The organism is Qipengyuania citrea (assembly GCF_024171405.1).
Taxonomy (GTDB): Bacteria; Pseudomonadota; Alphaproteobacteria; order Sphingomonadales; family Sphingomonadaceae; genus Qipengyuania; species Qipengyuania profunda.
The window spans coordinates 1-56,378 of sequence record NZ_JALJZT010000003.1; the positions used below are offsets into that span (position 1 = coordinate 1).

At 65.4% G+C, this 56,378-nt stretch carries 54 protein-coding genes and 1 other RNA gene (1 of these 55 running past the window's edge); 20 read left to right on the top strand and 35 right to left on the bottom strand.

Going from position 1 to position 56,378, the window contains the following annotated elements; all coding sequences use genetic code 11:
• The 9 genes from J2S32_RS15010 to tsaD all read right to left on the bottom strand — a co-directional run.
• On the bottom strand, positions 1–1,142 hold a 1,142-nt coding region (locus J2S32_RS15010; protein WP_253523145.1), incomplete at its 3' end, for an acyl-CoA dehydrogenase.
• 74 nt (positions 1,143–1,216) lie between these two features.
• The gene (locus J2S32_RS15015; RefSeq protein WP_253523148.1) at positions 1,217–1,603 is read right to left on the bottom strand and encodes a four-helix bundle copper-binding protein; all 387 of its coding nucleotides are present in this window, start codon (positions 1,601–1,603) and stop codon (positions 1,217–1,219) included.
• 78 nt (positions 1,604–1,681) lie between these two features.
• Positions 1,682–2,044, bottom strand: a complete 363-nt coding sequence (locus J2S32_RS15020) for a response regulator (RefSeq protein WP_253523150.1) — start codon at positions 2,042–2,044, stop codon at positions 1,682–1,684.
• A gap of 63 nt (positions 2,045–2,107) precedes the next feature.
• On the bottom strand, positions 2,108–2,584 hold the full coding sequence (locus J2S32_RS15025) for a hypothetical protein (protein ID WP_253523152.1): 477 nt from the start codon (positions 2,582–2,584) through the stop codon (positions 2,108–2,110).
• A gap of 109 nt (positions 2,585–2,693) precedes the next feature.
• Complete coding sequence (locus tag J2S32_RS15030; protein WP_253523154.1) at positions 2,694–3,434, bottom strand: OmpA family protein; 741 nt, start codon at positions 3,432–3,434, stop codon at positions 2,694–2,696.
• Between the two features lie 51 nt (positions 3,435–3,485).
• The gene (locus tag J2S32_RS15035) at positions 3,486–5,183 is read right to left on the bottom strand and encodes a vWA domain-containing protein (protein ID WP_253523156.1); all 1,698 of its coding nucleotides are present in this window, start codon (positions 5,181–5,183) and stop codon (positions 3,486–3,488) included.
• 89 nt (positions 5,184–5,272) lie between these two features.
• Positions 5,273–6,775: a lipopolysaccharide biosynthesis protein gene (locus J2S32_RS15040; RefSeq protein WP_253523158.1), complete on the bottom strand. Its 1,503-nt coding sequence runs from the start codon at positions 6,773–6,775 to the stop codon at positions 5,273–5,275.
• Positions 6,772–7,785 carry an NAD(P)H-dependent glycerol-3-phosphate dehydrogenase gene (locus J2S32_RS15045; RefSeq protein ID WP_253523160.1) on the bottom strand — a complete coding sequence of 338 codons (1,014 nt, stop codon included), beginning with the start codon at positions 7,783–7,785 and terminating at the stop codon, positions 6,772–6,774. The genes J2S32_RS15040 and J2S32_RS15045 overlap by 4 nt, the downstream gene beginning before the upstream one ends.
• Positions 7,782–8,810, bottom strand: coding sequence for a tRNA (adenosine(37)-N6)-threonylcarbamoyltransferase complex transferase subunit TsaD (gene tsaD / locus J2S32_RS15050; protein ID WP_253523162.1), 1,029 nt, complete (start codon positions 8,808–8,810; stop codon positions 7,782–7,784). Before tsaD ends, J2S32_RS15045 begins: the two co-directional genes overlap by 4 nt.
• A gap of 96 nt (positions 8,811–8,906) precedes the next feature.
• Here tsaD and hemC point away from each other — a divergent pair, with 96 nt between their 5' ends.
• From hemC to J2S32_RS15065, 3 genes are read left to right on the top strand one after another with little or no spacing between them, the layout of a single operon-like run.
• Positions 8,907–9,785 (top strand): hydroxymethylbilane synthase, encoded by an 879-nt coding sequence (hemC, locus tag J2S32_RS15055; protein ID WP_253523165.1) that lies wholly within the window; start codon positions 8,907–8,909, stop codon positions 9,783–9,785.
• Positions 9,786–9,790: 5 nt separating this feature from the next.
• Positions 9,791–10,468, top strand: a complete 678-nt coding sequence (locus J2S32_RS15060) for a uroporphyrinogen-III synthase (RefSeq protein ID WP_253523168.1) — start codon at positions 9,791–9,793, stop codon at positions 10,466–10,468.
• Between the two features lie 52 nt (positions 10,469–10,520).
• Positions 10,521–11,402, top strand: a complete 882-nt coding sequence (locus J2S32_RS15065) for a hypothetical protein (RefSeq protein ID WP_253523170.1) — start codon at positions 10,521–10,523, stop codon at positions 11,400–11,402.
• On the opposite strand, the gene J2S32_RS15070 is transcribed toward J2S32_RS15065, so the two are convergent.
• Positions 11,399–12,613: an FAD-dependent monooxygenase gene (locus J2S32_RS15070; RefSeq protein ID WP_253523173.1), complete on the bottom strand. Its 1,215-nt coding sequence runs from the start codon at positions 12,611–12,613 to the stop codon at positions 11,399–11,401. The genes J2S32_RS15065 and J2S32_RS15070 overlap by 4 nt on opposite strands.
• A 25-nt stretch (positions 12,614–12,638) precedes the next feature.
• Here J2S32_RS15070 and J2S32_RS15075 point away from each other — a divergent pair, with 25 nt between their 5' ends.
• Complete coding sequence (locus J2S32_RS15075) at positions 12,639–14,729, top strand: protein-disulfide reductase DsbD family protein (protein WP_253523176.1); 2,091 nt, start codon at positions 12,639–12,641, stop codon at positions 14,727–14,729.
• On the opposite strand, the gene J2S32_RS15080 is transcribed toward J2S32_RS15075, so the two are convergent.
• From J2S32_RS15080 to uvrB, 6 genes are all read right to left on the bottom strand, one after another.
• Positions 14,677–15,273: a hypothetical protein gene (locus J2S32_RS15080; RefSeq protein WP_253523179.1), complete on the bottom strand. Its 597-nt coding sequence runs from the start codon at positions 15,271–15,273 to the stop codon at positions 14,677–14,679. The two genes, J2S32_RS15075 and J2S32_RS15080, sit on opposite strands and share 53 nt — an antisense overlap.
• Before the next feature lie 54 nt (positions 15,274–15,327).
• Complete coding sequence (locus J2S32_RS15085; protein WP_253523182.1) at positions 15,328–16,830, bottom strand: S10 family peptidase; 1,503 nt, start codon at positions 16,828–16,830, stop codon at positions 15,328–15,330.
• A 143-nt stretch (positions 16,831–16,973) separates the two neighbouring features.
• Positions 16,974–17,291: a HigA family addiction module antitoxin gene (locus J2S32_RS15090; protein WP_253523185.1), complete on the bottom strand. Its 318-nt coding sequence runs from the start codon at positions 17,289–17,291 to the stop codon at positions 16,974–16,976.
• Positions 17,266–17,547, bottom strand: coding sequence for a type II toxin-antitoxin system RelE/ParE family toxin (locus J2S32_RS15095; protein WP_253523189.1), 282 nt, complete (start codon positions 17,545–17,547; stop codon positions 17,266–17,268). Before J2S32_RS15095 ends, J2S32_RS15090 begins: the two co-directional genes overlap by 26 nt.
• Positions 17,544–17,990, bottom strand: coding sequence for a hypothetical protein (locus J2S32_RS15100; protein WP_253523193.1), 447 nt, complete (start codon positions 17,988–17,990; stop codon positions 17,544–17,546). Before J2S32_RS15100 ends, J2S32_RS15095 begins: the two co-directional genes overlap by 4 nt.
• Positions 17,991–18,039: 49 nt before the next feature.
• Positions 18,040–20,223, bottom strand: a complete 2,184-nt coding sequence (gene uvrB, locus J2S32_RS15105) for an excinuclease ABC subunit UvrB (protein ID WP_253523196.1) — start codon at positions 20,221–20,223, stop codon at positions 18,040–18,042.
• 98 nt (positions 20,224–20,321) lie between these two features.
• Between uvrB and J2S32_RS15110 the strand changes: the two genes are divergently transcribed.
• The 7 genes from J2S32_RS15110 to J2S32_RS15140 all read left to right on the top strand — a co-directional run bounded on the left by J2S32_RS15110 (position 20,322) and on the right by J2S32_RS15140 (position 26,456).
• The gene (locus tag J2S32_RS15110; protein ID WP_253523200.1) at positions 20,322–20,864 is read left to right on the top strand and encodes a DUF3617 domain-containing protein; all 543 of its coding nucleotides are present in this window, start codon (positions 20,322–20,324) and stop codon (positions 20,862–20,864) included.
• Between the two features lie 55 nt (positions 20,865–20,919).
• Entirely contained in the window at positions 20,920–21,687 is a 768-nt protein-coding gene (locus J2S32_RS15115) for an esterase/lipase family protein (protein ID WP_253523202.1), read from the top strand.
• Positions 21,688–21,744: 57 nt separating this feature from the next.
• Positions 21,745–23,172 carry a circularly permuted type 2 ATP-grasp protein gene (locus tag J2S32_RS15120; RefSeq protein ID WP_253523205.1) on the top strand — a complete coding sequence of 476 codons (1,428 nt, stop codon included), beginning with the start codon at positions 21,745–21,747 and terminating at the stop codon, positions 23,170–23,172.
• Complete coding sequence (locus tag J2S32_RS15125) at positions 23,172–24,116, top strand: alpha-E domain-containing protein (protein WP_253523207.1); 945 nt, start codon at positions 23,172–23,174, stop codon at positions 24,114–24,116. Before J2S32_RS15120 ends, J2S32_RS15125 begins: the two co-directional genes overlap by 1 nt.
• Entirely contained in the window at positions 24,116–24,931 is an 816-nt protein-coding gene (locus tag J2S32_RS15130) for a transglutaminase family protein (RefSeq protein ID WP_253523209.1), read from the top strand. The genes J2S32_RS15125 and J2S32_RS15130 overlap by 1 nt, the downstream gene beginning before the upstream one ends.
• A 22-nt stretch (positions 24,932–24,953) precedes the next feature.
• A complete protein-coding gene (locus tag J2S32_RS15135) occupies positions 24,954–25,703 on the top strand; it encodes a proteasome-type protease (RefSeq protein WP_253523211.1) in 750 nt (249 codons plus the stop codon).
• Positions 25,704–25,979: 276 nt separating this feature from the next.
• Positions 25,980–26,456, top strand: coding sequence for a response regulator transcription factor (locus J2S32_RS15140; protein ID WP_253523213.1), 477 nt, complete (start codon positions 25,980–25,982; stop codon positions 26,454–26,456).
• A 21-nt stretch (positions 26,457–26,477) separates the two neighbouring features.
• On the opposite strand, the gene J2S32_RS15145 is transcribed toward J2S32_RS15140, so the two are convergent.
• The 4 genes from J2S32_RS15145 to putP form a co-directional block, all read right to left on the bottom strand.
• A complete protein-coding gene (locus J2S32_RS15145) occupies positions 26,478–27,146 on the bottom strand; it encodes an extensin family protein (RefSeq protein ID WP_253523215.1) in 669 nt (222 codons plus the stop codon).
• A gap of 81 nt (positions 27,147–27,227) precedes the next feature.
• Entirely contained in the window at positions 27,228–27,599 is a 372-nt protein-coding gene (locus tag J2S32_RS15150; RefSeq protein ID WP_253523218.1) for a VOC family protein, read from the bottom strand.
• Positions 27,600–27,623: 24 nt separating this feature from the next.
• The gene (gene ggt, locus J2S32_RS15155; protein ID WP_253523220.1) at positions 27,624–29,420 is read right to left on the bottom strand and encodes a gamma-glutamyltransferase; all 1,797 of its coding nucleotides are present in this window, start codon (positions 29,418–29,420) and stop codon (positions 27,624–27,626) included.
• Positions 29,421–29,463: 43 nt separating this feature from the next.
• Complete coding sequence (gene putP / locus J2S32_RS15160) at positions 29,464–30,945, bottom strand: sodium/proline symporter PutP (protein WP_253523222.1); 1,482 nt, start codon at positions 30,943–30,945, stop codon at positions 29,464–29,466.
• Between the two features lie 202 nt (positions 30,946–31,147).
• Between putP and J2S32_RS15165 the strand changes: the two genes are divergently transcribed.
• The gene (locus tag J2S32_RS15165) at positions 31,148–31,993 is read left to right on the top strand and encodes an outer membrane protein (RefSeq protein ID WP_253523224.1); all 846 of its coding nucleotides are present in this window, start codon (positions 31,148–31,150) and stop codon (positions 31,991–31,993) included.
• 113 nt (positions 31,994–32,106) lie between these two features.
• Here J2S32_RS15165 and J2S32_RS15170 read toward each other — a convergent pair whose 3' ends face one another.
• From J2S32_RS15170 to typA, 3 genes are all read right to left on the bottom strand, one after another.
• Positions 32,107–33,615: an N-acetylmuramoyl-L-alanine amidase gene (locus J2S32_RS15170; protein ID WP_253523226.1), complete on the bottom strand. Its 1,509-nt coding sequence runs from the start codon at positions 33,613–33,615 to the stop codon at positions 32,107–32,109.
• A complete protein-coding gene (locus J2S32_RS15175; protein WP_253523228.1) occupies positions 33,612–34,811 on the bottom strand; it encodes a hypothetical protein in 1,200 nt (399 codons plus the stop codon). The genes J2S32_RS15170 and J2S32_RS15175 overlap by 4 nt, the downstream gene beginning before the upstream one ends.
• 223 nt (positions 34,812–35,034) lie before the next feature.
• A complete protein-coding gene (gene typA / locus J2S32_RS15180; RefSeq protein ID WP_253523229.1) occupies positions 35,035–36,852 on the bottom strand; it encodes a translational GTPase TypA in 1,818 nt (605 codons plus the stop codon).
• Between the two features lie 258 nt (positions 36,853–37,110).
• Between typA and J2S32_RS15185 the strand changes: the two genes are divergently transcribed.
• The gene (locus J2S32_RS15185) at positions 37,111–39,804 is read left to right on the top strand and encodes a TonB-dependent receptor (protein WP_253523233.1); all 2,694 of its coding nucleotides are present in this window, start codon (positions 37,111–37,113) and stop codon (positions 39,802–39,804) included.
• A gap of 244 nt (positions 39,805–40,048) precedes the next feature.
• Here the strand turns inward: J2S32_RS15185 and J2S32_RS15190 are convergent, their stop codons facing one another.
• Together J2S32_RS15190 and J2S32_RS15195 are read right to left on the bottom strand one after the other, a co-directional pair.
• Positions 40,049–42,556 carry an ABC transporter permease gene (locus tag J2S32_RS15190; RefSeq protein WP_253523236.1) on the bottom strand — a complete coding sequence of 836 codons (2,508 nt, stop codon included), beginning with the start codon at positions 42,554–42,556 and terminating at the stop codon, positions 40,049–40,051.
• The gene (locus tag J2S32_RS15195) at positions 42,553–43,242 is read right to left on the bottom strand and encodes an ABC transporter ATP-binding protein (RefSeq protein ID WP_253523238.1); all 690 of its coding nucleotides are present in this window, start codon (positions 43,240–43,242) and stop codon (positions 42,553–42,555) included. Before J2S32_RS15195 ends, J2S32_RS15190 begins: the two co-directional genes overlap by 4 nt.
• A 47-nt stretch (positions 43,243–43,289) precedes the next feature.
• Between J2S32_RS15195 and J2S32_RS15200 the strand changes: the two genes are divergently transcribed.
• Positions 43,290–43,994, top strand: coding sequence for an arylesterase (locus J2S32_RS15200; protein ID WP_253523241.1), 705 nt, complete (start codon positions 43,290–43,292; stop codon positions 43,992–43,994).
• Here the strand turns inward: J2S32_RS15200 and recF are convergent.
• Positions 43,991–45,070 carry a DNA replication/repair protein RecF gene (recF, locus tag J2S32_RS15205; protein WP_253523244.1) on the bottom strand — a complete coding sequence of 360 codons (1,080 nt, stop codon included), beginning with the start codon at positions 45,068–45,070 and terminating at the stop codon, positions 43,991–43,993. The genes J2S32_RS15200 and recF overlap by 4 nt on opposite strands.
• Positions 45,071–45,298: 228 nt before the next feature.
• Between recF and J2S32_RS15210 the strand changes: the two genes are divergently transcribed.
• From J2S32_RS15210 to J2S32_RS15220, 3 genes are read left to right on the top strand one after another with little or no spacing between them, the layout of a single operon-like run.
• Positions 45,299–45,418, top strand: a complete 120-nt coding sequence (locus J2S32_RS15210) for a recombination protein F (RefSeq protein WP_253523248.1) — start codon at positions 45,299–45,301, stop codon at positions 45,416–45,418.
• A gap of 41 nt (positions 45,419–45,459) precedes the next feature.
• A complete protein-coding gene (locus J2S32_RS15215) occupies positions 45,460–45,576 on the top strand; it encodes an enoyl-CoA hydratase (protein WP_253523250.1) in 117 nt (38 codons plus the stop codon).
• Complete coding sequence (locus tag J2S32_RS15220; protein WP_253523252.1) at positions 45,573–45,794, top strand: PspC domain-containing protein; 222 nt, start codon at positions 45,573–45,575, stop codon at positions 45,792–45,794. The genes J2S32_RS15215 and J2S32_RS15220 overlap by 4 nt, the downstream gene beginning before the upstream one ends.
• Before the next feature lie 104 nt (positions 45,795–45,898).
• Here J2S32_RS15220 and J2S32_RS15225 read toward each other — a convergent pair whose 3' ends face one another.
• The 5 genes from J2S32_RS15225 to J2S32_RS15245 are packed head-to-tail and all read right to left on the bottom strand — an operon-like array spanning position 45,899 to position 49,402.
• A complete protein-coding gene (locus J2S32_RS15225) occupies positions 45,899–46,693 on the bottom strand; it encodes an SDR family oxidoreductase (RefSeq protein WP_253523254.1) in 795 nt (264 codons plus the stop codon).
• Between the two features lie 3 nt (positions 46,694–46,696).
• A complete protein-coding gene (locus tag J2S32_RS15230; RefSeq protein ID WP_253523256.1) occupies positions 46,697–47,242 on the bottom strand; it encodes an NUDIX hydrolase in 546 nt (181 codons plus the stop codon).
• A gap of 2 nt (positions 47,243–47,244) precedes the next feature.
• Positions 47,245–47,919, bottom strand: a complete 675-nt coding sequence (locus J2S32_RS15235; RefSeq protein ID WP_253523259.1) for a TPM domain-containing protein — start codon at positions 47,917–47,919, stop codon at positions 47,245–47,247.
• Positions 47,919–48,767 carry a TPM domain-containing protein gene (locus J2S32_RS15240; protein ID WP_253523262.1) on the bottom strand — a complete coding sequence of 283 codons (849 nt, stop codon included), beginning with the start codon at positions 48,765–48,767 and terminating at the stop codon, positions 47,919–47,921. Before J2S32_RS15240 ends, J2S32_RS15235 begins: the two co-directional genes overlap by 1 nt.
• An 11-nt stretch (positions 48,768–48,778) precedes the next feature.
• Complete coding sequence (locus J2S32_RS15245) at positions 48,779–49,402, bottom strand: LemA family protein (protein ID WP_253523265.1); 624 nt, start codon at positions 49,400–49,402, stop codon at positions 48,779–48,781.
• A 138-nt stretch (positions 49,403–49,540) separates the two neighbouring features.
• Between J2S32_RS15245 and mscL the strand changes: the two genes are divergently transcribed.
• Both mscL and ssrA read left to right on the top strand, forming a co-directional pair.
• Positions 49,541–49,972, top strand: a complete 432-nt coding sequence (gene mscL / locus J2S32_RS15250; RefSeq protein ID WP_253523267.1) for a large conductance mechanosensitive channel protein MscL — start codon at positions 49,541–49,543, stop codon at positions 49,970–49,972.
• A 74-nt stretch (positions 49,973–50,046) separates the two neighbouring features.
• Positions 50,047–50,389: a transfer-messenger RNA gene (ssrA, locus tag J2S32_RS15255) on the top strand.
• Between the two features lie 67 nt (positions 50,390–50,456).
• Here ssrA and J2S32_RS15260 read toward each other — a convergent pair.
• From J2S32_RS15260 to J2S32_RS15275, 4 genes are all read right to left on the bottom strand, one after another.
• On the bottom strand, positions 50,457–50,708 hold the full coding sequence (locus J2S32_RS15260; protein ID WP_253523428.1) for a hypothetical protein: 252 nt from the start codon (positions 50,706–50,708) through the stop codon (positions 50,457–50,459).
• 145 nt (positions 50,709–50,853) lie between these two features.
• Complete coding sequence (locus J2S32_RS15265) at positions 50,854–52,107, bottom strand: N-succinylarginine dihydrolase (RefSeq protein ID WP_253523269.1); 1,254 nt, start codon at positions 52,105–52,107, stop codon at positions 50,854–50,856.
• A complete protein-coding gene (locus tag J2S32_RS15270) occupies positions 52,104–53,120 on the bottom strand; it encodes an arginine N-succinyltransferase (RefSeq protein ID WP_253523271.1) in 1,017 nt (338 codons plus the stop codon). Before J2S32_RS15270 ends, J2S32_RS15265 begins: the two co-directional genes overlap by 4 nt.
• Positions 53,117–54,325 (bottom strand): hydrolase, encoded by a 1,209-nt coding sequence (locus J2S32_RS15275; RefSeq protein ID WP_253523273.1) that lies wholly within the window; start codon positions 54,323–54,325, stop codon positions 53,117–53,119. Before J2S32_RS15275 ends, J2S32_RS15270 begins: the two co-directional genes overlap by 4 nt.
• A 133-nt stretch (positions 54,326–54,458) precedes the next feature.
• Here J2S32_RS15275 and J2S32_RS15280 point away from each other — a divergent pair, with 133 nt between their 5' ends.
• Positions 54,459–56,378, top strand: partial view of a malate synthase G gene (locus J2S32_RS15280; RefSeq protein WP_253523276.1) — the 5' portion only. Its footprint extends 186 nt past the window's final position; only the first 1,920 of its 2,106 coding nucleotides appear in the window; its start codon is at positions 54,459–54,461; the stop codon falls past the right edge of the window.

Below are 56,378 nucleotides of genomic sequence, written 5' to 3' on the forward strand. Positions count from 1 at the left end.
GCATGGACATCATGCGTGCCTTCATAGGTGTTGACCGTCTCGAGATTCACCATGTGGCGGATCACCTGGTATTCTTCCGAAATGCCGTTGCCGCCATGCATGTCGCGCGACTTGCGCGCGATATCGAGCGCCTTGCCGACATTGTTGCGCTTGACGATGCTGATCATCTCGGGCGCGAACTTGCCTTCGTCCATCAGCCGTCCGACGCGCAGGCTCGATTGCAGGCCGAGCGAGATCTCGGTGATCATGTCGGCGAGCTTGAGCTGGTAGAGCTGCTTGCTTGCAAGCGGCACGCCGAACTGGTGCCGGTCGAGCCCGTATTGGCGCGCGGCGTGGAGGCAGAACTCGGCCGCACCCATCGCGCCCCAGCTGATGCCGTAGCGCGCGCGGTTGAGACAGCCGAACGGACCCTTGAGGCCCTGCACTTCGGGCAGCAGCGCGTCCTCGCCCACTTCGACCTCGTCCATCACGATCATGCCGGTGGTCGAGGCGCGCAGGCTCAGCTTGCCTTCGATCTTGGGGGCGGACAGCCCCTTCATGCCCTTTTCGAGCACGAAGCCGCGAATGCCGCCGCCATGCGCCTCGCTCTTGGCCCAGACCACGAAGACATCGGCAAAGGGGGCGTTGGAAATCCAGGTCTTGGAGCCGGAAATGACATAGCCGCCATCGACCTTCTTGGCGGTGGTTGTCATCCCGCCGGGATCGCTACCGGCATCGGGTTCGGTCAGGCCGAAACAGCCGATCAGCTTCCCGCTGGCAAGGCCGGGCAGGTACTTCTTGCGCTGCTCTTCCGAACCATAGGCGAGGATCGGATACATCACGAGGCTCGACTGGACCGAGGCCATCGAACGATAGCCACTGTCGACGCGTTCGATCTCGCGCGCGATCAGGCCATAGGCGACATAGCTGGCACCCGCGCCGCCATATTCTTCGGGCACGGTGGCACCCAGTAGGCCAGCTTCGCCCATCATCGGGAACAGGTCTGGATCGTCGACTTCCTTGCTGAAGTTCTCGATCACCCGCGGCTGCAATTCGCCCTGCGCAAAGGCGTGGGCGGCATCGCGGATCATCCGCTCGTCCTCGGTCAACTGGTCGTCGAGGTTGAAGGGATCGTCCCAGGCGAAAGGCACCATAGCGGCCATGTGGTCTCCTCTGTTCCACCCCAGCCACTGGCAGGGTTGCCCGCGCGGGGCAAGGCCCGCGCGGGCAGCGAAGGTTACTTCACCAGCGGCAGCGCCTTGCGGCAATCTTCCGCGCATTCGCGGCACATCTCGGCGCACAGCGCACAATGCGGGTTGTCATGGCTCTCGCATTCGGCGGCGCAGGTTTCGCAGGCGGTGATGCAGGCTTCGAGCTGGGCGCGCAGCACGTCGATGTTCTGCGCGGTGCGGCGAACGGCGAGCCGCGCGGTCGCGGCGCAGACATCGGCGCAGTCGAGGCAGTTGCGGATGCACTGCGCCATGTCCATATCTTCGGCCACGCAGGCGTCGGCGCAGCTGGTGCAGAACAACGAACACAACATCGCATGGCGTGCGGCAGTGACCAGTTCTTCGGTCTCGTCCTGCACCTGCGGGTGGGCAGCGATCATTTTGGGGAGGGACATCGGGACTTCCTTTCCTTGGGGTTCGTCCTAGGAATGGCTCACGCCGTCCCGATGTTCCGGAAGTCTGCCCGAAAGCGGTCAGCCGTTGGCAGTGGCGCGCTGGATCGAGTGGATGACATCGGCCGGCGGGCAGGGCTTCAGCAAGGCCTGCGCGTTCGGGTACCGGGTGGTCACGTCGAGGGGGCGCATGTGACCCGAATGGAAGATGATCTTGACGTCTTCCGCCATCATCCGTTCGGCCAGCGGATAAACCACGCCATCACCGAGCTGGACGTCGAGGATCGCGATATCGGGCTTGGTCTTCTGATAGGCGAGCATGGCGGAGGACAAATCGTCGAATGGTCCTTCGACAATATAGCCTGCTTCGGCGACGGTATCGCACAGGTCGTATCCGACGATCAATTCATCTTCGGCAACGAGTACTCGTAATTGACGGCCCATCAGGCTCTCCTCGTGTGTCGACCCAAGTATATTAATACCACACACAAAGATTAGTTCCGGATCCTATGACAATTTGCCGTACCGTTCGGCGAAGCCGTTTTCGTCACCTTGCGCCAGCAACTTGGCCTGGCCGACCCAGTCGTCACGGCGGATGCGCCCCTGGAACCGGTCGAGCTGGGCATCGATGCGGTCGATATCGGCATCGCTCCATGCGGCGATCTGCGCGAAGGAGGTGACGCCCGCGCCGTGCAGCGTGGCGCTGAGCTTGGGGCCAAGGCCCTTGATACGGGTCAGGTCGTCGCCAGACGCCGCCGGGGTCGCAGGAACACCCGCGGCGGGCTGCATCGGGGTGGCCGCGGGGGCGCTGTCGATCAGCGCCTTGTTCCGCTCTGCCGGTGCAGCGCCCTCGTCGAGTACATCGCGGCTGGTACCGGTAATGCGGGTCTTGCGCGAGGCGTTGAAGACATACCATGCGACCGCGAGGCCGAGCACCAGCGCGGCGACGATCAGGGGCCAATAGGTCTGCAGCAATTCGCTCATGGACTATTCCTTTTCTTGGTCGTGGCGGCCCCACAGGGCCCAGCCGATACCGATCCCCGCAACATAGGCGGCAATCATCAGCGCAGCGAGTTCGAACCACAGCGGCATTTTACTTGGCCTCCGGCGTATCGACGGGAGTGGGCCGCAGCGGTTCGGTGCGGATGACCGAAAATTCGATCCGGCGATTGGCGGGGTCGCTGGGCGCGAGACCCGCGACCGGCTGGCTCGAGCCGACACCGCTGGCGCGCAGGCCGTCGCGCGGGATGCCGCGGCTCACCAGCGCTTCGCGTACGGCGCGCGCCCGGTCCATGCTGAGCGCCAGATTGCCCGGTTCGGTGCCCGATTTATCGGTATGGCCGGTAATCGCAATGATCGAACCGAGGCAGGGACGCAGCGCTTCGGCCACTTCGTCGAGCAGGATGCGGCTGGCGGGCAGTAGCGCGCTGCTGGCTTCCTCGAAGCGGATCGAGCGTGTCTGGAGCAAGCCTTCGACATCTTCCTGGCAATGGAGCGGCTGGTAGGTCGGCTCGCCGCTTTCGGCGCGCGCGGTCCCGTCGCTCCAGATCACCCCGCCCACGCCGGGTACCTCGTCGACGGCATGCGCGACCCGTGTCCGGGTGGCGGTGTCGAGCGCTTCGCCCCCGCGCAGCACTGGATGACGCGAGGGTGCGCCGTTGGCGCTGGCAAAGCGGGCAGTGACGCCGGTCCCGCCCGCCGCCTCGATCGCCTTGGCGGCTTGCGCTTCCATCCGGGGGATGAAGTCGCGGGCCACGGGTTCGGCGAGCAGAAAGGCGGATACGCCCGTCAGCACGGCACCGGCCAGGATGGCGAGGGAAGGGCGGATCGGCATGGCATGGCTCTTAGCCGCCTCCCGACCCGCCTGCCAAGCGTCAGCGGACGCTTATTCCAACCCCTCGGCGGTCATTACCAGCTCGATGAATTCCTGCCGCCAGAAGCTGGTCTGCGTGCCCGCCAGCGCGGCGATCCGGGGATAGGACATATTCGCCAGAAGCGTATCGCCGCGCAGCTTCTGGCCAAAGGCCGCAACCGCGGCGGCGAAGGCGAAATCGCCTGCGGGTGCGCGGCTGGTGTCCAGCGCGGAAGCGGGCAGCGTGTAAGTCAGCAATTGCGAGGTATCACCACCGGGCCGCTTGTAGCGCAGCTTCACATAGGCGGCTTCGCTGGCCAGTTCGCGGGCGCGGGCATCGACCAAATCTTCGTAGCGCCGCGCGGGTACCCATCCGTCGCCACCGGCGGGGATCACTTCGTACAGCGCGGTGACCTGGTGGCCCGCACCGATATCGCCCGCATCGACCGCGTCATTGTCGAAATCCTCTTCGCGCAGCACGCGGTTTTCATAGCCGACGAGGCGGTACTGGCTGACCACCGCCGGGTTGAATTCGACCTGGATCTTCACGTCCTTGGCGATGGTGAACAGCGTCGCGCCCATTTCATCGCCGAGCACCTTGCGCGCCTCCAGCGCGCTGTCGATGTAGGAATAATTGCCGTTCCCGTTGTTGGCGACCTGTTCCATCATCGCATCGTTGAGATTGCCGCGGCCGAAGCCGAGCACCGACAGCGTGACGCCGCTTTCGCGCTTCTTCTCGATCAATTCGACCAGCGCCTCGCGATCCGAAGTGCCGACGTTGAAATCGCCATCGGTCGCCAGGATCACGCGGTTGACGCCGCCCTCGATGCGGTTGGCCTCGGCCACGCGGTAGGCGAGTTCGATCCCCGCACCGCCCGCGGTCGACCCGCCGGCATTGAGCTGGTCCAGCGCGTCCTTGATCTTGCGTTCGTCATTGGTCGGTTCGAGCACGAGGCCCGCGGCGCCGGCGTAAACGACGATCGAGACGCGGTCCTCCTCGGTCAGCTGCCCGGCAAGCTGGCGCATCGCGGTCTTGACCAGCGGCAGCTTGTCGGCGCTGCCCATCGACCCGGATACGTCGAGCAGGAAGACAAGGTTGGCGGCCGGGCGTTCCTGTTCGGGCAGTTCATACCCGGCGAGCCCGATGCGCAGCAGGCGCGCGTCGGCATTCCACGGGCTCACCGCGACATCGGTATTGACCGTGAACGGCTGGTCGAGACTGTCCGGCCGGTCGTAATCGTAGCGGAAGTAATTGATGAATTCCTCGGTCCGCACCGCGCCCTTGGGCGGCAGCTGGCCTTCGGAAATGAACCGGCGCGCATTGGTGTAGGCGCCGGTGTCGACATCGACCGAAAAGGTTGAGACCGGTTCGCTGGCGACCAGCTTGACCGGCGATACTTCCTCGCCGTCATACTGGTCGCGGCTGGGCGGTGCGGGCACGAAGACCGGCGGAAAATAGCGATAACCCGGTTCCACGATCGATGTTTCGGTGGATGGGGTAGCCGCGTCGGCACGAACTCGGGACCCGCTGACGATAAGGGCTGAAGGGCTGGCCATCTGCGCTGGCGGCGGCGGCGGCGGGGGAGGAGGTGGTGGCGGCGGGGTGCGGCCCGCTTCGGTCCGATCGGCCTTGGCGCTGGTGGTGATGATGGTGTCGCCATCCTGCTGCGCGGCGCAGCCCACGATCAACGCGGCTGCTGCACAAGTGACGGTAAATCTTGCGAAACGCATGGGCAGTCCTCCCCTTCCTTGCGAGAGCTCCAAGCTACCCGCCCTGGGGGTGAATACCTACTGAACGTGTATGGTTTGCGACGAACGGGTCAGGTTCGCGCGGGCTCGTCCTTGTCCAGATTGCGCCGGAACAGCACGCGGTCCTCGGGGCCGAAGCCGCGGGTCCAGATGATATAGCCGTAAATGCCCAGGATCGCCGGAATGCCGACGATGAGCTCGGCCCATTCGGGCAATTGCGTCGCCGCCCAGCCGACCAGCACTGCGGGCGCCACCGCCCATACCAGCGGCCAGCGGAAGGTGTTGATCGACTGTCCCAATATACGCGACAGCAGCACCGCTTTGACCAGGCTCGCGGTGCCCAGCGCCAGCATCAGCGCGATCGCGGCGGCGGCGGCCTTGTAGGGTTCGCCATAGCCGCCCGCGACCATCGCCTCGATCAGGACCACGGTCAGCACCGCCTGCAGCGCGATGGTGCCGATCGAGATCCACAGATTGCGCACGCGCGCGACATAGACCAGTACCGCTTCGGAGACGACTGCGGTCGCGGCAACGACCTCGGCAGCAAGCAGGAAGGCCAGCGCGCCCGTGCCGCCGACGAATTCGGGTCCGACGAGGCCCATCACCGCTTCGCCGGGGACGCCCAGCGCCAGCGCGATGCCCGCCTGCATCGCCACGATCCAGAAGCCGACCTGGCAGATCTGGCTGGCGATCGCCTGGTAGTTCCTGGTCTTGAGGTTCTTGGTGATGACCGGGCCGAGGATCGGCTCGAAACTGGTCTTGAGCTTCTGCGGCAGGCTCGCGACCTGCTGCGCGATGTAATAGACGCCGACAGCCGCGGGGGCCGCGAACAGGCCGAGAATGAAAATATCGACGCGCCTCGTGCCCCATTCGATCGCATCGGCGGTCGCCAGCGGCAGCGCGCGCATCGTCAGCCGGCCCATATAGGCCGGACGTGGGCGCCAGCCGCGCGGGCGGCCATAGCTGCGGAAGAACGACCACAGCCCGGTCGCCAGACCGGCATAGATCGACGCGAGATAGGCCAGCGCGAGCCCCGAATCGCTGACCGCAGGCAGAAAATAGAACAGCCCGGCCATGATCGAGATCGTCCACGGTTCGACCACCGCGCGGGCGCGAACGGTGGTGGCGATATCGTATTTGTACGCCTGCGCGGCGAGCACGATTTCGGTCAGCGCATAGGCGGGGATCGCCAGCACGATGAAGCGGTCGAGCTCGGTATAGTCGCCGCTGGGAAATAGCGGGGCGGGGACGAACCAGAAGAACGCGGCCGCCAGCGCGGAAAACCCCAGCGCCAGCAGCATGCCGTCATAGACAAGGTTGGCCGGATGGCTTTGGTCGCCATCTGCCAGCCGCTGCGCCAGCCCGCGTTTCTCGCCCATCGCGCACAGCAGCGCGACCAGTTCGACCACCACCAGCGCCGAGGCGAAGCGGCCCAGCGCGTCGGGCCCGTACAGGCGCCCCGCGATAAACAGGAACGGCAACCGCGCGACCAGCCGCAGGATGAAGCCGATGAAGTTCTGCCTTCCGCCCTTGGCCAGCGCGGAAAGGTCTTCATCCGGTTTTGAATCGGTCACCCGGGGCGGCCCTGTTCGGCGCGCAAGGGGCGGGCGAGCAGGTCGGAAACGACGGCGCGCGGCTCGTCACCCTTGAGCAGGCCATAGACGGCAGTGACGATCGGCATGGCGATACCGTGACGCGCGGCCAGTTCGACCAGCACGGGCGCGGTATGCGCGCCTTCGGCCACGGTCTTGCGGTCGGCCATCAAATCTTCGGCCTTCTGCCCTTCGCCCAGCGCCTTGCCGAGCGAGAAATTGCGGCTCGAGGTAGACGAGCAGGTCAGCACCAGGTCGCCCAACCCGCACAGACCTGCCAGCGTTGCCGCCTGCGCGCCCAGCGTTTCGCCGAAGCGCAGCATTTCGGCATATCCGCGTGCGATCAGCGCGGCGCGCGCATTCTGCCCCAGGCCCAGCCCGTCGACCACGCCGCAGGCAATCGCCAGCACGTTCTTGACCGAACCGCCGATTTCGGCGCCGATCACATCGTCGGAATAATAGGGCCGGAAGGTCTGGCGCGCGATCACGGGTGCCAGCCGGTCCCATTGTGCCTCGCCATCGGCGCAGGCGAGCGTGACGGCGGTGGGCAGGCCCGCGGCGACTTCATGCGCGAAGGTCGGACCCGAAAGGACCGCCACCGCGCTGCCGGGGGCGGCGGCTTTGGCGACATGGTTCATCAGCCGCCCGCTGCCCGCCTCGATCCCCTTGGAACACAGCACGAGATCGCGCGGATGCGAGGGCATGACCTCAAGCACGCTGCCCATATGCTGTGCGGGCGTGACCACCAGCAGCGTGTCGAGCGCGGCCATCTCGGCCAGATCGCCGGTCGCGCGGATGGTCTTTGCCAGCGTCACGGAAGGGAGGAAAACCGAATTGGTGTGCGCGGAATTGATTTCCGCGACCAGTTCGCTCTCGCGCGCCCAGATCAGCACGTCGCGGCCGTCGCTCGCGAGCATTTGCGCCAGCGCGGTACCCCAGGCACCCGCGCCGAGAACGCCCACCCGCTCGCCCTGAGCCTGTCGAAGGGTCATCCTTTTACTCCTGCTCCGCGCACCGGCTCGGCCGCAGGGTCGAGCGGCCAGCGCGGACGCGCGGAAATGTCGAGCGGGTCGTCCTGGCCCAGCCGTTCGATGCCCGCCCAGGCGATCATCGCGGCATTGTCGGTGCACAGCTTGGGCGGCGGCGCGGCAAAGCGCATACCATGCGCGGCGGCAAGCTGTTCGAGCGCGGCGCGCACCGTGGCATTGGCCGCGACCCCGCCGGCCACGACCAGTGTGTCGACATCGGCCATGTCCGCCAACGCGATGCGCAACCGGTCGGTCACGCAATCTACCGCCGCCTGCTGGAAGCTGGCCGCGATATCGGCGGTCTCGTATTTTCCGCTTTCGTAGGCGCGCAGGACCGCGCTCTTGAGACCCGCGAAGGAGAAATGCGGTTCGCCGCTGCCGACCATCGGGCGCGGCAGCGGGACGGCCTTGGCATCGCCTTCGCGCGCCTTGCGTTCGACCGCGGGGCCGCCGGGGAAACCCAAGCCGAGAATCTTGGCGGTCTTGTCGAAGGCTTCGCCCAGCGCATCGTCGATCGTGGTGGCCAGCCGGCGATATTCGCCCACGCCGTCGACGCGCAGGATCTGGCAATGCCCACCCGACACCAGCAGCAGCGCATAGGGAAAGGTAATGCTTTCATCGGCCAGCCGCGGGCTCAGCGCGTGGCCTTCGAGATGGTTGATCGCGATCAGCGGCGTGTCGGTCGCCATTGCCAGCGCCTTGGCGCTGACCAGCCCGACCATCACCCCGCCGATCAGCCCGGGCCCGGCGGTGGCGGCAATCGCGTCGCACTCGCCCAAGGCGATCCCCGCATCATCCAGCACGCCTGCGATCATCGGGGCCAGCCGTTCGGCATGCGCGCGCGCCGCGATCTCGGGCACCACCCCGCCGAAGGGGGCGTGCTCGGCATCCTGCGAGGCGATCCGCTGCGCCACGATCCGCCGCTGGCTATCGACCAGCGCGACCGCGGTTTCGTCGCAGGAGCTTTCTATGCCGAGAACCAGTGCCATCTCGCTTTCCCTTAGCGGCATGGCTCGCTAGGGCAAGCCGACCCTATGCCAGTCCAACCTCTCATTCGCCTCGGAACCCGCCGCTCTCCGCTTGCCATGGCGCAGGCGCACGAAGCGCGCGCGCGGCTGTGCGCCGCGCATGGATGGGACGAATCGGCGGTCGAACTGGTGCCCGTGGTGGCCAGCGGCGACCGCATCCAGGATCGGCCGCTGGCCGAAATCGGCGGCAAGGCGCTGTGGACGCGCGAGCTCGACCAATGGCTGGTCGAAGGGCGAATCGACGGCGCGGTCCACTCGATGAAGGATGTCGAGACGCTGCGGCCTGAAGCGATCGCCATCGCCGCCATCCTGCCGCGCGCGGACAAGGCCGACCGGTTGCTGGGGGCGGGATCGATTGCGGCCATTCCGGCAGGCGCGCGGATCGGCACCAGCGCACCGCGCCGCGCCGCGCAATTGCTGCATCTGCGACCCGATCTGACGGTGGTCGGCATTCGCGGCAATGTCGCCACGCGGATGGCCAAGCTCGAGGCGGGCGAAGCCGATGCGACCTTCCTTGCCGCCGCCGGTCTCGACCGGCTGGGCGAGGATGCAGTGGGCGTGCGGCTCGATCCCGAAGCATGGATGCCCGCGCCCGCGCAGGCGGCCATCGGGATCGAATGCCGCAGCGACGATGCGCGCACACGCGACCTGCTGCGCGCGATCGATGACGCGGAAAGCCATGCCGAAATTGCCGCCGAACGGCGCCTGCTCGAAGGGCTGGGCGGGTCTTGCAGCAGTCCGATTGCCGCGCTGTCGCGCACCAGCGAAGGCCGCATTGCGCTGAGCGCAGCGATTTTCAGTCCCGATGGCACTGTCCGTATCGGTGACGAGAGCGAATTCGCGGCCGGAGACGACGAAGCGCCGTTGGTCTTGGCGCGCAGACTGCTCGACCGTGCGCCCCCCGCAGTGTCCGAACATTTCGGCCAGCCGCTGTGAAGCCGGTGTTCCTCCTCCGCCCCGAACCGGGCTGGTCGGTCAGCGCGGAAACCGCGCAGGCGATGGGGCTCGATGTGCACGGTCGGCCGCTGTTCACGATCGAGCCGGTCGCATGGGAAGCGCCCGCGGCGAAGGATTACGACGGGTTGCTGGTCGGTAGCGCCAATGTCTTCCGCCATGGCGGCAAGCAGCTCGGCAGACTGACCAAGTTGCCCGTTCATGCGGTGGGCGATACGACCGCCGACGCTGCGCGCAGGGCGGGTTTCCTTGTCGGCCGGACGGGGCGCGGGGGGCTGCAGAACCTGCTCGACGACCTTGCCAACCGCAAGCTCCACCTGCTGCGCCTTGCGGGGGAAGACCGCGTGACCTTGCGCGTGCCCGACCAGCTCGAAGTCGATACGCGGATCCTGTACCGCGCGGTACCCGAAGCCTTGTCCGAAGACGATCTCGCGATCCTCCGCGACGGCGGGGTAGTCGTGCTGCATTCGGGGGCGGCGGCGGAACGGCTCAAGGTCGAGTTCGACCGGCACGGTCTCGCCCGCGATCTGGTCGATCTGGCCGTGATTGGTCCCCGCGTCGCCGAAATGGCGGGCGCGGGCTGGCGTTCCGTCCACACTGCCGAGGCTCCCGGAGACAGCGAGCTACTGGCCTTGGCGCAAGCTTTGTGTCAGACCGATAGCTGATGGTATGGATGGCCCCAGCACGAGGGCCCACGGGGTCGCGGAACGGAATCGGATGAACAATTTTACCAGCACCCGGCGCAAGGTGCCGTCGGTAAGGCCGGTCATGGTCGCCGTACTCGCCAGTTTCCTGCTGGGCGGGGCGATTGCGGGATATGCCGTCTACACGCTGACCGATCGCGAGGAACCGGCGACCCAGCCGGCTACGGTCGAAACGCAATCGCTTGCCAGCCCAACTTCCGAACCGACCCCCACGCCCAGCGCCAGCCAGGCGGCGCAGGAAGCGGTCGACCGCGTGGCCGAACAGCAGGGCGGGCTCGACACGCGGCTGGCCGCTGCCGAACAGCGCCTCGCGCGGCTCGACCTGCAGGCGCAGGCCGCCGCAGGCAATACCGCGCGCGCCGAGGGGCTGCTGATCGCCTTCGCCACGCGCCGCGCGCTCGAAAAGGGGGCCGAGCTTGGCTATCTCGCGGACCAATTGCGGCTGCGCTTCGGCGATGCCATGCCCAATGCGGTCGATACGATCATCCGCACGAGCCGCAATCCGATCACGCTCGACCAGCTGATCGCGCGGCTCGAAGGGCTCTCGCCCAAGCTGGCCGAACCGAGCAGCCAGAACGGCTTCGCGCGGTTTGGCGAGGAGCTGTCGCAGCTGTTCGTGGTGCGCCGCGAAAGCGCGCCGTCGCCGCAGCCGCAGCGCCGCCTCGATCGCGCGCGGCTGTTTCTCGAAAGCGGGCGGACCGATTCCGCGATTGCCGAAGTGCGCAATCTGCCGGGCGCGGAAAACGCCGAAGGCTGGCTGCGCGATGCCGAACGCTATGCCACGCTCCAGCGCTCGCTCGACCTGATCGAAACCGCTGCCGTGCTCGAACCGCGGCGCCTGCGTGACGGGGCGGGCAACCGGATCGACCAGCCCAGCCCGGCGGAAGAAAACTAGGCCTTGAGCAATTCGGGCAGCTCGCCCGAGATGCCGCGCGCTTCATCCATGAACAGGCGCTTGAGCCAGCCCGAGCGCTGGATCCCTGCCATGCCCAGCCGCCGCACTGCGCTCGCGGTCTTGCCGCGAATGCCGAAGACCCGCGTCAGGCTGTCGGTCGCGCCCATCACCATCAGCGCATCGAGCGCGCGCCATTCCTCGTATTTCTTGAGCACCTGCGCATCGCCGAGGTCGAGCCCGAGCCGCAGCGCCTCGTCGAGCACTTCGACCAGCGCCCCGACATCACGCAGCCCGAGGTTGAGGCCCTGGCCCGCGATCGGGTGCATGCCATGCGCGCTGTCGCCGACCAGCGCGAGCCGGTGGTCGACGATCCGGGCGGTGTGCTGGAAGCTGAGCGGCCAGGACGACCGCGCGCTGTTGAGCGTGAGATCGCCGAGCAGGTCGCCCATCCGCTTCACCACTTCGGCAAGGAACGCGCGGTCGGACAGCTTGAGCACGCCCGCGGCGTCCTTCTCGTCGACCGTCCACACCAGCGCGCTGCGATGCTGGCCATCGGGACCGTCGAGCATCGGCAGCAGCGCGAAGGGCCCGTCGGGATAGAAGATCTCCCACGCCACATTCTCATGCGGCTTGGTGTGATCGAGCCCGGCGATCATCGCGCGGTGGCTGTAATCCCACTGCGCCATCTTGAAGCCCGCCTCCTCGCGCGACGGCGATCCGCGTCCTTCGGCGCCGATCATCAGCGCGGCTTCGAGCGTGCGCCCGTCACCCAGCGTGGCCGCCACGCCGAATTCGCCGCGTTCGCGCGCGACCACTTCGGCCGGGGCATGCCAGGTAATCAGTGGTTCCTGCGTCGCGGCTTCGAGCAGCGCGAGGCGCAGCTGGCGATTGGCGAACATGCGCCCCAGCGTGCCTTCATGCGGTTCGGGCCGGAAATCGAGCCGTCCCGGCTTCATCTGGTCGAGCACGCCGATCGCGGCGATATCGCAGCCATGCGGTTCGAGCACGCTTTCGAGCCCGATATGGCGGAACAGTCGCCAGCTGGCGGTCGAGATCGCGGAAGCGCGCCCGTCGAAGCCCTCGGCGGTCAGGCTGGCGGGATCGGCGCGGTCGACGAGGTGGCTCGACAGCCCCTTCTTCGCCGCCGCCAGCGCCAGGGTCATCCCCACCAGGCCGCCGCCCAGGATCAGCAGGTCTCGCTTGTCTGTCATTGGGCCTAGCCCTAGAGCCAGCGACGTGATCGAAGCAAGGATATTGGAACGCCTGGCGGCGCTGCTGGCGCTGGTGGCACTGGCATTCGCCGCGCCGGTGGCGGCGCAGAATGCGACTAGCGACCGGATCGCCGCCGAACTGGTGGCCGAAGGCGCGCCGCAGCCGGGCGAGACCTGGATGCTGGCGCTGCATTTCACTCCCTCCTCGGCAGAATGGCACGGCTATTGGTCAAACCCCGGCGATGCGGGGCTGGGCATGCAGCTCGACTGGGACCTGCCCGAAGGATGGCGGGCGGGAGAGCCGCTCTACCCGCTGCCGCAGCGGCTGGTGATCGGCGGCTTGATGAACCACGTCTATAAAGGCGATTACGCGGTGCTGGTCCCGATCACCGTGCCCAGAGGCGCGGCAGGCGCGCAGGCGGCGCCGATCGGTGTGACCGCCAGCTATCTCGCCTGCACCGATGCGATTTGCGTGCCGCAGCGTGCGGCGCTGTCGCTCGATCCGGCGCGTGTGGGGGGCGATCCGCGCTTCGATCGCTGGCGCGCCGAAGTCGTCCCCCCGCTGGACAGCGGCGCGCAGTTCGAATTCACCGCTACGCACCTGCGCATCGGCGTGCCGGTCCCGGCCGCGACCGCGCTGCGCGAACCGCATTTCTACCTCGGCACCGCTCAACTCGGCGAGGGGGACCGGCCGCGTTACGCTGGCCAGCAGCGCTTCATGCGCGAGGGCGACCTGCTGGTCGTCGAAATGCCGATCGAGCCATTCGCCGTGCCGCCGGGTGTCGAACTCGCCGGTGAACCGCGTCCACAGGCCATCGCGGGCATTCTCGATTTCGGCGCAGGGCGCGGGGTGCGGTTTACCGCCGTTCCGGGCGACGTGCCGCTCGAAGGCGCCGAACCGCTTGGCGGGAGCGGCGAACCGGTGCTGTGGCGGCTCCTGCTCGCAGCGCTGGCGGGCGGGGTGCTGCTCAACATCATGCCCTGTGTGTTCCCCATCCTCAGCCTCAAGGCGCTGGCACTGGCCAAGGCCGGGGGCAACGAAGGCGCGGCGCGGCGCGACGCGCTCGCCTATACGGCGGGCGTGGTGGCGGCCTGCGCGGCGCTCGGCGCGGCGATCCTGCTACTGCGCGCGGCGGGCGAGCAGGTCGGCTGGGCGTTCCAATTGCAGGAGCCCCCAGTCGTCGTCAGCCTGTTCCTGCTCGCGCTCGCGATCACTGCCAATTTCCTCGGCCTGTTCGAAGTCCCCGGCATGGCGGTTTCGGGCGGCTCGCCCTCACAGACCGGATCCTTCTCGACCGGGCTGCTCGCGGCATTCGTGGCGACGCCGTGCACGGGGCCGTTCATGGCGGTCGCGCTGGGCGCCGCGCTGGTGATCCAGCCGGTCCACGGCCTGCTCGTATTCACCACATTGGGGCTGGGGCTGGCGCTGCCTTTCCTGCTGGTCGGCTTCGTCCCGGCCATCCGCCGCCTGCTGCCCAGGCCGGGCGCATGGATGGAGCGGTTCCGCAAATGGATGGCGCTGCCCATGGGGCTGACCGCGCTGGCGCTGGCATGGCTCGTCTGGCGGATCGGCGGGAGCGAATATCTCGCGCTGGTGCTCGTCCTCGGCGCGCTGGCGCTGGGCGGGCTCGCGCTGGTGGGGCTGTTCCAGCGCAAGGCCCGGTCGGGCGCGCTGATCCTGGGCGCAAGCCTGGTGGCGGTGCTCGGGCTGGGCACTGCACTGCTCCCGCGTCCGCTGGCGCACGCTTCGCCGGGCGCAAGCCTGCTCGACCCGGTCGCCTATAGCGAAGCCGCCCTGACCGACGCGCGCGATTCGGGAAACCCGGTGTTCGTCTGGTTCACTGCCGACTGGTGCGTGACCTGCAAGGTCAATGAAAGCGTGGCGATCGAACGCGGCGCGACCCGCGACGCATTCGAGGCCGCCGGCGTGGTTGCGCTGCGCGGCGACTGGACGCAGCCCGATGCCGAAATCTCGCGCATGCTGACGCAGCAGGGCGCAGCGGGGGTGCCGCTCTATCTGTGGTACGAACCCGGCGGCGAAGCCGAGCAATTGCCGCAGGTGCTTACGCCGGATCTGCTGGTGGAGAAGGCGCGGGCGTCGGCGCGCCCTCGCTAAGCGGCTCGTCATCGCCGAGCGGCTCGCCCAGCGCGCGGCACCGCTCGACCAGCTCGCCGGGCAGCGCGCTGGGGTTGAGGATCACGCTGCCGGCCCCGGGCACGGTCGCTTCGACCTCGCGGTTGCCGGTGAGCACGTCGAGCCGCTGGTCGGCGGCTGCGATCGCGCCTTCCCAGCGCCATACATCCCCGATTTGCACTGCGTCGATCTTGAGCCGCGCGACATGGCCATTGCCGATCAGCGCCAGCACCGCCTGCGCGTCCGCATCGGCGCGGGCAAAGCGGGTATAGCCGAGCATGGGTTCGCTGCCGTCGCTGAGGCATTCCACGGCGAACAGCGGGCGTTCGCCCGGCTTGCCATAAAGCAATCGCGCGCCTTCGGCCGCTGGGGCCCAGATCGCGCCTTCGGTATCGGGGGAATCGATCGGTTCTGTCGGCCCTTCGACCGGCGTATCGATCCGCGTACGTTCGACGTAATCGTCCGAAGCCGGGGGCTTGCAGGCCGCAAGAACGGCCAGCAACACGAGAGGGGAGGCGCGACGCATGCGCGCGCTATGACACAGGCGTGACAGCATTCAAGCGGCTATCCCGCGCTATCCTCAGCGCGCGCGGATGAAGGCGCGGATGTCGCGTGACAGCTTGGCCCGGTCCTCGTCGCGGATATACATCATGTGCCCCGCATCGTAGTATTGGAACTCCACACGGTCCTGCGGGATGCCCATCCGCTTGAGCGAATATTCGGCGCCGAAGAAGGGCGTGGCGAAATCGTAATAGCCCTGCGCATTGAACACGCGCAGCTGCGAGTTTTGCCGCATCGCCTGCCCGATATAGGGCGCGACATTGAGATAGGCGCCGCGGCCCTGGCCGGTTGACCATTCCCAGTTGCGCCCCGGTTCGCGCCCGATCGACTGGTATTCGCGGGTCGTCTCGAAGCCCAGCGTGTCGCGTGTCCAGCTGTTGATCGCCGCGGTATAGCCTGCATCGATGCCGTAGAAGCTGGGGTCGTTGTCGGGCGTCTCGCCGGCATTGTCGAAATCGCGCCCGGTGTAGCGCGCGTCGAGCCGTCCGATCGTCAGCCCGCGGTCGCGCAGCAATTCCTTGTAGAAGCGCTGCGAGGTGACGCGCAGGTCGGCCTGGTCGAGATAGCGTTCGGACAGGCCGGTCAGCCGCGCCAGTTCCGCACGCACCGCGGCGCGTTCGGCATCGGGCAGGTCCTGCCCCTTGAGCAGCGCGCTGGCGAAGGGGCCGATGGCGAACTGGCGCGCTTCCTCGACGATCGCCTCGACCGAAGGCGCCTGTACCTTGCCGTGGTAATAGGCCGCCGCCGCCATGTTGGGCAGCGTGACGACATAGGCCATTTCATTGCCCGGCGTGGGTTCCCGCCCGGCGAAGTCGAGAATGGTCGAGATCAGGATCAGCCCGTTGAGGCCGACGTCGTTATAGGTCCCGCCTTCGAGCTCGCGCGCGACCATGGCGGTGCGCGTGGTGCCGTAGCTTTCGCCGCCGAGGTATTTGGGGCTGTTCCAGCGGCCATTGTCGTTGAGCCACAGGCGGATGACTTTGGCCACCGCCTCGGCATCCTGTTCGAGCCCGTAATATTTCTTCGGGTTGGTGTCCCTGGTCAGATAGCTGAAACCGGTGCCCGGCGGGTCGATGAAGACGAGATCGGCGACGTCGAGCAGGCTGTCGGGATTATCGAGCAGCGGGTAGGGCGGCGCGCCATCGTCGCGCGCATCGGAGGGGATCGCCACGCGCTTGGGCCCGAACGCGCCCATCTGCAGCCATACCGATCCCGATCCCGGGCCGCCATTGAACAGGAAAAACACCGGGCGCGAGGTATCGCGCGGGTCCTTCACATAGCTGGTGGTGACGATCACCGCTTCGGGCTTGCCGTCATCGGATTCAAGCACGGTCTCGGCCATGGTCGCCCGGTAGGACACGCGCTGCCCGCCAAAGGTGCCGGTCATGCTCCGCGTGCGCACCTGCGGTTCGATATCGCCCGCCTTCTCGCTCGCGGCTGGCTTGTCGGCCTGCGCGATCGCGGCGTGCGGCACCATCAAGAAGGTGCCCAAGACCAGCGCGGCGAGTGTACGAACGATCATCGAGTAAATCCCTTGTTTCGTCCGCTGCAGCGGACCTCGAATGCCGCACATGGTCACGGCTCGCCTTCGCGCATCATCCGTAAGCGGGAGGGTCAAGCGTAACCGGACGAGCGGCGTTCACGCTCGACGAACGGCGCGCTGGTTCAGGCGGCACGGGGTGCTATGCGATCCAACTCGCCATTCAGCGCGCGTTTCGCAACACGAAGATCGGCGCTGGTCTGGAGACGCATGAAAAACCCTTCGGACATCCCGAAATAGCGTGAAAGGCGCAGGTCGAGTTCACCGTCAATTCTTTCGCTTCCATCGATCAGTGCCTGCAGACGCGCAGATTCGACCTCGATGGCTTGGGCCACAGCGGGTATTTCGAGCTCCAGTGGCTCCATGAATTCGCTGACCAGCAATTCGCCCGCATGGGGGATGTGCAGCCAGTCGCTCTCAATGGTAGTCGACGATTTCGACATCGTAAGCATTTCCGTTTTTCCAGCGGAAACATATACGCCATTTCGTGTTAATTGAAACCGAATGCTGCCCGGCTCGGTCACCGGCTAATTCGTGCAAACGGTTGCTTGGCGGAAGTTTGAGATCTTCCAACGTTTCGGCCGCATCGATCATCAGAAGCTTCGCCAATCCGCGGGATTGGATATCGGCTGGCAGCTTCCGGCTGCGCTTTCCGTTCCAGATGCGCTCTGTTTCGGGATCAGCGAAGGACTGGATCACCGCTCCGCTAGCCTATCCAATCGACACCAGCCCCGGTCCGTCGGGCGCTTGGCCTCCCAAAAGCGCAATCCGTTGACATTGGTATCGGTGATCGCGCTTGCTGCGGCCGAAGGGCTCGACATGACTTCGCCATCCGGGTTCACCCATTCACCATCCACAATGTGAGCAAGATATGCTTTTTGTTTGTATCTTGCTCGCAACTCAGTTCCGTCAGGGAGCCAGAGATTGCGAGAGAGAAACCCGTTGCTTTTCGCTTGCATTGACCGGGTCATGTGATCGGCCATCGTCATCAAAGGATGTTCAGTGGGGTTTTCAGGCTCGACGATCGAGTCGAGTTCCAGCAGATCTCGAATTACGTCATCATGAGTTTGGCCTTCTTCCAATCGGGAAGTGAGCAACTTGAACACGTCGAGCGACACGTCGATGTTGAATTTCGTACTCATAGTTAGCTAATAGCACGAATAGCTATTTCGGCAAGCCTATTTTGCCTTTTTACCACATCTTTCGTTGTGTCTTGCCATAGCGGGTCTTGCGCGTTCCCGGGCGGCCCGCATCGCTGCGGCCGACGCGCGGGGCCTTCTTCTCGCTATCGCCGAGGCCGAGTTCGTCGTTCTCCAGCTGGCGGATTTCGTCGCGCAGGCGGCCGGCTTCCTCGAATTCGAGATCGGCCGCGGCAGTGCGCATGCGCTTCTCGAGGTCCTCGATATAGGCGCGCAGATTGTGACCGACGAGATTGTTGCGCTCGTCGTCGCCCGTATCGACCGTGACCCCGTCCTGCGACGCGGTATGCGCGACGATATCGGCGATCTGGCGGCGGATCGTCTGCGGCGTGATGCCGTGTTCCTCGTTATAGGCCTTCTGCTTCTCGCGGCGGCGGTCGGTTTCCGCCATCGCGCGTTCCATGCTGCCGGTGATGCGGTCGGCATAGAGGATCACGTGCCCGTCGACATTGCGCGCCGCGCGGCCGATGGTCTGGATCAGGCTGGTCTCGCTGCGCAGGAAGCCTTCCTTGTCGGCATCGAGGATGCAGACCAGCCCGCATTCGGGAATGTCGAGGCCTTCGCGCAGCAGGTTGATCCCCACCAGCACGTCATAGACGCCCAGCCGCAGGTCGCGGATCAGCTCGATACGTTCGAGCGTCTCGACGTCGGAGTGCATGTAGCGGACCTTGACGCCCGCCTCGTGCATGAATTCGGTCAGATCCTCCGCCATCCGCTTGGTCAGCGTGGTGACCAGCGTGCGATAGCCCTTGGCGGCGGTTTTCTTGCATTCCTCGATGCAGTCCTGGACCTGGTCCTCGACCGGGCGGATGCCGACCGGCGGATCGATCAGCCCGGTGGGGCGGATGACCTGTTCGGCGAAGACGCCGCCGGTCTGTTCCATCTCCCACGTGCCCGGCGTGGCCGAGACCGCGAAGGTCTGCGGGCGCATCGCATCCCATTCGTTGAACCGCAGCGGGCGGTTGTCGATACAGGAGGGCAGGCGAAAACCGTGTTCGGCCAGCGTGATCTTGCGGCGGTGGTCGCCCTTCGACATCGCCCCGATCTGCGGCACCGTCTGGTGGCTCTCATCGACGAACAGCAGCGCGTTTTCGGGCAGGTACTCGAACAATGTCGGCGGCGGTTCGCCCGGCAGGCGCCCGGTGAGGAAGCGGCTGTAGTTCTCGATCCCCGCGCAGCTGCCGGTGGCGGCGATCATCTCGAGGTCGAAATTGGTCCGCTGCTCGAGCCGCTGGGCTTCGAGCAGGCGGCCTTCCTCGTGCAGTTCCTTAAGCCGCTCGGCGAGCTCGAACTTGATCGCCTCGGCGGCCTGCTTCATCGTCGGGCCGGGCGTGACATAGTGCGAATTGGCATAGACGCGCACCTTATCGAGGCTGGCGCCCTTCTTGCCGGTAAGCGGATCGAATTCGCTGATTTCCTCGATATCGTCGCCGAAGAAGCTGATCCGCCACGCCATGTCCTCATAGTGGCTGGGGAAGATTTCCAGGCTGTCGCCGCGGACGCGGAAATTGCCGCGCGCGAAGGCCGCGTCATTGCGCTTGTACTGGAGCGCGACGAGCTTGCGGATCAGTTCGCGCTGGTCGACCGCTTCGCCCTTCTTGATGTCGAAGATCATCGCCGAATAGGTTTCGACCGAGCCGATACCGTAGAGGCACGACACCGAGGCGACGATGATCACGTCGTCGCGTTCGAGCAGCGCGCGGGTGGCCGAGTGGCGCATCCGGTCGATCGCCTCGTTTACGCTGCTTTCCTTCTCGATATAGGTGTCGCTGCGCGGGACGTAGGCTTCGGGCTGGTAATAGTCGTAATAGCTGACGAAATATTCGACTGCGTTCTCGGGGAAGAAGCTCTTGAACTCACCATAAAGCTGCGCGGCGAGGATCTTGTTCGGCGCGAGGATCAGCGCGGGCCGCTGCAATTCCTCGATCACCTTGGCCATGGTGAAGGTCTTGCCCGACCCGGTCACGCCCAACAGCACCTGCGTCTGGTCGCCGTCCTTCGCTGCGCTGCTCAATTCGGCGATCGCGGTCGGCTGGTCGCCCGAGGGGGTATATTCGCTGACCAGCTTGAACGCCTTGCCGCCCATCGATTTTTCGGGGCGCGCAGGCTTGTGGGGGACGAACTCGCCGGTGGTGTCCGGCTCGTCCAATCCTCTTCGAATGATCAGTTCGCTCATGCGCGCACATATGGGGAACAGCAGTGGGACGTGCAACGGTGCTTGCCTGACACGGCCCGGCTGCTAGCCTTGCAGCCATCTATTCGGAGAGAGTTTCCATGCGCCATACCGCCCTGATCATTGCCGCCAGCCTCACCCTCGCCGCCTGTGGGGACACATCCGCCGATGCCGACGGCGATGGCGAGATCTCGATGGCCGAAGCCGCGGCGAAATCCGCCGACATGGTCAGGCCGCAGCCCGGCCAGTACCGCGCCACGGTCGAATTCGTCGATATCGACATCCCCGATGCGCCGCAGCAGGTGCAGGACATGATGCGCGGCATGTTCGATCAGGGGCCGCAGGTCCACGAATACTGCCTGACGCAGGAAGAAGCCGACAAGGGCTTCGAGGAAATGGCGCGGCAGGCGCAGGACAATGACGAATGCACATTCGAGAAATTCGATGCCGCCGGCGGCCAGATCGATGCGATCATGAACTGCAATGCCGAAGGGCAGGGCATGGCCCGGATGACCATGAAGGGCACCGGTAGCGAGACGTCCTCCGACATGACCATGACCGTCGATGCCGAAGGTCCCGACGGCCGGACCATGACGATGACGATGACCAGCGCGCAGGAACGGATCGGCGACTGCGACGGTTAAACGACCGGGCATCAATTCGGGAGCCAATCGGCCCATCGCGCATTATTACAGAGCGATGGCAACGTTACCCTTCAAAGACACGCGTCTTATCGACCGCGAGGAACTGGCCCGCCGCTGGGCGCTCGCGGCCGAGCCCTGCCCCGAGGATATCAGCGGCCCGCGCTGGCAATTGCTGCTGCGCGAGCTTCTCTGGCCGCTCGAGCCGCTGCGGCGGCTGGTGGGGCGCCCGCTTGAGATCGCGCCCGCGGCGAATCCCAAGACGGTGATGCTGCTGCCCGGTTTCGGTGCGCATCCGATCCGCATGCGCTGGATGGCGCGCAAGCTCGAACGCGCCGGTCACACCACCAAGAAATGGGGCCTCGGCTACAATCTGGGCGCGACCGAGAAAAGCTTCGCCAAGGTCGAGCGGCGGCTGGTCGATATCTATCGCCGTTCGGGCGAGCCGATCCACCTCGTCGGCTGGAGCCTGGGCGGGGTAATGGCGCGCGAACTGGCCAAGGCGCATCCGGACAAGGTCGCCAAGGTCGTCACCATGGGCTCGCCCTTCTCGGGCAGCCCGCGCGCGAACAATGGCTGGCGGGCCTATCAGGCGATTGCCGGCCACCGGGTCGACGAACCCGAAATCGACGCCGTGGTGCATGAAAAGCCCCCGGTCGAAACGGTCGCCATGTGGAGCCCGCGCGACGGCGTCGTCCGTCCCCGCGCCGCCTGCGGCAAGCCCGGCGAACGGGACCGCGCGCGCGCACTGCGTTGTTCGCACATGGGTTTCGTGCTGACCCACGAGGCGGTCGAAGCGGTGCTTTCGGAACTGGACCGCGGGTAAACGCGTAGTCTGTTGTAGGAGCAAGGCGCGCGAGGTGCCGGGCGCCCCTGGGGGATTATGACCGGCGACACTGCTTACTTCGACGAAATGTACCAGCCCGATGGCGGGGTACGTCCGGCCTACTCAGGATATTGCGACTGGTTCGACGGGCAGGACAATGGCCTCATGCGGCGCAAGCACGCCGAAGCCGAAACCAATTTCCGCAAGACCGGCATCACCTTCAACGTCTATGGCGATGGCGAGGCCGAGGAACGGCTGATCCCGTTCGACATGGTGCCGCGGGTGATCACCGCCGCCGAATGGCGCAAGCTGTCGCGCGGGATCGAGCAGCGTGTGTCCGCGCTCAACGCCTTTATGCACGATCTCTACCACCGGCAGGAGATCATTCGCGCGGGCCGAATCCCCGAACGCCTGTTCCGTAACAACAAGGCCTGGCTGCCGAACATGGTCGGCTTCACGCCGCCGGGCGGGATTTACACGCATATCGTCGGGATAGACCTGGTGCGCACCGGGGCGGACGAATTCTACGTGCTCGAAGACAATGCGCGCACCCCCTCGGGGGTGAGCTACATGCTCGAAAACCGCGAAACCATGATGGCGATGTTCCCCGAACTGTTCATGCGCGTCCCGGTCGAACAGGTTTCCGATTACCCGCGCCGGCTGGCCAAGAGCCTCGCCGCCTGCGCGCCCGAAGGTACGCGGGGCAAGCCGACGGTCGCGGTGCTGACCCCGGGGATCTACAACTCCGCCTATTTCGAACACGCTTTCCTCGCCGACCAGATGGGTGCCGAGCTGGTCGAGGGCAGCGACCTGCGCGTGATCGACGGCCGTGTGGCGATGCGCACCACGCGCGGCTATCACCCGGTCGATGTGATCTATCGCCGCGTCGACGACGAATTCCTCGATCCGCTGACCTTCAACGAGGACAGCGTGCTGGGCGTGCCGGGATTGATGGACGTCTACCGCGCGGGCCGCCTGACGATCGCCAATGCCCCGGGCACGGGCGTGGCCGACGACAAGGCGATCTATTCCTTCATGCCCGAAATCGTCGAATTCTACACCGGCGAGAAACCGCTGCTGCCCAATGTCGAGACGCACCGCTGCGCCGACGAGGAATCGTGCAAATACGTGCTCGACAACCTAGCCGAGCTGGTGGTCAAGGAAGTCCACGGATCGGGCGGTTACGGCATGCTGATCGGCCCGGCCGCCTCGAAGAAGGAACTCGAGGCCTTCCGCAAGAAGCTCGTCGCGCGGCCCGAGAACTACATCGCCCAGCCGACGTTGGCGCTCTCCACTTGCCCGATCTTCACCAAGAAGGGGCTCGCCCCGCGCCATGTCGACCTGCGTCCCTTCGTGCTGGTCTCGCCCGACAAGATCGACATCACCCCCGGCGGGCTGACGCGCGTCGCGCTCAAGAAGGATTCGCTGGTGGTCAATTCGAGCCAGGGGGGCGGCACCAAGGATACCTGGGTGCTCAAGGACTGATGCTGGGCCGGACCGCCAATGGCCTGTTCTGGATGTTCCGCTATCTCGAGCGGGCGGAGAACACCGCGCGCCTGCTCGATGCGGGGCTGCGCATGGCGCTGACCCGTGATCTGGTCACGGCGGAAGAAGAATGGCGCTCGGTCATTGCCACCGCCGGGCAACGCGCGGGTTACGAAGCCAAGCATGCAAGCTATACCGGCGTACAGGCGTGGAATTACATGCTGCGCGACAAGGACAATGCCTCCTCGATCCTCGCCATGTTCGGCCAGGTGCGCCAGAATGCGCGGCTCGCGCGGAACGCCATCAGCGGCGAATTGTGGGAAGCGATCAACGAAAACTGGCTGGAGACGCAGGAACAGCTGTCCCGTCCGGTAGGCGAGAACCGCGTGCTCGACACGGTGGCCACGATCCGGCGCGCCGGGACGCTGGCACATGGCGCGATGGAAGGGTCGATGCTGCGCGACGAAGGCTATCACTTCGCGCAGGCGGGCACCTTCATCGAACGCGGCGACAGCATCGCACGCATCCTCGACATCAAATACTATCTGCTGCTGCCCTCGCTCTCCTACGTCGGGTCGAGCCTCGATACCGGGCAATGGGACCAGGTGCTGCGCTCGGTTTCGGGCGATCGCGCCTATCGCTGGCTCAATGCGGGCCAGATCGATGCGCGCGGGATCTGCGAATTCCTCATCCTCGACGATTGCTTCCCGCGCAGCCTGGCCTTCTGCCATTCCGAATTGCGCGCCAATCTCGCGGCGCTGGCGCGGCTGCATGGCCGGGAGGGCGCCAGCAACACGCTGATGCGCGACGCCGATACGCGGATCGCCGATCTGACTATCGAGGACGTGTTCGAACAGGGACTGCACGAGTTCCTCGTCGATTTCATGGCCTCCAACGCCGCGATCGGGGTTGCGATCGCCAAAGACTATCGGTTCCTTGCCTGATGCGCCTCTCGATCCGCCATACCACCCGTTACCGCTTCGATACGCCGGTGATCCACGGCCTCCAGCGCCTGCGGCTGACACCCAAGGAAACGCAGGGGCAGGAAATCCTCGAATGGCACATGGATTACGAGCACGCGCATCCCGAACTCACCTATGAGGACCAGCATCACAACACGGTGACGCTGGTCGCGGTCGAAACCGGCGCGCGCGATGTCACGGTGACCTGCCGCGGGACGGTCGATACGCATGACCACGCGGGCGTCATCGGGCGCCACGCCGGGCATCTCCCGCTATGGAGCTTCCTCGGCCAGACCGGGCAGACGCAGCCCGGCCCGGGCATGCGCAAGCTGGCCGCGGAAATGGGCCGGGAGGACGAAAGCCGGCTCGACATGCTCCACCGCCTGTCCGCAGGCATTCTCGAGCGGGTCGAATACAAGACCGGGACCACGCATTCCCGCACCATCGCCGAAGAAGCCTTCGCCGCCGCCAATGGCGTGTGCCAGGACCATGCGCATATCTTCATCGGCATCGCCCGGTCGCTGGGCATCCCGGCGCGCTACGTCAGTGGCTATCTGATGATGAACGACCGGATCGATCAGGAAGCGGGCCACGCCTGGGCGGAAGCCTATGTCGCGGAACTGGGCTGGGTCGGCTTCGATATTTCCAACGGAATCAGCCCCGATGCGCGTTATGTGCGCGTCGCCACGGGACGCGATTACCGCGATGCCGCGCCGGTCACCGGTATCAGTTTCGGGACCACCTCGACCGTACTCGAGGTCGATGTCGCGGTCGAACAGCAGCAAGTGCAGCAATAGAACTGCCGAGAGGACGAATACGATGACCTATTGTGTGGGAATGGTGCTCGACACCGGACTCGTCTTGATGAGCGATACGCGCACCAATTCGGGCGTCGACAACATTTCCGTGTTTCGCAAGATGTTCACCTGGAATGTGCCGGGCGAGCGGATCATCACGGTGATGACCGCGGGCAATCTCGCCAGCACGCAGGCGGTGATCAGCCAGCTCGAAGAACGGATGAAAGAACCCGACGAGCGCGACAACATCATCCTGCAATCGCCGACCATGTTCCAGGTCGTGACCGAAATCGGCAAGCTGCTGCGGACGATCATCGCCGACCGGCAGGAGGCCAATGGGGTGAAGGGGCGCGGCCGGTTCACCGCCTCGATCATCGTCGCGGGCCAGATCGCGGGCATGGAGCCGCGCCTGTTCATGGTCTATCCCGAAGGCAATTTCATCGAGGCCAGCCACGACACGCCCTTCTTCCAGATCGGCGAGACCAAATACGGCCGCCCGATCATCATCCGCGGCTACGACCGCACGATGAGCCTCGAGGATGCGGTCAAATTGCTGATGGTCAGCTTCGATTCGACGCTCAAGGCGAATCTCTCGGTCGGGCTGCCGCTCGATCTGCAGGTCATCGAACGCGATGTATTCGAACCCAAGCACGAACACCGGGTCAATCATGACGACCCTTACTTCCAGGCAATCTCGTCGAGCTGGGGCGATGCGCTGAAAAATGCGTTCCACTCGCTGCCCGATTATAGCTTCTACAGAAGCGAAGACTAGGTTCTGTCGCGAATATACAAATTGCTATTGAGAACTGTTCGTAGTTAGCTCGGCAGCTTATTAAGGCCGGTTATATTAACTAATATTTTGTGGCGGGGGCTTTGTCATAGAGGTAAGGTACTCCAAATGAACGAGCGCCAAATTCTCCATATTGTAGGAGGCTCAAGTCGTGGCCGGGCAGAACAAGCCCATCTGGGTTTTGGACTTGGCCATCACTGTGAAACCTATTCCAACGCCGCCGAATTCTTGCAGCGACCACCCGAGCAAGGAGTGATCTTGGCGCGCGACGATCCCGCCGATGGCGGGGTCGCGTCGGTCCTGAACGAGCTGGCACAAAAGGGCGTGTGGCTACCCGTTATCGCCACCGCGCGTGAACCCCGGCCAGCCTGCATCGTCGATGCGGTGAAAGCGGGGGCGCTCGATTATGTCGCGCTGCCGCTGAAACCCGAACGGCTGGCCGAAGCGCTTGGCCGGATCGGCAAGGATGTCGATGCGCATGTCCAGGCGCGCCGCAAGATGGTCGAAGCGCGCAACAAGATCGCCATGCTTTCCCCGCGCGAACGCGAAGTGCTCGACTGGCTGGCCGAGGGCTGCAGCAACAAGATGATCGGGCGCGAATTGGGGATCAGCCCGCGCACAGTGGAAATCCACCGCGCCAATTTGATGTCGAAACTGGGTACCGATCATTCCGCGCAAGCGGTTCGCCTGCGACTGGAAGCAAAGCTCGACGAGGATACGCCCTTTGCGATGTAATAGGCGCGCGGCGGCTCAACCCTAGCGGCAGTAGTTCCCGCTGCCATATTCCAGGTGAAAATGGTCCTCATGGGCCCGGTTGTAGTCGGGGCCCAGTACCGTGCCGAACCGCTTGCAGGCGCTGCGGTGAATGACGCGCAGGAATTCACGCTCGTCCCGTGAGGCGTTCCACCCCGACTGAACCGAAATCCGGCGACCGTCGGCAAGGACGAAGGCGGCGACATCGATCGCCTCGGCGCGCGCATGCGCGCTGCGGCGGGCGCTGCCCGCGACATTGCGGCAGGCAAAGCTGCCCATGGTCTCGATCCGCTGGAGCGGGCTGCCGAGGATCTGCTGCGCGGCGCGATCGACCCCGTAGCGCGCCCAGCCGGCAAAGCTGTTGGCCAGCGGGCAGGCCACGGCACCAAGGTTGGTCACGGTGAATTCGGTGTGATCCCCGCCGACGCGTTCGAGCCGGACGCTGTTGGTGGTCGAACAACCGGCGCCGTAGAATTTGTCGGGCAACGGGGCGAAGCGCGAGCCGGTCTGCCCCAGTTCGGCATTGCACTGGCGCATTTCGGGTCGCGCGGTGCTGACAGGGACGGACCCCGCCTGCCGCGCGACCCTTTCTGCGGGCTTGGAGCCAGGTACCACGCCGCATCCTGCCAGGCTGAGGAGAAGCAGCAGAGAGAAGGCGGGATGCGGTCGCATACCCGCGCTTATCTCCCGAACATCCTTAATTCTTCGCTAACGATATGTAGCGGGGCGCAATTTTCCGGGAGAGGGCGCTGCCTATTCGGGTGCGGCGAGCTGCTCCCACAGCTCGATCTTGACCCCGTCGGGATCGAGGATCCAGGCGAACTTGCCATACCCTTCATCGACATGGCCGAGCACCTCGACCCCCTTTGCCTTCAGCTGCGCGACCATCGCGTCGCAATCGTCGACCCGCAGATTGACCATGAAGCCGCCGGTGCCGGGCTTGATGTAGCCATCGTCCTTGAAATGGCTGATGAGCGAATAGGGTTTGTCGCCGGTCTCTTCGGACCACTCCAGCTGCGGCCCGTATTCGCCGCCGATACCCAGCACGTCGCGGTACCAGGCGCGTGTCGCCGCGGGGTCCTTCACCACGTAAAAGACCCCGCCTAGTCCGGTTACCTTTGCCATGTCGTTCTCCTTTTCAGGCGACCCTCAATACCCTGATGCCTGCCCATCCTTGCGCATTTCGGTCGCGCCGGTCAGCACACCGGTATCCGGATCGCGCGCAATCGCCTGGTAGCCGCCGAACATGATACCATTGTCGACCACTTCGACCTTGTGGCCCATGGTGCGCAGCGTGGCGATGGTTTCTGCCGGAATGCCGGGTTCGACGAACAATGTCCCCAGCGGATCGGCGGCGGGGCCTTCGAGCGCCTCGGTCGGCTGCGGTCCGCCGTCGTGGTTGAAGCGCGCGGCATCGCCTGCTTCCTGCAGGTTCATGCCGTAATCGACGATATTGACCAGCACCTGCACATGGCCCTGCGGCTGCATGCCGCCGCCCATCAGGCCCAGCGTCATATAGGGCTGGCCGTCCTTCTTCACGAAGGCGGGAATGATCGTGTGGAAGGGCCGCTTGCCCGGTTCGTAGGCATTGGGATGCGCCGGATCGAGGCTGAACAGTTCGCCCCGGTCCTGGAACATGAAGCCGGTGCCCGGGGCGACCAGCCCGCCGCCCATGCCGCGATAATTCGACTGGATGAGGCTGACCATCATGCCGTCGCCATCGACCACGGTGAGATAGGTGGTGTCGCCTTCACCCTCGAGCTTGGGCGCGACTTCGATTTCGCCGGGCTGGAATTCGGGCGTCGCCTTGGCCGGATCGATCAGCTTGAAGCGTTCGGCACCATAGTCTTCGGCGAGCAATTGGGCGGGAAGGGCGGCGAAGTCGGGATCGGCATAGAAGCGCGCGACATCGGCATAGGCGAGCCGCTTGGCTTCGACCATGAAGTGCAGCGCTTCGGGGCTTCCGCGCTCCCACTGCGACAGGTCGATATTCTTGAGGATATTGACCATCTGCAGCGCGGCAAAGCCTTGGCTGTTGGGCGGCAGTTCGCACAGCTCGTACCCATCCTTGTAGCCGGCGCAGGCGGGCTCGACCCATTCGCTGCGGTGGGCGGCAAAATCCTCGCGCGTGAAGGCGCTGCCCTGCGCCTGCAGGTAATCGACGAACACATCGGTCAGATCGCCGTCGTAATAGGCATCGCGCCCGTCGCGAGCGATCGCTTCGAGCGTGTCGGCGAGGTCGGGATTGGTGAAGATTTCGCCCGCCTCGGGGGCTTCGCCATCGGCGAACCAGACCTTGCGCGCATTGCTGAAATCGAACTGGTCCTCGCGCGCCGAATAGGCCTTGAGCGAGCGGGCCAGATACATGCCGATGACGGGCGCGATCGGGTGGCCTTCGCGCGCGTAGCCGATGGTCGGCGCAAGGTTTGCCGCCATCGTCCGCTTGCCGAAGCGTTCGTGCATGGCGAACCAGGCATCGACCGTGCCCGGCACGGTGATCGGCAGCGCGCCATAGGGCGGCAGGGCGTCTGCCCCATCGAGCTTGTCGAGCAGCTGGTCGAGCGTCTGACCCCACGGGCTGCGGCCCGACCCATTGATGCCGTGCAGCTTGCCGGTCGCGGGGTCGTAGATGATCGCGAACAGATCGCCGCCGATGCCGTTGCCGGTCGGCTCCATCAGCCCCAGCGCGGCATTGGCCGCGATGGCCGCATCGACCGCGCTGCCGCCGTCCTTGAGCACATCGAGCGCGATCTGCGTGGCGAGCGGGTGTGCGGTGGCCGCCATGCCGTGCTGCGCGATTACCGGGCTGCGTGCCCAGTTCGCGCCTACGGGCCGCCCGCCGGCGCCGATCTGCTGTTCGATTGCGGGCTGTTCGGCCGTCTCCTGCGCGGTGGCAGGCATGGCGGTCAGGGCGAGGGCGGCTACGCCCGCCAGTAGTGTTCGCATGTTCGTCGTCTCCTCAATCGGAAGACGGTGTGACGATTGCGCGTCAGGCTGGCAAGGGGCGCTCTGCGGTTCCAGCGGTCGCCTTGCTGACCAGCCAGATGGCGAGCCAAGCAGCGATGAAGCCGGGGACGATCTCGTAAAGGCCCTGGTCCATGCCCGGGAGCGCCGCATTCCAGCCCAGCGCAATCCATGCGACGACCACTGCGGCGCCGGTGACCAGGCCCGCCACCGCGCCTGCGCCGGTCATCCTGTTCCAGGTCAGCGCGAGGATAATCAGCGGACCGAAGGCCGCGCCGAAGCCTGCCCAGGCGTTGGACACCAGTCCCAGCACCTGGCTATCGGGATTGCTCGCGATCACGATCGCGGCAATCGCCACCAGCGCGACGCAGATCCGTCCGACATTGACGCTCTCGCGCTCGGAGGCATGGCGGCGGAAGAACAGCTTGTAGAAATCCTCGGTCAGCGAGCTCGAGGCCACCAGCAGCTGCGAGCTGATCGTCGACATGATCGCGGCGAGCAGCGCCGCCAGCAGGAAGCCGGTGATCAGCGGATGGAACAATAGATTGGCGAGCACGATGAAGATCGTCTCGGGATCGTCCACGACGATGCCGTTGCGTTCGGTAAAGGCGCGGCCGGCAATGCCGATGCCGATCGAGCCGAGCAGCGCCACGCCCATCCAGGTCATGCCGATATTGCGCGCCGGGCGCACCTTCTCGACCGTGTCGATCGCCATGAAGCGCACGATGATATGCGGCTGGCCGAAATAGCCCAGCCCCCAGGTCACCGCGCTGATGAACCCGAGCAGGGTGAGGCCTTGCGTGAGGCTGAGGAAGCCTTCGACAGGGACGTCGGTCAGCGACCCGCCCGCACTGCCGCCTTCGCCGAACATCACCACCAGCGGCATCACCGCCAGCGCGACGACCATGATCAGCCCCTGCACGAAATCGGTCAGGCTGACCGCGAGGAAGCCGCCGACCATGGTATAGGCGAGCACCACCAGCGCGGTGATCCAGATGCCGACCATGTAATCGCTCATGCCGATACCCCCGAACAGGCCGGCAAAACTGGTTTCGAACAGCTTGCCACCGCCCACGAGGCCGGCAGCGGTATAGACCGCGAAGAACACCACCACGATCAACGCGGAGATCACGCGCAGCGCGACCGCCTTGTCGGGGAAGCGATTGGCGAGGAATTCGGGGATCGTCAGCGCATTGCCATAGCTTTCGGTCTGCGCGCGCAGCCGCGGCGCGACCACGAACCAATTGGCCAGCGCGCCAATGAACAGCCCGATCCCGATCCACGCTTCGACGAGGCCGCTGGCATAGAGCGCGCCGGGCAGGCCGAGCAGCAGCCAGCCGCTCATGTCAGAGGCGCCGGCGCTCAGCGCGGCGACCGCAGGTGGCAGGTTGCGTCCGGCGAGCAGATAGCCCTCGCTCGTATCGGTCGAGCGCTTCCACGCCCATAGGCCGATCGCGATCATCAGAACAAAATATAAGGCGAGCGAAATATAGGTGCCGGTCTGCATGGGCGAGGCATCTAACAGATGGAAATCGCGCTGGCCACCGGTGCCCCGAAGCGCCTCTCACGCGGCATTTGGCGGATCTCGCGAGGTTGTCGCTGTGACAAAAATGCGACACGTGCGTTTCATCGCACCGGGGCGCCGGAACGCCTTGCCTCCGCGAACGTCTTACCCGGCAACAGGGTCCACGTAACTAACAGGATTTTCAATGAAAAAATCAACATTTCTGGCCACCGCGATTTTCGCGGGCGCCTTCGCTCAGCCAGCTTTCGCACAGGATGCAGAACCCCGCTTCTTCGACGGCTTCTACGTCGGCGGCAGCTTCGGTCTCGACGCAATCGACGATGAAAATGGTGAAGGCATCACCTTCGACACCGACGGCGACGGTGAATATGGCGACGGGGTCATCACGACGACCGGCGCCAATGCTTTCAGCCCCGGTTATTGCAACGGCGCCGCCAATGGCGCGGAAGCCAGTGACGGCTGCAGCGACGACAAGTCGCGCTACGGCTACGGCATCCGCATCGGCTTCGACCAGCGCATCGGCAATGGTCCGGTAGTTGCCGGCCTGTTGGTCGAGGGTGCGCTGTCGGAATCGGAAGATTATTCGACCGGTTTCAGCACCACCCCGGCAAGCTACACTTTCGTACGCGGACTGGACAAATCGGTCGCTGTGCGTGGTCGCCTCGGCGTTTCGCCCGGCAGCGGCCGCGGCCTGCTCTACGTCACGGGCGGCGTCGCCTATGCCGATATCGATCACGATTTCGTCACCACCAACACGGCCAATTCCTTCACCATGACGAATGATGACGATTGGCAGCTGGGTGGCCAGATCGGCGCCGGCGGCGAGCTCTACCTCACCGACAACATCTCGTTCGGCCTCGAATATCTCTATTCGCGCTATGATGACGACGATGCCTATGTGCTGGTGGGTGCCGGTACCGCGCCCGCAACCAATCCGTTCCTGCTCGATTCGGGTGAAACTGCTCTTCGTCCCTCGGATCCGAACCTGAACATCCATTCGATCCGCACGACGCTGAACTTCCGCTTCTGATCGTCGGATAGCTTCAAACGGAAAGGGCGGTCACATCGTGGCCGCCCTTTTTGTATCGGGACTGAGGTTTGCTTTGCGTGGCGCGCCCTGCATTGCCGGTTCAATGCTGCCGATCAGACCCCGCGCCGGTCCAGTTCGCGCATCAGCCGGTCGAACCGTTCCTGCACCACATCGAGCCCGTGCAGCCCGCCATTGATCGCGCGGCGATCGTCCTCGAGCCCGGGTGTCGCGGCGAACTTGTCGAGATCGCGCGACTTCCAGTACCAGCCTGCGCCCATGCAACCGCCTTCACGCGTGCGCAGGTAATCGGGGATCTTCTCGATCGCCATGCCGATGGATTTGCCGAACTCGGTGCAATTGTGGCGCCCGGTAATCTGCTTGGGCCCGTAGCCGCGGAACCGCCAGCCATCGCCGGGTTCGGTATTGCCGAGATTGCGGCGCCCCCACTCGCCGCCATAGAGCAAATTGGCGAGTTCCTCCTGCCGCGCGAGCGACAGCCCGCGTTCGCCGCGCTTGCGCCCCAGCCGCCGTGCGTCGGCTTCGCTTATCCGGTGGCGGCCGAAGGTCCTCAGCAAGCCGTCGACGCTGTAATTGAGGCTTTCGGTCATGCGGGTCAGGCCGCGGCTCTCGACCGCGATATTGGCGAGGAAGCTGCAGATCTCGCGCCGCGTGTCGATGCCATAGCGCAGGCACACGGTCTTGATCGGCTCGGCCCATTTGGCGAGCTCTTGCGGCGTGTTCTCGGAGAAGGCGAGCTTGAGCAGGCCGACATCGATCTGGTCGATGATCGCCGTGTCGCTCGCCTTGTTGCCGTCCTTGGCAGGCGGTGTCTGCGGGGGCTTGGCGGGGGCATCGCGCTGGAGATCGAGCATTTCCCAACTGCGCGGACCCACGATGCCGTCGGGCACCAACCCGTTGGTGCGCTGCCACGCCCGGATTGCCGCTTCGGTCTGGGGGCCGAAAATACCATCCGTCTGCAGACCGAGCAGCGCCTGGACCGTCTTGACCGCATCCGCGCGCATTCCCCGGCGCAGGGTCGGCCGGTCTTGGTCGTCGCTTGCCGCGATCGGCGGCGGGGGTGATTTGCCCGCGAGGATTTCGGCAACCTGCGAGCGGAACTGCGACATGTCGAACAGCGGATCGGGCTTGCGTCCCGGGGCCCATTCCTTGTGTCCCAGGCACATGTTCGCCTTGGCGCCGATGTGATCGAGAATGGCGGCGACACCGCGGCGATAGGCATCCATCTGAATTTCGGGCCAGTCGTCATGCGGCCGTCCGCCGTTTTCGCCCTCGATACCGATCAGGTGCGTATTGCCGGTATTGCGCAGACCTTCCCAGGCACCCGGTCCGGCATGGTTGGCCCGGCCAGCGGCGACGACATAATAGGTTCCGTCGCGCCCTAGGCCGAGGTGGCACAGCGGACCCCTGAGGTCGGGCCGCCCATGTATCAGCATGTCGAGCGTGGGCATGTTACCGCCCGCGCGGGTGGCGGTATGGTGGCACAGCACCCCGCGCACGGGGCCCATGTCACCGCGTCCGCGGGTGCGCCAGTCGGGTGTTTCGGCGACTTTGAGACCCGCGCGCTCGAGCACCTCGGGCAGCCATGACAGAGAATAGCTCATCCCTTTGTCCCCTCGAGTCCATCGTCCGGCTGGGCGACGCCGCCCGATGCAGCGGGCAGGTGTTCGTCGCGGGTGAGGTCGTCCTCGTCGATGTCGAGATCCTCGACGCAGCCGTCCTCGGTTTCGTCGTCGGGGGGGACATCGTCGTCGGCGACTTCACCGGCCGGTGCCGATCCGATCGCGACCGCGGCGGACGGCGGTCCAGCCGCGTCGAGATTGGGTTCAGGTTTGCGAAGCACGGGGCTTTCGCCTTCCTGCACGGCCGCCCGCGCCAGCAGGTCGGGGACCAGCCGTTCGGCAAAGCCGCCAACAAAGCCGACGATGCCGATGTAAAGCTCGTTCAGTTCATTTGACTTAACCTCGCCAATCCGCAGATTGACGAAGTCCGACACCACCAGTGCGACCAGCACGGTCCCTGCGATGATGCCGATCGCGACCCGCAGGCCGGCATCCATCCAGTTGTTGACCTTGTTGAGGTCCGGCAGGACGGTGCGTCCGCGGATGGCGAGGGCAATCGAGAAGAAGCTTCCCAAAGCGCCCGCCATTGCGCCACGCCACAGATCGGTGGCGTCGTCAAAACACCGCGGGTCGAGCTCAGTGTCGCACAGCAGGGAGCGTGCCGCTGCCGCAGCATTTTCGACATCCGGGACGGTCAGGACCGCAAACAGGATGCTGAACAGGATGAACGCAAACGCGATGGTGATGGCGACCAGCAGATATTCGAAGCGCGACCATCCGACGCGTTCCTCGATGACGTCGTCCTTTATCTCCTGCAGCACCGCCCCGGCGCCCGTCAGATCGCCCTCCAGCGCGACGATGAGCGCATCGCCGATCCGGCGATCGTAGCGCGCTGCCCGCTGGCGGATGCGCGCGCCGTTCCTGCGCGGAATGATGCCCAGCGTGTGGTATCGATCGGGCTTCTCGCGCCAGTCGTCGATCAGCGCATTGGTTTCGCCGCGCAGGGGTGCGAGCTGCGCCAGCACCTTGCGCTGTTCATCCGAGACATCGGGCGCGTCGGCGAAGTGGACCATCGCGCGTTCCCTGGTCTGGTAGACCGCATATTCGGGTGGCTTGCGCGAATAGAAGTGCAGGACGGGATGGCCTGCCGAATCGAGATCGCCGGCCTTGAGATCGGCGACGTTCACCGTGCGGGCCGCATTGATAACGGGCAGATAGCCATGGCTTCGATCCCCCAATCGACGACGATGGCAAGCGCAGCAGGCTTTCGGGCCTTGCTTGCCGTAGGTGAGCGATCCGGTGGTTCTTATGTCTGGCGTGTGTTGGCCCAAGGCTACGCCGCGTGCACGGGCATTGATTGTATATTTTGGCGTAGAAGCCGTTCGGGCGCAGGGCGCAGCACGAAAAAGGGGCCGCAAATCATCCGGCCCCTTTCGTATCTGGTCAGCTGTCGGCGGGTGATTACCCGGCCGAACGCTTCGCCCGCTTGCGCTCGTGCGGATCGAGGATCGCCTTGCGCAGGCGGATGTTCTCGGGCGTCACTTCGACCATCTCGTCATCGTCGATATAGGCGATGGCCTGTTCCAGCGTCATCACGCGCGGCGGGGTGAGGCGGATCGAATCGTCCTTGCCGGTCGAACGGAAGTTGGTCAGCTGCTTCGACTTCATCGGGTTGACCTCGAGGTCGTCCGGCTTGGCGTTTTCGCCGATGATGATGCCTTCGTAGATTTTCGCGCCGCCGCCGATGAACAGCTCGCCGCGTTCTTCCAGCATGTTGAGCGCGTAGGGTACGGCTTCGCCGGACACCATCGAGATCAGCACGCCGTTCTGGCGGCCTTCGATCTTGCCGCGGTAGGTGTCGTACTTTTCGTAGATGCGGTTCATGATGCCGGTGCCGCGCGTGTCGGACAGGAATTCGCCGTGATAGCCGATCAGGCCGCGCGACGGGGCGGAGAAGGTGATGCGGGTCTTGCCCTGGCCCGAGGGGCGCATTTCGGTCAGCTCGGCCTTGCGGCGCTGCATCTTCTCGACAACCGTGCCCGAATGTTCGTCATCGACGTCGATGACGACCGTTTCGAACGGCTCCATGCGCTGGCCGTTCTCTTCACGGAACAGCACGCGCGGACGGCTGATGCCGAGTTCGAAGCCTTCGCGGCGCATCGTTTCGATGAGCACGCCCAGCTGCAGTTCGCCGCGCCCGGCAACCTCGAAGCTGTCCTTGTCGGCGCTTTCGGTGATGCGGATGGCGACATTGGTTTCCGCTTCGCGATACAGGCGGTCGCGGATCATGCGGCTGGTGACCTTGCTGCCTTCGCGGCCGGCCAGCGGGCTGTCGTTGACGGCGAAACGCATGGCGAGCGTCGGCGGATCGATCGGCTGCGCTTCGATCGGCGTCTTGATCTGCGGATCGGCGATGGTGTTCGAAACGGTCGCCTTCTCAAGCCCGGCGATGGCGATGATATCGCCCGCCTCGGCGCTTTCGACCGGCACGCGGTCGAGGCCGTCGAAGCTCAGCAGCTTGGTTGCGCGGCCGACTTCGATGACAGTGCCCTGCGCGTCGAGCGCGTGGATCGGGTCGTTGATGTTGACCGTGCCCGACTGGACGCGGCCGGTGAGCACGCGGCCCATGAAATTGTCGCGGTCGAGCAGCGTCGCGAGGAAGCTGAACGGGGCTTCGGTATCGAGGCCCGGCGCGGGGACGTGGTCGACGATCAGCTTGAACAGCGCATCCAGATTGCCTTCGCGCGCATGCTCGTCTTCGCTGGCGTAACCATCACGCCCCGAGGCCCACAGGCTGGGGAAGTCGAGCTGGTCGTCATTCGCATCGAGGCTGGCGAAGAGGTCGAACACTTCGTCGAGCACCGCCTGCGGGCGGGCATCGCTGCGGTCGATCTTGTTGACGACGACGATCGGGCGCAGGCCCAGGCCGAGTGCCTTGCCGGTGACGAACTTGGTCTGCGGCATCGGGCCTTCGGCGCTGTCGACCAGCAGGATCACACCATCGACCATCGAGAGAATCCGCTCGACCTCGGCGCCGAAGTCGGCGTGGCCCGGCGTATCGACGATATTGATACGCGTGCCGTTCCATTCGACGCTGGTGCACTTGGCGAGAATCGTGATCCCGCGTTCCTTTTCCAGGTCGTTCGAATCCATCGCACGTTCTTCGACGCGCTGGTTTTCGCGGAAGGTGCCGGATTGACGGAAAAGTTGGTCGACGAGAGTTGTCTTGCCGTGGTCGACGTGGGCGATGATCGCCACGTTGCGCAGGTCGCGGGACATGGAATGTGCTTTCTGTTAGCGTGCCGTAGCGTTAACGCATGAGCGGCACGATGCGTTTCGGGCGCGCCCCTAGCTTAGATGCTGCACTGCGACAAGCCGTTGCGGTGTAACGCGAAAGGCACAGTCGCGGCCCCCGCTGCGTCACGCGTCGGCTAAACGCTTGAGAGGGCATGCAAGTCTGGTAATCCGCCGCTCGCCTGCGTTATTTGGGGACTGCGCAGCAGACCAAAAAGACGTCTTGAGAGAAGAGGACATTTCATGAAATTCAATACTTTCGGCCGCCACGCGTCCGTTCGTACCGCCCTGCTGGCCGGCGCTGCCGCGCTGGTTCTGCCCGCCGCCGCCCAGGCGCAGGACGCCGACGCTGACATCGAGGCCGACGATACCGATATCGCCGCTCCCGCCAGCGGCAATGTGATCATCGTCACCGCGACCAAGCGCGAGCAGACGCTGCAGGAAACCCCCGTCGCGGTCAGCGTGACCACTTCCGAAGCGATCGAGCAGGCCCAGATTCGCGACGTCGCCGATCTCGCCACGCTGGTCCCCTCGCTGCGCGTCAGCCAGAACCAGAGCTCGTTCGCGACCAGCTATTCGGTCCGCGGCTTCGGCACCGATGGCAACAACATCGGCCTCGAGCCCTCGGTCGCGATGTTCGTCGACGGCGTCTATCGCAGCCGCGCGGTGTCGCAGATCTCCGATCTTCCCGACATCCAGCGCGTCGAAGTGCTGCGCGGCCCGCAGTCCACGCTGTTCGGCAAGAACGCCAGCGCGGGCGTGATCTCGATCGTCACCAAGGAACCGCAGTTCGAATTCGGCGGCATGGTCGAAGCCAGCTACGGCAATTACGACGCGATGGTCGTCAAGGGTTTCGTCACCGGCCCGATCAGCGATTCGGTCGCCTTCAGCGCGGGCGGCGGCATCAACAAGCGTGACGGCTACCTGACCAATGGCGTCAATGGCGACGACATCAACGACCGCGACCGCTGGTTCACCCGCGGCCAGCTGCTGTTCGACAATGGCGGCCCGCTGCGCGTCCGCGTCATCGGCGATTACGACAAGATCGAAGAGCGCTGCTGCGGCGTGCTCAACGTGGCGCCCTCGGCCGAAATCGGTGCGATCCAGCTGCTCGGCGGCCAGGTCAACGATTTCCGCAACAATCCCGATGGCGATGTCGTGTTCACCGATGTCGATCCGATCAACAACGTCGAGAACTACGGCATCTCGGGCCAGATCGATTACGACTTCGGCGCGCTGGGGCTGACCTCGATCACCGCCTATCGCAAGACCAAGCTCGGCGCCGACCAGGACGTCGACTTCACCAGCCTTCCGGCGGTGAGCGGGGCGAATATCGGTGATGCCGATATCGAAACCTTCACCCAGGAACTGCGGATTGCCTCGGACTTCGACGGCCCGTTCAACTTCCTGATCGGCGGCTATTACTTCGACGAACGCGTCGATACGTCGGATCAGATCGTTTTTGGTCCCGGCTTCCGTCCTTTCGCCGACTTGCTGCTGCAGGGTGCGACCGGCGGCACGCAGAATGTCAATACGCTCGAAGCCACGCTCTCGGCGCTGAACGGCACCGATTACACCGGCCAGTTCTTTGCTGAAGGCCAGGGCTTCTTCAACAACATCGTCCAGGACAACGAAGCGTTCTCGATCTTCGGCAATGTCGATTTCGAGATCACCGATCGTCTCGTGCTCACGCTTGGTGCGAACTACACCAAGGACAAGAAGCAGATCGTCACCAATTCGACGAGCACCGATGTGTTCTCGAACATCGACCTGGTGGCCTCGGGTAACACCGCGATCTTCGCGCAGGGTCTCGCCACGCAGGTCGGCACGCTGCTCGGCCTCGGTCGTCCGGCCAGCCAGGCTGAAATCGGCGCCTTCGCCGGTGCCAACCCGGCCGCCTTCGGCCAGGTTTCGGCGGGCGTGCAGGCCTTCGCCGATGCCAACGATGCCAACCCCGCGGTGAACCCGCTGCTGGCACTGACCCCGTTCCAGTTCCTGCCGCCGATGCAGAACTGCCCGAACGCGGTTGAGGACTGCTCGACCAATGACGACGACTGGAGCTGGAACGTCCGCCTGGCTTACGAAGTCACGCCGACGCTCAACGTCTATGCCAGCTGGGCGACCGGCTACAAGGCACCGAGCTTCAACCTGTCGCGCGACAGCCGTCCGCTCCCGGCCGACTTCGCCGCGCTGCAGGCGCAGGACCTCGCGGTCACCAACCTGCGTCCGGGCACCCGCTTCGCCAATGCCGAGAATTCGGAAGTCTACGAAATCGGCATCAAGGGTAACTGGAGCCGTGCTGCCGCGAACCTGACCTTCTTCCAGCAGTCGATCGAGGATTTCCAGGCGAACACCTTCACGGGTACGTCTTTCATCCTGTCGAATGCCGGCAAGCAGGAAACCTTCGGGGTCGAATTCGACGGCCAGTTCTACGCCAGCGATGCGCTGACGCTGAGCGTCGCGATGACCTATCTCGATGCGCAGTACGACAACTTCGTCGCTTCGCCCGTGGGTGATCTTTCGGGTGAACCGGTTGCCGGCGTGCCCGAACTGTCCGCCGTCTTCGGCGCGCAGTACAACAAGGAAATCAACTCGCGCGGTGATCGTGTCATCCTGCGCGGCGATTTCTCCTACTCGTCGCCGGTGCAGATGGTCGACGGCCTGACCAACTACATTGTGGTCGATCCGGCCACCGGTGAACGCGACTTCGGTCCGGCCCGCGCCGCGGCCGCTGCCTTCAAGCGCGAGGTCAACAGCCTCAACGCATCGTTCACCTATGCCTTCGACATGGGGCTGGAACTGACCGTGTGGGGCCGCAACCTGCTCGACGACCGGTACCTGACCACGGTCTTCCCCGCAGTGGCGCAGGGGCAGGCGATCTCGGGTTACCCGAACCAGCCGCGCACCTACGGCGTAGCCGCAAGGTTCCGCTTCTGATCGAAGCCGGCATCTAGAAAAGGGAAGGGGGCCTGCGGGCCCCCTTTTCTTTTGGCTGAAGCGTGTAGCTCGGCGAAGGTCATGACATACCCGCCGCCATTCGCGCCGCGGGGGCTAACCGCCAAGCATTGCCGCCGAGCCGCAACTCGCGACGTTCTATCACACGATGGGTGCGAGGCGTGCCTTCGGTATCGATCTCGGGACGTAGCTTGCCGCCTCGACGCTACGAGGTCGGCGCCGCCGCCTAGAGCGCGCGCAATGCCTGTGCGGGCTTGGCCCGGAGCAGCGGCAGCGAGGCGCTCAGCGCGAAGGCCAGCACCACGCCAATGCCGAGACCCAGCACGGCGAGCACCACGCTCCAGTCGGGCAGCCAGTCAAATTCGAACAGCTGGGTGACCACCAGCCATGCGGCCAGGCTACCGATGCCCAGCGCGACCAGCGCGAGCGCGGCGGCAAGCGCGCTGTATTCGATAAGCTGCATCAGCAGGATCTGTCGCCGGTCGGCGCCCAGCACGCGCAGGACCACCGTATCGTAGGTCCGCGCCGCGCGCGCGGCGGCAATCGCGCCCAGCAGCACCGCGAGGCCCGCCAGGACCGCGACACTGGCTGCGGCGAGCGTGGCCAGCCCGACCTGTTCGAGGATCGTGCGCGCCTGTTCCAGTACCCCGCCGACTTCGATGACCGAGGCCGAGGGCAGCGCCGCGACCAGCGCCTGGAGCAGTGGGCCCGTGGGCGTGCCGGGGCTCAGTTCAACGGTCGCGGCCAGATTGTGCGGCGCATCGCTGATCGCATTGGGGCTGAGTACGAAGACATAGTTGAAGCCCAGGCTTTCCCAGTCGATCCGGCGCAGGCTGGCGATCCGCGCGGTGCGTTCGACCCCGAGGATGCCGAAGGTCAGCATGTCGCCCACTTCCAGCCCGGCAGCCTCGGCGAAATCGGCATCGATCGAAACCAGCGGTTCGCCTCCGTAGAACGGCCCCCACCATTCGCCCTCGGTCAGTTCATTGCCCTCGGGCAAGCGATCGGCATAGGTCAGCCCGCGCTCGCCGCGTAGTGCCCAGGCGCCGTCGGGAATATCCTCCAGCGCGGATGTACGGGTCATCGCCCCCTCGCGGCCGAAGGCGAGCACTGCGCCGCGCAGCGCGGGAACGGTGCGCCAGTTGGCATCGGGATCGGCCTCGCGCACCAATGTCTCGAACTCGGTCACCTGGTCGCGCGGGATATCGAGCACGAAATAGTCGGGCGCGCGGTCGGGTACGCGCTTGGCGATATTGCCGTCGATCGCGCTCTGCACGGCAGCCAGCAACACAAACGCGGCAAGTCCGAAGCCGAGCGCGGTAACCAGCGCACCGGTCGATGATCCGGGCCGGTGGAGGTTTGCCAGCGCATTGCGCGCGACCGGGCTATGCGGGCGCGGAAGCGATGCGGCGACCTTGCGGATACCCCAGCCCAGCAATGCGAGCAGGCCAAGCACCGCCGCCGCCCCGGCAAGGAAGCCGCCCGACAGCAGCGGGTTCTCGGCAGTCAGCAGCGCCAGCGCGACGATTGCGGCGAGCCCGCCGCCGACCAGCAGGAGGGCCTGCGGATCGCGGGCGAGCGGGGCGACGCGTGCGCGCATCAGTGCCATGGCGGGAAAATGGCGCGCGCGCAGCAGCGGGGGGGCGGCGAAGACCAGCGCCACCAGCATGCCATAGGCGAGCGCGAGCAGCAGCGCGCCGGGATCGATCACGACCCCGCTCGATACGGGCAATAGCCCTTCGAGTGCGCGCGCGAGCAGCGGCACGGCAGCCACGCCCACGGCGATCCCCGCAAGGCTCCCGACCAGCGCGGCAGCGACGATCTGCAGCGCATAGATACGCGCGATATCGCCGCTCGACGCGCCAAGGATCTTGAGCGTGGCGATGCCCTGGCGCCGGGCGTCGAGATAGGAGGTCACGCCGCCGCCGATGCCGATCCCGGCAATGACTAGTGCGGCGAGGCCGACCAGCGTGAGAAATTCGCTCATTCGGTCGACGAAGCGGTCGGTCCCCGGTGCGGCGCGGTCGGCGGTGTCGATATCGAACCCGGCTTCGGGAAAGCGGTCTTCCAGCGCTTCTTCGACGTCCGCGGCATCGCGCGCCTGCGCGAAACGGACGCGGGTTTTGGACTGGTACATCGAACCGGGCGCGATCAGCCCGGCGCGCGCCGGCAATTCCTCGGCCACGATGATGGTCGGTCCCAGCTGGAACCCTTCGCCCAGCCGGTCGGGTTCGTCGGCGATGATCCCGCCCACGCCAAGCGTCTCGGTCCCGATAGCGATACTGTCGCCGGGCGCCACGCCCAGCCGGTCGGCCGCGCCCTGCGACAGCCACGCCTCGTCAGGTGCGGGGGCGCCGACCGCGCGGCCATCGGCCAGCGTCAGCGTGCCATAGAGCGGGTAGGCAGCATCGACCGCCTTCAGTTCGATCGGGGCCGCCTGGTCGTCATAGCGCGCCATTGCCTGCATCCGCGTGCCCGCGGATACCTCGCCATACTCCTCCAGCGCGGCGCGTTCGGTCTCGTCGAGCGAACGCTGCCACAATTCCACCTGGAGGTCCCCGCCGAGATATTCGCGGCCATTGGCCTCGATCTCGCCCTCGATCGCGGCGGTCAGCGACCCGATCGCGGCCAGCGCGCCAGTGCCGAGGAACAGGCAGACCAGCAGCAGCCGCAGCCCCCGGAAACGCGCATTGAGATCGCGTCGCGCGATACGCCAGGCGGTCGCCCAGCTCATGCGGCGGTGTCGCTGGCGATGCGTCCGTCGGCGAGTTGCAGCACGCGCTCGCAATGGTCGGCCAGTTCGGGGTCGTGCGTGATGACCAGCAGCGTGGCCCCGGTTTCGGCGCGCCGTGCGAACAGCAGTTCGACGATTTCATGTCCGGTGGCGACATCGAGATTGCCGGTCGGTTCGTCGGCGAAGATCAGGTCGGGTCGCGCGGCGGTGGCGCGGGCGATCGCCACGCGCTGCTGCTCGCCGCCCGACAGTTGCTGCGGATAATGGTCGAGCCGGTGGCCGAGCCCGACCGCTTCGAGTTCGGCGCGGGCGCGCGCCTGCGCATCGCTTTCGCCCGCCAGTTCCATCGGCGTGGCGACATTCTCGACCGCGGTCATGGTGGGCAGCAGGTGGAACGCCTGCAGCACGATCCCGATCCGCCCGCGGCGCGCATGCGCCAGCGCGTCCTCGTCCATCGCGGCAAAGTTCTCGCCCGCCACCTGCAGCGTGCCGCCGCTGGCGCGTTCGAGGCCCGAGAGCACGGCCATCAGCGAGCTTTTGCCCGAGCCCGAGGGGCCGAGGAGCGCCACGGTCGATCCGCGCGCGATATCGAGGTCGATCCCGCGCAGGATCTCGACCGGCGCTTCGCTGGTGCCGAGGGTGAGGGTGAGGTTGCGGGCGGAAATCGCGGCTTGAGAGTTGGTCACCTTGCTGCGATGGCATGCGGCCCAGTGTTGCACAAGGAATCTCGCCGATGCGTCTCGGGCCTTTGTCGATCATGCTCCTCGCCTTCGGGCTGGCCGCCTGCGGCGGTGCGGACGAGGTGACCGAAGCACCGGGGCCTGCGCGGGACGCGGTGTCGGCGCCTGCCACGGATGTGGTGGTAGAGGGCCCCGAACGCCGCATCCTCGCGTTCGGCGACAGCCTGTTCGCAGGCTACGGGCTGGAAGAGCAGCAGGGCTATCCCGAGCAGCTCGAGGCGGGGCTGCGCGAGCGCGGCATCAACGCGCGCGTGGTGGATGCGGGCGTGTCGGGCGATACCAGCGCGGCGGGGCGCCAGCGGCTCGCCTTTACGCTCGATGCGCAAGCCACCTCGCCCGACCTCGTCATCCTCGAACTGGGCGGCAACGACATGCTGCGGGGAATCCAGCCCGAGCAGACCCGCGCCAATTTCGCGGCCATGCTCGACGAACTGCGCACGCGCGGTATCCCGGTGCTGGTGATGGGGATGCGCTCGCCGCCCAATTACGGCAGCGAGTACCAGCAGCAGTTCGACAGCCTCTATGGCGAGCTGGCGGAGCAATATGACGCGGCGCTGGTGCCGTTCTGGCTCGACAGCATCTATGAAGACCGCAGCATGTTCCTGCCCGATCGCATCCATCCGACCGCGGCGGGGATCGCGGCGCTGGTCGATGATACGGTGGACGACGTCGAAGCCGCGCTGCCGCCTGCTTCCTAGACGCGCTCGACCGCGCCCGCGCCGACGCGCCATACGGCGGCTTCTTCCGCGATCGTGCTGAAGGGGGCTGCCTCGGTGCCCGTCATCCACACTTGCGCGCCGCTGCCGCGCAATTGCTCGAACAGCGCCGCGCGGCGAACCGGGTCGAGATGCGCGGCGACCTCGTCGAGCAGCAGCAGCCCGGCGCGTCCCTGCGCGGCCAGGCCCGCATGGGCGAGGGTGATCGCGACCAGCATGGCCTTCTGTTCGCCGGTCGAGCTTTGCGCGGCGGGCACGCGCTTGGCGGCATGGACCACCTCCAACTCGTCGCGATGCGGCCCCGCCAGCGTGCGCTGCGCCGCGCGGTCGCGCGCGCGGTTGTCGAATAGCGCCTGCGACAGCCCGTCGGCATGGTCGGGCGCACCGGGTGCATAGGTAAGGGCGGGGCGCGCAAAGGGTTCGGCGGGCATTTCGGCAAGCCGCACCGCCAGCGTTTCGACCAGCCGCGCGCGGCCGCGCATCAGCGCCGCGCCATGCGGGACCATCTGCGCCTCGATCGCATCGAGCCACGCGCCTTCGGGTTCGCGCCGGTCAGCGAGCAATCGGTTGCGTTCGCGCAAGGCGGCTTCATAGCGGGCGGCATGGCTGGCATGCGCGGGGTCGAGCGCCAGCGCCAGGCGGTCCATATACCGCCGCCGGTCGCCGGCCGGACCGGTGAACAGGCCGTCCATCGCAGGTGTCAGCCAGGTCACCGCCAGCCATTCGCCCAGACCCGTAGCGCTGCTTTCCGCGCCATTGATCCGCACCCGGCGGCGGCCCGGGTTGGCGCTGTCCATATAGGTGCCGAGGCGAAGCGGCGCATCGTCCTGCCGCAGGTCGGCGCCGATGCGGAAGCCTGTGCTGCTGTCGCTACGCATCATGTCGCCGAGCGCGGCGCGCCGCAGCCCGCGTCCGGGTGCGAGCAGCGAGAGCGCCTCGAGGATATTGGTCTTGCCCGCTCCGTTTTCGCCCACCAGCAGGTTGAACTGCGCGGTTTCGCCCAGCTCGGTCGCGGCGTGGTTGCGGAAGTCGATGAGTGAGATGCGGTCGAGCGCCATGGGTCGGCTGGCGATAGCGCGGGCGCGCGGACCCCGCTACTCGAAAGGCGCATATCCAACAGTTGGGGAAATTTCCCAACCTTTCGGATTGATGAACGGATCGGGGTCGGGCTGTTCAGCAAGAAATCGCGGAAATCTGCGGTTTTTCGAGTTTGGCACACCTGTTGCAATCATTGGGATATCCCGGATGGTCCGGGGCCAAACAAACCAAGGATCAGGAGAACCACAATGAACACCTTCGAAAACGCCAGCAACCGCGCTCTCGCCGCCATCTTCGCTCTCAGCATCTCGGCCGTCTTCATGGCCGCTGCGATCGTCCCCGCCAGCCCCGCCGGCTTCATCGCCTGATCGCCCCGATCACGCCCATTCGCATCGAAAGGAAAGGAATTATGTTCAACTCGGAAAACGGCAACAAGCTCTTCGCAGCTGCCTTCTCGCTCGTACTCTCGGCAGTGGCCTTCGCCACGGCTATCCTCCCGGCCTCGCCCAATGGAGTGATCGTATGAGCCAGCTGAAGCACCGCGATGAGGACCGCGCCGTCCGGCCCAGCAAGAGCTTCGCGCTCGATCGCAATGGCGGCAAGCTGATGGGCGTCTGCTCCGGCATCGCCCGCTACTTCGGCATCGACGTTACCTGGGTCCGTATCGGGTTCGTCGCAGGAACGCTGCTCGGTTTCGGCAGCTTCATCCTGATCTACCTCGCGATCGGACTGATCGCCGACTGACCACGGCCTCGCGCCAACCGACCCGGTTTTCGTGCCGGTCGTGGCTCAAAACAGAGAAAACCGGGAGGGGCCATCTGGCCCCTCTCTTGATTCCGGCCCCCGGATCACATCGCCGAAATGCCGCCGTCGAGCTTGAGCTCCGCGCCGGTCATGAAGCGGCTTTCATCGCTTGCCAGATAGACCACCGCATTGGCGATATCGTTGGGTTCGCCCACGAACTTGAGCGGGATCTGCCGCGCCAGCTTCTCGAGCAGGACACCCTTTTCGATATTGTGGTTCTTCGCGGTGCCGTCGAGGATCGGCGTATCGACGAAGGTCGGATGGATCGAATTGCAGCGGATCTGCATGTTGTTCTTGGCGCAATGCAGCGCGATCGACTTGCTCAGCATCCACACCGAAGCCTTGCTGGCGTTATAGGCGGGCATCGTATCGCTCGCGATCAGCCCCGCAATGCTCGAAATGTTCACGATCGACCCTGGCGCGTGTTCGCGCATCAGCGGCAGCGCCTTCTGGCAACCGTGAAAGATCGAATCGACATTTATCGCAAAACAGCGCTTCCAGTCGTCGAAGTCGCAGGTTTCGATATTGCCCGCCACACCGATCCCGGCGTTGTTGACCAGCACGTTGAGCCCGCCCATCTGGTCGCGCGCGGCCGCGACGGCGGCTTCCCATGCCTGCGGATCGGTAACGTCGTGCTGGATGGCAAAGGCGGTGCCCGAACCCAGTTGCTCGTCGATCAGCGAAGCTGTTTCCGCCGCACCATCGCCATTGATGTCGGTGCACAGCACGCGCGCGCCTTCTTCGGCAAGCCGGGTGGCATGCGCGCGCCCCAGGCCCTGCGCCGCACCCGTTATCAGCGCCAGCTTACCCGCGCACCGCGGCTCGCGTTCCTTTGCCATCTCTCACTCTCCTGCCAGTAATCCCTGTCCCAGCAGCAAGAGCATGCGCACGTCGATCCCGCAACCATCGGCGCGCTTGGCGGCGATAAAGCTCTGGATGTCGGCCAGCGCGACGCGGTGTACGGTGATGTTCTCTCCCGCCACGCCGCCGCCTTGGCCGACCTTGGTGAGCTGGCGCGCGCGGACCAGGGTGAAGCTTTCGCTGACCATCCCGGGCGAGGACCAGAAACAGCCCTGGTCTTCGAGGACGGCGGCGCGGTAGCCGGTTTCCTCTTCGAGTTCGCGCCCGGCGGCGGCCAGCGGGTCCTCATGGGCGAGATCGTCCTCGTCGCCGATCAGCCCGGCGGGCAGTTCGATGCAGGGCTTGCCCAGCGGCACGCGGTATTGTTCGACGAGCAGGACATGGTCGTGCTCGTCGACCGCCAGGATCACCGCCGCGCGGATATTGCGCGGGCGGCCGACATATTCCCACCGCCCGCGTTTCTTCGCGGTGATGTACTTGCCCTGCCAGACGATCTGCTCGTCCGCATCATGGTCGGGGACTGACATGGTCAGACCTCGATCAGGCGGTCGGGCAATTCGTTTTCGTCATCCTCGCTGCGCGGGAAATGCTCGGACAGCACCTGGCCGACATCGCGTACGCCCGCGGCCAGCCCCTCGGCGATATGGCCCTGTTTGATCTCGGCCAGCATGTCCGCCATCGCCTCGCCCCAGACCTCCGCCGGGACGATCGCGGCGATCGGCTGGTCGGCAACGATTTCGGCGCGGTGTTCGCGCATCGACAGGTAAAGCAGCACGCCGGTCCGGCCATGCGTGCGCCGTTCGGCGCCGACCTTGAAGTGCTTGATCGCGCGGGCATGCGTGCGCGCGGTCTTCACCGGGCCCGGCGTCAACAAAAAGCGCAGCGGGTCCCAGCTTACCAGCAGCCAGCCGATCACGAAGGCGACCAGCCCCAGCGCAATAGTCATGCTCGCCAGTTCGCCGGTGGTCCATTCATGCGTCCAGCCGCCGACCAGCGCGTCCCACAGATCCATGAAGGGCTGGGGGATCATCGCGAACAGGCTCATCGCCGAAAAGGCGAGCGCCGCCGCCCAGACCAGCACGACGTCGGTGTACTCGTCGCTCCGGTCGGCCAGCACGGTGACGATTTCGCCGCTGGTGGTGAGTTCGGCCTGCGCCACCGCATCGGATACGATCGTGTGATCGGCTTGCGAAAGATAACCCATTACCACCCCCCGGAGGCGCCGCCGCCCCCGAAACTGCCACCGCCGCCGGAAAAGCCGCCGCCGCCGAAACCACCACCGCCGCCGAAGCCGCCACCGCCGCCCCAGCCGCCACCCCAGTCGTCGCCGCCGACGCCGCGTGCAATCGCCTTGCCGGCTTCCCACAGGATGATGTCGCCCACGACCCCGCCCACGCCGCCGCGGCGATAGCGCCGGCTGCGTCCGCCGCGGAACATCGGCAGGATGAAAAAGAAGAATATGAACCCGAGCCAGATCAGCGCGCCCACGGGAAAGCCGCCTTCGCTGTCGCGCTCTGCCGTTCGCTCCTGCGCCACGCGCGCGGCTTCCTCGGGTGGCAGTTCGAGCTGGGTGATGATCTGGTCGGCGCCCCAGGCGATGCCGCCCGAATAGTCGCCCTGGCGGAAGAAGGGCTTCATGCCCTCGACATATTCGAAGGCCAGCCCGTCGGGGATGACGCCTTCGAGTCCATAGCCCACCTCGACCCGCATCTTGCGTTCGTTCGGCGCGACGACGAGGATGATGCCGTCATTGCGCTCGGCATCGCCCAGCGCCCATTCGCGGCCCAGCCGATAGCTGTAGTCGGCAATGTCGTAGCCTTCGAGATCGGGCACGGTGAGGATCACGAACTGCCGCTGGTTTGCTTCCTCGAAAGCATCGAGCTTGGCAGTCAGCGCCGCTTCGGTGGCATCGTCGATGATGTTCGCGGCATCGACCACCGGCGCGGTGCCGCGTTCGGGAAAGGTCTGCGCGGCGGCGGGCAGGGCCAGGCCTCCGAGGAGGCCAAGCCCCGCCGCCAGCGGCAGGATCAAGCGGGCGAGGAGTGTGCGCATCGCAGCGCCGCTCAGTTCGCGGCGTCGCTATCCGAGCGCATGTTCAGCTCGGGCGCGGTTTCGGCGCCTTCGGTGACTGCCTGGTAGGGCACCATCGGTTCCGCACCGTGGATAATGTTCGCGCCGATCGTGTCGGGGAAGGTGCGGATGGTGGTGTTATACTGGCGGACCGCCTCGTTATAGTCGCGGATCGCGACGCGGATGCGGTTTTCCTGGCCTTCGATCTGGGTCATGAAGCGACCGAAGTTTTCCTGGCTGCGCAGTTCGGGATAGGCTTCGACGTTGGCCATCAGCCGCGAGAGCGCGCCGCCGAAGGTGTTCTGCGCTTCCTGGTACTGCGCCATTTTCTCCGCATCGCCGAGATCGTCGCCATCGATCTGGATTTCGGGACGCGTTGCCGAAGCACGCGCCTGCACCACCGCCTCGAGCGTGTCGCGTTCCTGCTCGGCCGAGCTCATCACGATCTGCTCGAGATTGGGCACGAGGTTCGCGCGTTCCTGGAACGCGGCCTCGACATCGGCCCATTTCGCCTTCGCGGTCTCCTCGGCCGCAGGCACCGAGTTGATCCCACAGGCCGACAGGGCCAGCGCGGCGGCAGCGACAATGGAGGTGCGAAAAGCAGCCAAGCGGTTCATGCAAAATCCCTCTTGTGGTAAACGTGTCTTGTCTAGATAGCACACCTTTCCCACCTTTCAAGATTAACGCGATCTTGTCGTCCCGCGGTGTCAGTGGCAGAAAGTCCCACGATTACGATGGTAAACAGGGACTGCCACATGTTAAAAGATTTCAAGGATTTTATCGCCAAGGGCAACGTGATCGATCTCGCCGTGGCGGTCATCATCGCCGGCGCTTTCGGTACGATTGTCGCATCGCTAACCGACGAGGTTATCATGCCGGTCGTCGGCGCGCTGTTCGGCGGGGCGGATTTCTCCAGCTATTTCATCCTCCTCACCACGCCGGAAGGCTATGAAGGGTCGCTCACCGACTATGCCGCGCTCAAGGAAGCGGGCGCCGCAATGATCGGTTATGGCGCCTTCATCACCGCGATCATCAACTTCGTGATCCTGGCGTTCATCATCTTCCTGCTGGTGCGCTATGCCAAGAAGGTGATGGCCGAGTTCGAGGAGAAGGAAGAAGCGGCGGCACCCTCCGGTCCGACCGAGATCGAGCTGCTGACCGAAATCCGCGACGCGCTGAAGAAGTAAAATTGCCGCCTGCCCGCCAGCGGTGCGGGGGAGGGCTACGGCCCGTCCCGCATCTGGCGGGTATGTGGCTGCATACACTTCACATTAAGCGAGCAGGGCCTATATGGGTCCTGCCCGTTTCGGCGGGATATGGCGATAAATGGCGCTGTGTAATAGGTACAACGGACCCGGGGGCAGTACCCGGCGGCTCCACCACAAACCGCTGAAATGGCGGATTATGACGGGGCCGAACTAGGATCGACGTGTGCTGAAAGGCAGTGGTTTTGCTCGGGCTGAGTACCCCGTAAAAATGTTCACAACACACAAGTGCCAACGATAACGAAGCACTCGCTCTCGCAGCGTAATTTGATGGCCTAACGGCCTGAATTTACAAAGCTAAAGCGCGGTTGGACCCACCGGGCAACAGAAGCGGATTCCGGGGCTCCGGGGGTAGCTAGCAACAGAAACCCCCACCTTCTTCCCGATTTTTTGAACGGCCGGACGCTCAGTCCGCGGCCGGATCGCGCTTCGCGGCCGCCTTGGCCTCGCGCTCATAGCGCAGCGCGTCGAGGATCTTCGCGCCGCCGAGAAATACCGCGCCCGCGGTTGCCGTGAACAGCAGATAGCCGCCCCAACCGGGATATTCGACCGTGTAATGCGCGCCGCGCGTCATCGCGCCGAGGGCAAGCGCGAAGATGATCAGAAACGCCTCAAGACGCGTCTTGATCACAAACAGCCGCTTCATCTTCCCGAACACGCTCGCCTTGGCCTCCACCCTTAACCCTTTACACCTGCAAGCCACGTGCCACCGGCGCGTTACTGCGATGTACAGTGGTTAATATTGCATGGAGTGTAAAAGCGCCCGACGCGGCGGTCCAGTGTCTTAACGCAGGGGGCGTCGTTCAGGCGAGTTCGTCCAGCGAAAGCACGGAAAGCAGCGCTTCGCGCGCCTCGATCACGACCTTGGCGAGTTCGTCCGAGCCGACCTGTTCGGGTTCGATCCGCGCGGGCCAGTGGGCCGCGATGACCGATTCGATTCGCTGCGCCTTCATATCGTCGAGCAGGAACCGCGCATCGACCGTGGCCGGATCGGCCACCACGCGCAGCCGCAGACAGGCGGGGCCGCCGCCATTCGCCATCGACTGGCGCACATCGACCGGGATGACGTGGCGGATCGGGCCGTTCGAGGCGAGCATGCTTTCGCACCATGCCCAGACGCTCGCGCTGACCTGGCATTCGCTCGGCACCACCAGCGCCATTTCTCCGCTCGGGAGCGTCAGCAGCTGGGCGTTGAACAGATAGGTCCGGATCGCCTCTTCGAGGCTGACCGCGCTCGCGGGGACTTCGACGACATGGATGCGGGGGAAGGCGGCGAAGATCGCCTCATAGGCGTCCTTGCGATCGGCGAAGGCGAGTTCATGCGTGAACAGCACGTTCTGGTTCGCCACTGCGACGACATCGTTATGAAACGCGCCTGCTGCAATGGCCGCGGGGTTCTGCTCGACGAATACGCAGCGCGCGGGATCGAGGCCGTGGAGGCGCGCGACCGCACGGCTGGCCTGTTCATGCTGGCGCGCGGGGAAGCGTCCGCCGGGGCGGCCATAGACGAATACTTCTACCCCGGGGGCGTCGTGGCTGTCGCACAACCGCATGTGATTGGCCGCGCCCTCGTCGCCGAAGCTGGGCGGGATCGCATCATGCACTTCGAAATGCCGCGTATCGCCAAAAGCGATCTTCAATTGTGCCTGCGTGTCGCGCCATTCTTGGGCGCGGTGGGCCATGGTGACGAGATTGGCGGGGGTCAGATGGCAGCGCCCGTCGGCTGTGTCGGGCGCAGGGCTGACGGTCGCTGCATTGGCAGTCCACATCGCGCTGGCCGACCACGCCGCCGCCACCAGCGCGCGATCGGTATCGGGGCCGATGGCAAGGTCGCGCAGCAGCGCGGGGTTCGGGCGCGGCAGCGGCAGCAGGAAACCCTGCGCCAGTCCGCGCTCCATATTGCGGCGCATCTTGGCCACGCCCTGCAGGGCCGCCGCGCGCGGGAAAGAGGCATCGCCGCGATGGCTCGCGCTGGCGATATTGCCGGGACTGAGGCCTGCGTAATTGTGGGTCGGGCCGACGATCCCGTCGAAATTGATTTCGACCAGCCCGCTCATCGCGCCACGCTCCACACTTCGTCGCCCGCGCCAACCCCAAGCGCCTCGGCGCAGATCGTATCGATCGATATCGATCCGTCCTCGGCGAGCTCGCGCATGCCATAGGCGCTGCGGAAAGTGTCGAGCGTGCCGGTGGCGATCAGCGCGCGCTCCCCGATATCGAGATCGGTTGCGGCGACCTTGCCCGGCTGCGCCTGACGGATGCTGCGAACCTGGTCGGTCCGCGCCAGCATGGTCGGGCCGCCATCGAAGATGTCGACATAGCCCTCGGCGGCGAAGCCCTCGTTTTCCAGCATCCGCATCGCAGCGCGGCCGCTCGGGTGGGGCACGCCGATGACCTTCTTCGCTTCCTCGTCGAGCATGGCGACATAGACCGGGTGCTTGGGCATCAGATCGGCGATGAACTGGTTGCCGTTGATGGCGTTGAAATAGTCGGCTTCCTGGAATGTCATCCCGAAGAAGCGGCCCGCGACGCCGTCCCAGAAGGGCGAACCGCCGCGGTCGTCGATCACGCCGCGCAATTCGGCGATGATGCGATCGGCAAAGCGGCTGCGGTGCATCGCGACGAAGAGATAGCGGCTGCGCGCGAGCAGCAGGCCGAGCCCGCCCGCGCGTTCGCCCGGGTGGAGGAACAGCCCGCCGACTTCGGAGGAGCCTTCGAGATCGGTCACGAGGCTGAGCAGTTCGGCGCGCACCGTACGGTCGAGTTCGCGGCTGTGCTGGGTCAGCGTGTTGAGCCGGTAGCTGTAGAACGGCCATTGCTGCCCGACCTGGCTGAACAGCTGGCAGGTGCCGCGCACCTGGCCGGTCTCGGTGTTTTCCAGCACCAGGGTGAACTGGTCGTCGCCCAGATCGTCATCGGTCCGGGCAAAGGCTTGCTCGGCCCGTTCGAGCTTGCGCGTCAGCGCCTCGCGGTCGGCGGGCAGATTGGTGAAGCCGCCACCGGTCAGCTTGGCCATCTCGTAGAGATGTTCGAGGTCGGTGATATGCGCGGCGCGCAGGCGGAAGGTCACAGATGGTCTCCGGTGGAAAGCTTGGCGAGCACGAGCGCGGACAGCGCGGCGCGCTCGCGAAGGCTCGGCACGATCATGAATTCGTCGGGGGAATGGATCGCCCCGCCGCGGACGCCGAGCGTATCGACCACCGGTACGCCGGTGGCGGCGATATTGTTGCCATCGCACACGCCGCCGGTGCTTTTCCAGCCGATCTGCTGGCCCAGCTCGGCACCGCAGGCCTTGACCAGGTCGAACAGGCGCTGTGCCTTGGCATCGACCGGCTTGGGTGGCCGCGTGACGCCGCCATGGCGATGGACACCGACGTCGTGCTGCGCGGCGACCTGCGTGATCAGCGCCTCCAGCTCAGCCTCGAAACGGCTCATCGCGTCGGTCGACTTGGGGCGGATATTGAACCGCAGCACGGCAAGGTCGGGGACGACATTGTTGGCGCTGCCGCCCTCGATCTTGGCCGGATTGACGGTGATGTCCTCCGCTTCGAGCGCCTTGATCCGCAACACCAAATCGGATGCCGCGACGATCGCATTGCGCCCGTCCTGCGGATTGCGCCCGGCATGCGCCGACTTGCCCGTGAAGGTAATCGAATAATTGCCCGTCCCGCCGCGCGCATGCGCCAGCGTGCCGTCGGGCAGCGCGCTGGGTTCGTAGGTGAGCGCGGCATATTTCCCGCGCGCCAGTTCCTCGATCAGCGCGCGGCTGGCGAGGCTGCCGGTTTCCTCGTCCGAATTGATCATCACGTCGTAACCCACGCGCTGCGACCCTTCGATCCCCTCGAAGGTCGTGAGCGAATGGAGGATGACGTTGAGCCCGCCTTTCATGTCGGCAGTGCCGGGGCCGTTGATCGTCTCGTCGTCGAGCCAGACGGTATCCTGGAACGGGTGATCGGCGGGGAACACCGTGTCCATATGCCCGGTGAGCACGAACCGGCGTTCCGCCGCGGGACGCACGCGCAGCACCATGTGGCGGCCATGCGGCTTTTCGAACTCGTGCCCCTCGGCGGAGATTGCGGTGACCGTCGCGGGTTCGACCAGCTCGATCTCGCCGGGGAGCGTGCTGAAGGCATCGGCGAGCACACCAGCCATCTTTGCCAGCCCGGCGATATTCGCGGTCCCCGTGTTGATGGCGGCCCAGTCCTGCACCTGGCCCAGCATCGTATCGGCGTCGATCGCGTCGAGGAGGGCTTGAGCGGGCATATCCGGTTTCATGCGTAACGTCCTTAATCCTGCGGTTAGCCGAGTCCACCCCGCGCCTTGCATTGATCAACCGCTGGCGGCATAGACCGTGGTGCTCCTCCCCGGGTTCGACATCGCCAGTTTTTCATACCCCCCGAGGAGTTCCATGACCGAATATGTAACGCGCGCCGGAATCGAAACCGATCCGCAGCTTGCCGCTTTCATCGATACCGAAGTGCTGGGGCCGCTGGGCCGCGACAGCGATGCCTTCTGGCAGGGTTTCACGGATTTGCTGGGCAGGTTCGCCCCGCGCAATGCCGCGCTGCTCGCCAAACGCGAGGATTTGCAGGCCAAGATCGACGCGTGGCATGGCGAGCGCGCGGGCCAGCGGCATGATGCCGCGGCCTATCGCAGCTTCCTCGAGGATATCGGCTACCTCGTCCCCGAGCCCGGCGATTTCACCATCGGGACCGGGAATGTCGATCCCGAGATCGCTACCATGGCGGGGCCGCAGCTGGTGGTGCCGATCCTCAATGCCCGCTTCCTGCTCAACGCCGCCAATGCGCGCTGGGGCAGCCTCTACGATGCCTTCTACGGCACCGATGCCCTCGACGCGCCGCCAGCCCAGCCGGGCGGCTATGACGAACTGCGCGGGGCCGCCGTGGTCGCCGAGGCGAAGCGCTTCATGGACGAGGCGGTCCCCCTGGCCGATGGCCGCAAATGGGCCGATCTTGCCGATGTGAAGGTTAACGGCATTCCGCTGGCCGATCCGGCGCAATGCCTCGGCTGGAACGAGACCTCATGCTTCTTCCGCCACAACGGCCTGCATATCGAAGTCGTGTTCGATGCCGCGCATCCGGTCGGCAGCACCGACCCTGCCAACATCGCCGACATTGTGCTCGAATCCGCATTGACCACCATCGCCGATTGCGAGGATTCGGTCGCGGCGGTCGATGCCGAGGACAAGCTCACCGCCTATCGCAACTGGCTCGGCGTGATCCGCGGCGACCTGGAGGAAAGCTTCGAGAAGGGCGGCAAGACGCTCACTCGCAAGCTGGTGGGTGACAAGACTTACGCCGACAGCGACGGCGGCGAACACAGCCTGCCCGGGCGCAGCCTGATGTTCGTGCGCAATGTCGGCCATCTGATGACCAACCCGGCGATGCGCTGGGACGGCAAGGAAATCCCCGAAGGCATTCTCGATGCGGTGGTCACCTCCGCCATCGGCGCGCAGGATGTCGCGGGCCTCGGCAAATACGGGAATTCGCGCTGCGGCAGCATCTATATCGTGAAGCCCAAGATGCACGGGCCCGAGGAATGCGCCTTCACCAACGACCTGTTCGACGCGGTCGAAGGCCTGCTTGGCCTGCCGCGCCACACGATCAAGGTCGGCGTGATGGACGAGGAGCGGCGCACCAGCGCGAACCTTGCCGCCTGCATCCACGCGGTGAAGGACCGTATCGTCTTCATCAACACCGGCTTCCTCGATCGGACGGGCGACGAGATCCACACCTCGATGCGTGCGGGTCCGATGATGCGCAAGGGCGAGATGAAGAACTCGGCCTGGCTCAAGGCCTATGAGGCGCGCAATGTCGGGATCGGATTGGCGCATGGCCTGTCGGGCCGCGCGCAGATCGGCAAGGGCATGTGGGCCGCGCCCGACCTGATGGGGCAGATGATGATCGACAAGATCGGCCATCTTCGCGCCGGGGCGAACACAGCCTGGGTGCCGAGCCCGACCGCCGCGACGCTCCACGCGATCCACTATCACCGCGAGGATGTGTTCGAGATCCAGAAGGGCCTGCCCGATGCGGCGAAGCTCGACGAACTGCTCGCCATCCCGCTGGCGGACGGCACCAACTGGTCCGAGGACGAGAGCCGCGAGGAGCTCGACAACAATTGCCAGGGCCTGCTCGGCTATGTCGTGCGCTGGATCGATGCCGGTGTCGGCTGCTCCAAGGTGCCCGACATCAACGACATCGGGCTGATGGAAGACCGCGCCACGCTGCGCATTTCCAGCCAGCACATCGCCAACTGGTTGCTCCACGGCGTCATCAGCGCAGAACAGGTGATGGACAGCCTGCGC

Excerpts from the sequence above, each read along its gene's own strand:
- J2S32_RS15080 (WP_253523179.1), bottom strand. The coding sequence starts at position 15,273 with ATGCGTCGCGCCTCCCCTCTCGTGTTGCTGGCCGTTCTTGCGGCCTGC.
- J2S32_RS15220 (WP_253523252.1), top strand. The coding sequence starts at position 45,573 with ATGAGCCAGCTGAAGCACCGCGATGAGGACCGCGCCGTCCGGCCCAGC.
- recF (WP_253523244.1), bottom strand. The coding sequence starts at position 45,070 with ATGGCGCTCGACCGCATCTCACTCATCGACTTCCGCAACCACGCCGCG.
- J2S32_RS15145 (WP_253523215.1), bottom strand. The coding sequence starts at position 27,146 with ATGCGACCGCATCCCGCCTTCTCTCTGCTGCTTCTCCTCAGCCTGGCA.
- J2S32_RS15025 (WP_253523152.1), bottom strand. The coding sequence starts at position 2,584 with ATGAGCGAATTGCTGCAGACCTATTGGCCCCTGATCGTCGCCGCGCTG.
- J2S32_RS15045 (WP_253523160.1), bottom strand. The coding sequence starts at position 7,785 with ATGACCCTTCGACAGGCTCAGGGCGAGCGGGTGGGCGTTCTCGGCGCG.
- J2S32_RS15125 (WP_253523207.1), top strand. The coding sequence starts at position 23,172 with ATGCTGGGCCGGACCGCCAATGGCCTGTTCTGGATGTTCCGCTATCTC.
- J2S32_RS15245 (WP_253523265.1), bottom strand. The coding sequence starts at position 49,402 with ATGAACCGCTTGGCTGCTTTTCGCACCTCCATTGTCGCTGCCGCCGCG.
- J2S32_RS15185 (WP_253523233.1), top strand. The coding sequence starts at position 37,111 with ATGAAATTCAATACTTTCGGCCGCCACGCGTCCGTTCGTACCGCCCTG.
- J2S32_RS15035 (WP_253523156.1), bottom strand. The coding sequence starts at position 5,183 with ATGCGTTTCGCAAGATTTACCGTCACTTGTGCAGCAGCCGCGTTGATC.
- J2S32_RS15070 (WP_253523173.1), bottom strand. The coding sequence starts at position 12,613 with ATGACAGACAAGCGAGACCTGCTGATCCTGGGCGGCGGCCTGGTGGGG.
- J2S32_RS15235 (WP_253523259.1), bottom strand. The coding sequence starts at position 47,919 with ATGGGTTATCTTTCGCAAGCCGATCACACGATCGTATCCGATGCGGTG.
- J2S32_RS15085 (WP_253523182.1), bottom strand. The coding sequence starts at position 16,830 with ATGATCGTTCGTACACTCGCCGCGCTGGTCTTGGGCACCTTCTTGATG.
- J2S32_RS15090 (WP_253523185.1), bottom strand. The coding sequence starts at position 17,291 with ATGTCGAAATCGTCGACTACCATTGAGAGCGACTGGCTGCACATCCCC.
- J2S32_RS15170 (WP_253523226.1), bottom strand. The coding sequence starts at position 33,615 with ATGAGCTATTCTCTGTCATGGCTGCCCGAGGTGCTCGAGCGCGCGGGT.
- ggt (WP_253523220.1), bottom strand. The coding sequence starts at position 29,420 with ATGCGAACACTACTGGCGGGCGTAGCCGCCCTCGCCCTGACCGCCATG.
- J2S32_RS15200 (WP_253523241.1), top strand. The coding sequence starts at position 43,290 with ATGCGTCTCGGGCCTTTGTCGATCATGCTCCTCGCCTTCGGGCTGGCC.
- J2S32_RS15100 (WP_253523193.1), bottom strand. The coding sequence starts at position 17,990 with ATGAGTACGAAATTCAACATCGACGTGTCGCTCGACGTGTTCAAGTTG.
- J2S32_RS15225 (WP_253523254.1), bottom strand. The coding sequence starts at position 46,693 with ATGGCAAAGGAACGCGAGCCGCGGTGCGCGGGTAAGCTGGCGCTGATA.
- J2S32_RS15110 (WP_253523200.1), top strand. The coding sequence starts at position 20,322 with ATGCGCCATACCGCCCTGATCATTGCCGCCAGCCTCACCCTCGCCGCC.
- J2S32_RS15120 (WP_253523205.1), top strand. The coding sequence starts at position 21,745 with ATGACCGGCGACACTGCTTACTTCGACGAAATGTACCAGCCCGATGGC.
- uvrB (WP_253523196.1), bottom strand. The coding sequence starts at position 20,223 with ATGAGCGAACTGATCATTCGAAGAGGATTGGACGAGCCGGACACCACC.
- putP (WP_253523222.1), bottom strand. The coding sequence starts at position 30,945 with ATGCAGACCGGCACCTATATTTCGCTCGCCTTATATTTTGTTCTGATG.
- J2S32_RS15115 (WP_253523202.1), top strand. The coding sequence starts at position 20,920 with ATGGCAACGTTACCCTTCAAAGACACGCGTCTTATCGACCGCGAGGAA.
- J2S32_RS15190 (WP_253523236.1), bottom strand. The coding sequence starts at position 42,556 with ATGAGCTGGGCGACCGCCTGGCGTATCGCGCGACGCGATCTCAATGCG.
- J2S32_RS15030 (WP_253523154.1), bottom strand. The coding sequence starts at position 3,434 with ATGCCGATCCGCCCTTCCCTCGCCATCCTGGCCGGTGCCGTGCTGACG.
- J2S32_RS15135 (WP_253523211.1), top strand. The coding sequence starts at position 24,954 with ATGACCTATTGTGTGGGAATGGTGCTCGACACCGGACTCGTCTTGATG.
- J2S32_RS15275 (WP_253523273.1), bottom strand. The coding sequence starts at position 54,325 with ATGAAACCGGATATGCCCGCTCAAGCCCTCCTCGACGCGATCGACGCC.
- mscL (WP_253523267.1), top strand. The coding sequence starts at position 49,541 with ATGTTAAAAGATTTCAAGGATTTTATCGCCAAGGGCAACGTGATCGAT.
- tsaD (WP_253523162.1), bottom strand. The coding sequence starts at position 8,810 with ATGGCACTGGTTCTCGGCATAGAAAGCTCCTGCGACGAAACCGCGGTC.
- J2S32_RS15265 (WP_253523269.1), bottom strand. The coding sequence starts at position 52,107 with ATGAGCGGGCTGGTCGAAATCAATTTCGACGGGATCGTCGGCCCGACC.
- J2S32_RS15065 (WP_253523170.1), top strand. The coding sequence starts at position 10,521 with ATGAACAATTTTACCAGCACCCGGCGCAAGGTGCCGTCGGTAAGGCCG.
- typA (WP_253523229.1), bottom strand. The coding sequence starts at position 36,852 with ATGTCCCGCGACCTGCGCAACGTGGCGATCATCGCCCACGTCGACCAC.
- J2S32_RS15165 (WP_253523224.1), top strand. The coding sequence starts at position 31,148 with ATGAAAAAATCAACATTTCTGGCCACCGCGATTTTCGCGGGCGCCTTC.
- J2S32_RS15215 (WP_253523250.1), top strand. The coding sequence starts at position 45,460 with ATGTTCAACTCGGAAAACGGCAACAAGCTCTTCGCAGCTGCCTTCTCG.
- J2S32_RS15130 (WP_253523209.1), top strand. The coding sequence starts at position 24,116 with ATGCGCCTCTCGATCCGCCATACCACCCGTTACCGCTTCGATACGCCG.
- J2S32_RS15230 (WP_253523256.1), bottom strand. The coding sequence starts at position 47,242 with ATGTCAGTCCCCGACCATGATGCGGACGAGCAGATCGTCTGGCAGGGC.
- hemC (WP_253523165.1), top strand. The coding sequence starts at position 8,907 with ATGGCGCAGGCGCACGAAGCGCGCGCGCGGCTGTGCGCCGCGCATGGA.
- J2S32_RS15150 (WP_253523218.1), bottom strand. The coding sequence starts at position 27,599 with ATGGCAAAGGTAACCGGACTAGGCGGGGTCTTTTACGTGGTGAAGGAC.
- J2S32_RS15015 (WP_253523148.1), bottom strand. The coding sequence starts at position 1,603 with ATGTCCCTCCCCAAAATGATCGCTGCCCACCCGCAGGTGCAGGACGAG.
- J2S32_RS15020 (WP_253523150.1), bottom strand. The coding sequence starts at position 2,044 with ATGGGCCGTCAATTACGAGTACTCGTTGCCGAAGATGAATTGATCGTC.
- J2S32_RS15210 (WP_253523248.1), top strand. The coding sequence starts at position 45,299 with ATGAACACCTTCGAAAACGCCAGCAACCGCGCTCTCGCCGCCATCTTC.
- J2S32_RS15240 (WP_253523262.1), bottom strand. The coding sequence starts at position 48,767 with ATGCGCACACTCCTCGCCCGCTTGATCCTGCCGCTGGCGGCGGGGCTT.